The organism is Bifidobacterium scaligerum (assembly GCF_002802865.1).
GTDB classification, from domain to species: Bacteria; Actinomycetota; Actinomycetes; order Actinomycetales; family Bifidobacteriaceae; genus Bifidobacterium; species Bifidobacterium scaligerum.
Genome location: NZ_PGLQ01000006.1, coordinates 1 through 57,671, shown reverse-complemented (window position 1 = coordinate 57,671; position 57,671 = coordinate 1). Strand labels below are relative to the sequence as shown.

The following is a 57,671-nucleotide window of genomic DNA, read 5'->3' as shown; positions in this document are numbered from 1 at the left end:
ACGTTCAACAGGGGCAGACCGTATCGGTTGTGGGAGAGTCCGGCTCGGGCAAATCATCACTGGCGCACGTCATCTTGCGTACACTGCCCGATTCGACCACGGTGACCGGAACCGTGCTGTTCCAAGGGCGCGACGTACTGGACTTCACACCGAAAGAAATCACGGCATATCTTGGCTCGGATGTCGGATATATTCCGCAGGACCCTGCCGTCGCATTGAATCCGGTCCGGAAAATCGGCGCACAGTTGATCGGCGTATTGCGGCTCAGGAATCGCATCACCAAGGTTCAGGCAAAGCAGCAGGCGATACGGCTGCTGACCGACGCCGGACTGCCCCACGCCGAGACTCTGCTGGAGAAATATCCACATCAACTCTCCGGCGGCATGCTGCAGCGAGTGCTGATCGCCATAGTGATGGCATTGCGCCCCAAGCTACTGATCGCGGACGAACCGACCAGCGCGCTCGACGTCACGGTGCAACGACTGGTCCTTGACTGCTTGGATCGATTCATCAGCAAAACCGGCAGCGCAATGCTATTGATCACCCACGATCTGGCTGTGGCCGCCGAGCGATCCAAGCGTATGGTCATCATGCATCACGGGACGATTGTCGAGCAAGGCGAGACCTCCGCACTGCTGGATAATCCCCAGGACGAGTATTCCAAGCGGCTTATTCGCGCCGTTCCCAGCATGGACAGCGAACGCCTGTTGTCGTCCAATCCATATGTCCCGGACGACGAAGCCCTGCTTGAGGTCAAGCATGTCAGGAAGGCGTTCCCGGGGAACCACAGTGCGCCCCATGTCGCGTTGGATGACGTATCGTTCAATATTCCGGACGGACGAGTGCTCGCGTTAGTGGGGGAATCGGGGTCCGGGAAGACCACGACTGCACGAATAGTCGTCGGCACCGAAAAACCCGACAGCGGATATGTGCAGTTCAAGAACACCAAGTACGCCGGGCTTAATACGCGCGACAGCCGACCCATTCGACGCAAGATTCAAATGGTGTACCAGAATCCATACGCTTCGCTCGATCCTCGGTACTCGGTGCAGCGACTGCTTGATGAGGCCCTGACAGCATCCGGCAATAAGGACAGCGCGACGCGACGTGCGCAGATACATGATCTCATCGCCGATGTCTCCCTGCCGAACACCGTGTTCGATCAAAAGCCTGGCGATTTGTCCGGCGGGCAGTGCCAGAGAGTCGCCATCGCCCGGGCTCTGGCCATGAAACCGGACTTGATGGTGCTGGATGAGCCTACGAGCGCACTGGACGTCTCCGTGCAGAACGACATCCTGCATCTGCTGCACAAAGTTCAGGTGGAGCACGACATGGCGTACCTGCTCATCTCGCATAATCTGGCGGTCGTCCGAATGCTCGCGGACGAAGTCATCATCATCCATGATGGCCTCATTGTGGAACAGGGCGAAACGGATCAGGTACTCGCCAATCCGCAGCATCCTTACACCCGACAGTTGGTCTCTTCCATTCCGCGCTGGCATCGCCACGTCAATACGCCTTCGCCATTGGCGTGAGGAGAGCCGATAGCGGCCGACAACAAATACCTACGCAAATACCTACCAATACACAACAGCAATTCATTCCTACGTACAGAAAGCAACACCATGACTTTTCCGACTTCCCTGCTCGCATCCCGAACCAAGCGATTGCTCACCGTCTTAGCCGCCGGCACATTGGCATGTTCACTGGCCGCTTGCGGCAGCGCCACAGCCGCGCAATCCGCCACCGGCCAGACGCTCACCGTCGCATTGGACGGAACCGTAAAGTGCCTTGATCCATGGCAGTTCGATGAACCGGCAGTGCATAATGTGCTGCGGCAGGTTGTGGAAAGCCTCACCGCTTTGGATACGAAAACCGGCAAGCTGCTCCCCGCCTTGGCCGAAAGCTGGGAGTCCAATGCAGACGCGACGGAATTCACGTTCCATCTCAAAAAAGGCGTTCACTTCTCGGACGGCGAGGAGCTTACCGCCGAAGTGGTCAAGCAGAACTTCGACCAAGCCGCAACCTATCCGCAAGGCGTCAGATCCAGCAGCTACTTCGCCAACTACACAAGCACAACCGTGGTTGATCCGCAGACCGTCACCGTGGCCTTCAGCAAGCCGAACGGTTCGTTCCTGAACCACACGGCCAGCGATTTCCTCTCGATTCTCTCCCCGAACACCATAGCCCAGTCCGCCGAAGCGCGATGCGCCGCAGGAGTGGTGGGAACCGGTCCATACACATTAGGCAAATACACGCCGAATCAGGATGTGACCATCAACGCGAGGAAGGATTACGACACCAATCCTTCATATGCAGGGCATACGGGCGAGGCCTATATCAAGACCATCGTGTTCAAGCTGGTGCCCGAATCGAGTTCTCGCCTTGGTCTGCTGACTTCGGGACAGGCGCAGGTCGCGCAAAGCATCGATCCGCAGGATTTCCAGTCCGCCGAAGGCTCAGGGGCAACCATCGTGCCCGTCACCACGCCCGGCGTGCCGCTCCGTCTGCAGGTGAACGTCAAGGAGGCGCCGTTCACGGACCAATCCGTCCGTCAGGCCGTTTCATATTACCTGAACCGCGATGAGATCAACACCGTGGCTTTCGGAGGCAAGTCCGAACCCGCCATCAGCCTGTTGACCAAGAACGTTTCCGGATGGGCCGATCTTTCCGATGAGCTGAAATACGATCCCTCCAAGGCCGACAAGCTCCTCGAAGACGACGGCTGGAGCAAGAACAACGACGGCATTTGGGAAAAGGACGGCAAGCCCTTGTCGTTCCACATCACCAAAGCCAGCCCGTATACGCTTTCCCAGAAGCTGCTGGAGCTCGTGGTGCAGCAGCTCAACCAGAACGGCCTTCAGGTGGACTTCGCGGACTACACCGGTGATTATTCGGAAGTCACCGGCAAGCACAAGTACTCCGTCCTGTTCGCGAACACCACCGATATCGACGCCGACGTGCTCCGCGGCCAAGTGTCTCCCGTAGACGGCGGCAATCGCTCGAACCTGGAGGCCAACGACGATCTGGTCGCTCCGTTGTCCGAACAGAACGCCACCACCGACGACACCGCCAGAAACAAGATTCTGCAAAACGTACAGAAGGAGATCGTGGAACGCGGCCTGCAGATCCCGGTCGCCTATCTCGTGCAGTTCTATGGACTGAGCAAGGGAGTGCAGGGCGTTACCTACGATGCGGAATCCCGCCTGAACCTGTACGACGCGAAACTCGCGTAAGGGGCCTGGAACCTATGAGCACCTCCCATTCGTTCAACCATCTGCCGACAGAGGCGCATAACCAAGCGCATAGCCGCGAGACCGCGACGATCAAACGCGGCAGACCCTTCTACGGGGTTTCCGTAGGCGTCGCCATGCTGGACTCGACCATCCCGCGCCCTCTCGGGGACATCGGTAACGCGGCCACATTCCCTTTCCCGGTGCATTATGCCATCGTGCAAGGCATAGGTCCGTCCGATATGACCGCCCCGAAATCCGAGAAAGTCCGAGAGGGGTTTATCGACGCCGTCAACACGATGGCCGATCAGGGCATTGCAGTGGCTGGCACATCATGCGGACTGATGGCACGATACCAGTCGCAGATCGCCGATCGGACTGCCATTCCGGTAGCTACTTCAAGTCTGCTGCAAGTGGAATTGGCGCTCAGACTGCTCAGATCAGACCAGAAAGTGCTTGTGGTCACCATCGAACAACATGGAATCGATGAGGAACAGTTGCGGGAAAGCGGCGTCGCATCGCGTGATTTCGCGCGAGTGAGGGTCGCCGCTCTGACTGGGGCGACGTATCTGTATGGCGTGATTACGTCAGACACCGACGACTACGACGTCAGACGAGCCAGCGATGAAGTCCTGGCCGGCATCGATCAGGCACTGGCATCGGACGACAGCATCGCCGCCATCGTGCTGGAATGCACCAATCTCGCTCCGTTCTCCGAGGAAATTCGACATCACACCGGACTGCCGGTGTGGGATGCGGACACCTTAATCCAGTGGCTTCATTCCGCAGTCCAATGACGTTTTGATGTTCTGACGCTTTGACGTTCTGCGGCTAACGAACAGTTGCCATGCATACACAACTGCTAGAGAAAGACTTTTGACATGACCAAGCGATATCTCGTTGTAGGCAATGGAATATTGGGCGCGGCCACCGCCGCAAGACTCGCATCACGCGGTCAGCAGGTGACTCTGCTCGACGGCGGCTCTGCGGAAGAGACGGCGTCGGCGAGATCATTGGGGTGGATCAACGATGCTGCCGCCACCTCCCCTGCGTACCACACGTTGCGCACATTGGGACGATTGAGGCTGGCCCACGAACAGCTCCGCTCCTCGGCGTCCTGGTACCACCCTTCTGGACGACTTGATTGGGGCAGCTCGTCGGACCGCCAGTTGCTGCCGACGACAACCGTGTCTGTTTCACGTGAATCAATTGACGATGAAATCGCACGTTTGGCGTCTCAAGGGCAGGATATATATCCGATTTCCGCTCAAGAAGCCCAGTCGGTCGAACCTACGGTGGATTGGTCCCGAGTGCGGGGAACGGTGCTGTACGAGCCGGAAGACGCATGGGTCGATCTCCCATTGCTCATCCACGAACTCAATGGCGTCGTCAAGCAGCATGGCGGACGGATCGTCTCAGGCCTCGTCAATCGACTGCTCACCGATGACAATCATGCGGTATCAGGCGTGCAGACCGTTGACGGCCAGACCATTGACGCAGACAACATCATCGTTGCCGCAGGATCGGCGACCACGAAACTCCTTGCACCAATCGCCGATATCCCCGAGTCATCGAATATCGGCGTCACGATAACCACCGAACCGGTCGACAACCCGCCACGGACACTGTTGCGTATGCCTTTTGCCGGAGTGAGGCCAGACGCATCAGGACGACTGGTTATCGTGGCGAGCAGGTTGGAAGAACTCGTTGACGCACCGGGTCAAAACGTACCGGACGAGGCGGTGCGCGCACTGCTGGATGCGGTAGGCAACGCTCTGGAAGGTAAGCCCGTGCTGCACGCCGAAAGCGTAAAGGTCGGTATCCGCCCTATTCCCGCAGACGGCTATCCCGTAGTCGGCACCATTGCCGGCACGAACGTCTCCGTCGTCTTCACGCACAGCGGCGCCACGGTCGGTTTGCTGCTGGGACAGCTGTTGGGAGACGAGCTGGTGGACGGCAATGAGTTCCACGTGCTGGACGATTTTCGACCGCAGCGGTTTGCGTCGATCTGACACACCAGCTCCCCCTATCTGGCGCCCGAATTGAAGGCACTTTCGATATTCACATCGATATTCACATCGATATTCATAGCAATCATCGGTTCGATGCGTTCCCGCATCGGCCGGCGCAACAGCGAAGGACAAACCAATGACGGATTACGACACCCTCTTCCCCATTACCGCAGCGGATTCCGCCGACCAATACCTTGAGCTTGCGCAGGACGCAGAACGCTCGATATCCCAATATGCCCATGCCCATGCCGACGGCGTGTATTGGACGACGGATCCGCAAGCGCCGTTGGACCTATCCCGATACCATGGTTCCACCGGCATTGTGGAGTTTTACGCCAATCTGTATCAGGCGACAGGAAGCTCCACATACGGCGAGATTTTCGCCAAAGCCGCCCGGTTCGCGGCACTTCACTGGCGGGATATTCTCCTGCCGGACAATATTGCGGCATTGCAGCGGCAGGAATCCCTACCGGAACTCGGCAAAAGCGTCGACTTCGGCGTAGGAGGTGTCGCCGAATCACTCAGACGAGCATGGTATACCGCATCTCAAGATCCCAGCGCAGATCCCAGCGCAGATCCCAGCGCCCAGGACCTGAAGAACACCATCGAAACGGCTCTGGCACAGATCGCGCAATGGTATCTGCTCATTGCGGAATCAGGCGAATATGGAGTGCATTGGGCGAATACCAGCGCCCAACTGTTCGATGGCGGCATCATCGAAATTCTGATTGACATCAACGCCATTCTCCAATCCGATGAGATAACCACAGTGATTGCTGCCGCCGGGCGTGAATTCCTTTCGCACGGAGTGCGCCAGCCGGACGGATCCTTGGATTTTGACGCATTCGCGCAGATCGCCGAACGCAATTACTGGCGCGACAAGTATTACGAATCGTTGACAGGCAATGCCCATACGGGCGGTTTCGTCGAGCCCGCCACCATTGCCAACTACCAGCGGCTCATCGGTTCTCACCGTCCGAATTTTTCGTATGGGCCCGCGGGAGCAGGTTTTACACTGCTGCGTCTGTACCACGAGACCGGCGATCATGCTTATCTGGACGGCGCCAAGCAGGCTTCCTTGTTCCTGACCAATCATGCCGTGCCCCAAACCAAGGGTTTTCTTTCTCCGCACGATCTCAATACAGGTCGCAACCTGTTCTATGCGGGAGAATGCAACGGCATTGCCGGCACTGCAAAGTTGTTCTTGTCGCTCTATGCATTGACTAACGACGAATCGTACCTGGATACGGTCAAGGGATATGTCGAAGGACTCGAATCCATCGGCGTCCCCGAACATCAGTCTCCGGGATTGTGGAATAACGTCTGCCAGTGCTGCGGACATGCAGGACTTGTTCATTTCTTCCTGAGCCTGAACGAAGTTCATCCAGACGAACATTGGCTGGAACTCGCCAATCGCACCGCATCCGTCTTGCTCGGCACCGCAAAGGTGACCCGGTCCGCTTCTGGGGATCAAGCGATATGGCCTATAGCCTGGTCCAGGCTGAACCCCACTCGTATAGGGCATCCAATCGGATTGCGCGATGGTGCCGCAGGCGTGGCTTCCTCACTGCTTGAACTGTATCTTGCAGACAAGGGTGAGCGTCTTCCCCGCGCGTATGACGACATTGGGTTTTGGGAATAAGGTCGTTGACGTCTCATGATGAATACTGAGCCTGCCCGTTACGGTTCCTTGAGCCGATCTCACCGGTAAACGGAAGTCACATGTCGAGCAACACGTCGAACACGGTCAACGACAATGTCGGCTTGTCCAGAAGATTCGACGCCAGAACGGCGTCGTCTGTTCTCGGCACGGCAGCCGGCATAGGATCCTATGTTATTTGGGGCTTCCTGCCGGTTCTTTTCAGCGGCCTGAACGCGGCCGGCTACGAAAAGGTGATCGTCCAAAGAATACTGTGGACAACCGTTCTGTCCATAGTGTTTCTGGTGTGTACGGGCAGGATCCCCAATCTTGTCAGGCTTGTCACCGACAGAACGCAGCTTGCCGCGACCATCGTCTGCGCATTACTGCTTGGGGCGAATTGGCTGACCCACATATATGCAATATTGTCCAATCAGGTCACCGATGCCGGCATCGGCTATCTGGTCAATCCGTTATTGACAGTCGTTTTCGGTGTGGTGGTGCTTAAGGAGTCATTGACCCGAACGCAATGGGTGGGATGCATGGTGGCCTTTGCCTCCGTGTTGCTCTCGGGATACGCCAATGGACACATTCCGATAGCGGCGGCCCTGTTGCCGATCACCTGGTCTCTCTATGGTCTTGTTCATAAGCTGGTTCCCAGCATCGTCGATTCGCTCACATCGTTCTCGGCTGAAATGCTGGTGCTGGGCGTGGCAACATCGGTATATGTGCTTGCCGGCGGGAGAACCATGCCCGTCATCTCGGGAATATCCGCTGGTCAGTGGGCGCTATTCGTGTTATCCGGCCTACTGACTTTCGCGCCCTTGGTACTGTATAACTTCGCTCTTTGCCGCACCATGCTGACCAGTCTTGGCATCACCCAGTATCTTTCCGCAATTATCCAAATATGCTTGGGCGTACTGTATTTCAAGGAACCGCTTTCGACCGGCAGCGCGGCAAATCTCATCCTGTTGGTTTGTGCGCTCGTCATATTCGCATTCGGCGGCGCAAAACGCGAAATCGGCGGCGACGGCAAGCTGTCGCGCCGTGGGACGAAACCGCAAATGCAGTGAAAATACGGTTTCGTCCCACTCCCCCGTCGAGGCCCGCGACACCCAGCAACGCAAAACAGCCAATGTTCGCGGTACCACTCTGTATAAATCCCTGTTTTGCGGTTGTGTCCCACTTCCCCGCGGTACAAAACCGCAAAACAGCCCACATTACAATTCCGTCCCACATCCCGGCACATGAACCGAGCCGACTGACTCACGCAGCCGCAAGGTACGCCCGCAAAGGGGCTGAGCCGTCAAACGGATAGTCCAGCGGACTATCCGTAGGCGAAGTGAGCGGCTCTGCCGCGAAGGTCGCGCGCAGCGCGACACGGTACGTCGACCGAGGGGCAACGCAGAAAACGCGCCGTCAATCAGCGAGCGGAGCGAGCTGGATGATGCGTGTGTCCTCAAGGCGCGCCCGCAAAGGCGTACGAAGGTACGTCGCAGCGGGCAGCAACGACGAGGACACTCCATCATCCAGCGAGCGTGAATTGGGAGTTGTAGAGGTCGGCGTAAAACCCTCCCGCCGCCAGCAGCTCGTCATGGGTGCCGCGCTCAATCACATCGCCGTGGTTCATGACGAGGATCATGTCGGCGTCGCGGATGGTGGAGAGGCGGTGTGCGATCACGAAGGAGGTACGCCCCACGGTCAGTGCGTCCATGGCTTTCTGAATGAGCTCCTCGGTACGGGTATCGACGGAGGAGGTGGCCTCGTCGAGGATCAGAATAGGAGCGTCCTGCACCATCGCGCGGGCGATGGTGAGTAACTGCTTCTGTCCTGCGGACAGTGTGGATTTGTCGTCCAACACGGTGTCATATCCGTCCGGCAACGACTGGATGTAATGGTCGAGCCCCACCGCCCGGCAGGCGGCGACGATTTGTTCGTCGGTCACACCAGGCTTGGCATACGCGATGTTTTCACGCACGGTTCCGCGGAACACCCATGTGTCTTGCAGCACCATCGAGAACTGGTCGTGCACATTCCATCGAGGTACGCTCGCAGTATTCACTCCGTCGATGGAAATCGAACCGCCGGAAATCTCGTAGAACCGCATCAGGAGGTTCACCATCGTGGTTTTGCCGGCACCGGTCGGGCCCACAATGGCCACTTTCTGCCCGGCCGCAACAGAGGCGGAAAAATCGTGGATAATTGGCTTGTCCGGCTCATAACCGAACTGCACATGATTGAATTCCACGTCGCCACGCACGGGCTGCACACGCCCTTGGGCGTCATAACCGAGCAGCTGCGCGCGCCGGGCAACCGGCATCGACGCACCATGACCGCCGCGTCCGTCAACCGCCGGATCGACTCCAAGCTCAGCCTTGGTCGGCTCTTCCGCCATTTCCGGCTCCTCCAGGAAGCCGAACACGCGCTCGGCGGCGGCCGCGCAACGTTGCAGGTTCTGGAAGGCCTGCGCGAACTGGGAAAGCGGCTGAGTGAACAGGCGAATGTACATCATGAACGCCACGATCACGCCGAACTCGATCTGCCCGTCCATGGCGAGCGCCGCGCCCACCACGCATACCACCACGTAGCCGAAGTTGCCGACGAAGTTCATCAGCGGCATCATCAGGCCAGACAGGAACTGCGATTTCCATCCGGACTCATACAGTTCCGCGTTGTACTGCTCAAAGCGACGAATCGATTCGACCTCGCCGTTATACGCCTTCACGATCAAATGCCCGGCGTACATCTCTTCCACGTGACCGTTCACGTCGCCCAAGGCGGCCTGCTGCTGCGCAAAGTACTTCTGCGAGGCCTTCATAATCGCCATCATCAGCACCAAACCGATCAGGCTTGCGCCGATGGCGCACAATGTCATGATCACGTTGTTGTAGAACATCATGACCAGCGCGCCCACGAACAGGGTGACCGAGGTGATCAAAGAGCCTAGGCTTTGCCCCAGCGTTTGGCCGATGGCGTCCACGTCATTGGTGATGCGCGACAGCACGTCGCCGTAGCTGACCTTGTCGAAGTATTTGAGCGGAAGTTTGTTGATTTTGACCGAAATCGATTCGCGCAGCCGTTGGGCCGTACGCTGGGTGACGTTAGCCATCATCCAGCTCTGCACGTAGCTGAGTACCGCGTACCCTACATACAGGGCGACCAGCAGCCAGGCGATGCGGCCGACTGCCGCGAAATCGACCGAGTTCATCACCGGGCGTCCGTTGACGACGGCCGGCAGCCCCTTGACGATTTCGTTGGTCATGTCCTTGAGCTTGTCCGGGCCGATGATCTGGAAGATCGTGCCGGCCGCACCTAAAATCAGCGCGATGATGATGACGGGAATGTAATTGCGGCAGTATTCCATGAGCTTGCCCATGACTTTGCCGAAATCAGCGGGTTTTTCGACCGTGCGTCCTGCGCCCGGCCCGTGCCCCATAGGTCCTCTTGGCATTGGTAAGTCCTTTCGTTGACGCTTGTGGTCCGCTTGTGGTCAGGCCATCAGCTCGGCTTTGCTGAGCTGGGATTCGGCGATCTGCTGGTAGACCTCGCAGGTGTCCAACAGTTCGCGGTGGGTGCCTTGACCTACCACGCGACCGTCGTCGAGCACGATGATGAGGTCGGCGTCCATGATGGTGCCGATGCGTTGGGCCACGATGAGTTTGGTGGAATCCTTGGCCTCGCGAGCGAGCGCCTCGCGCACTTCACGGTCGGTTTTGAAGTCCAAGGCGGAGAACGAATCGTCGAAGATCAGGATTTCGGGATGGCGATAGACGGCGCGGGCGATGGACAGTCGCTGCTTTTGGCCGCCAGACACATTCGAGCCGCCTTGTGCGATCGCCGCGTTGAACCCGCCGTCCATACGGTTCACGAATTCGCTGGCCTGGGCCACATCCGACGCCGTCTTGACGCGATTCATCTGTTCCGCCGGCATCGCGGCGCTCCCTGTGGCCCGGTCTGCGGCGATTAATTCAGCTTCGTGCTTGCGGCCGGCGGCTGTTGAGGTATCGGCGATCTCGACATCGACGGTTTCGCCCGGCTTGTCGCCGTAGCTCACGTTGGATGCGACCGTACCTTTGAACAGCACGGAGGTCTGCGGCACGTAACCGATTTTGTCACGCAGGGTTTTCAGGTTGTAGTCGCGTACGTCCACACCGTCGACCAGCACCTGGCCTTGGGTGGCGTCGTAGAAACGTGGCACGAGATTGATGAGTGATGTTTTGCCGGAGCCGGTCGAGCCGATGAACGCCACCGTCTGCCCTGGCTTGGCGCTGAAGGTGATGCCTTCCAGCATTGCCTCACGGGAATCCGGGTAGGTGAAGCTGACGTTGCGGAATTCGACGGTGCCCCGCTGTCCGGTTTTGGCCACGTCGGCTTCGGTTTTGGAGCCGTTTTCGATGATCGGCTTGGTGTCGAGCACTTCGAGCACGCGTTGCGCGGATACGTCGGCGCGCGGCCAGAGCACGAACACCATGCTCATCAGCAGGAAGCTCATGATGACCTGCACGGAATAGTTGGAGAACACCACCATGTTGGAGAACACAGTGAGCTTGTCCGTAAGCTCGGCCGCGTCGATCAGGTAGGCGCCGATCCAGTAGACGGCGAGCATCAGGCCGTTCATGATGGTGTTCATCAGCGGCATCATGAACGCCATGGTCCGGTTGGTGAACAGCTGGGTTTCAGTGAGCTCTTTGTTGGCCTTGGTGAACTTGGATTCCTGATAATCCTCGGCATTGTAGGCGCGCACGACCTTGAGGCCGGTGAGATTCTCTCGGGCCACGAGGTTGATGTTATCGGTGAGTTGCTGCATGGCTTTGAACTTGGGCATGACCATGGCCATCATCACTGCGATGGCGGCCAGCAGAATCACGACGGCGATGCCGGTGGCCAGCGTCCACTCGAAGCCTTCACCCGCGATTTTCATCACGGCCCAGACGGCCATGATCGGTGATTTGACGATGAGCTGCAGACCGACGGTGATGAACATCTGAATCTGCGTGATGTCGTTGGTGGAGCGGGTGATCAGGCTCGCAGTGGAGAAGCGATTCATTTCGGCCGGGCCGAACGATTCGACCTGACGGAATTCCAGCGAGCGCAGACGTTGGGTGAACGATGAGCCCACGCGCGCGGCAATATAACCGGTGATCACAGCACAGGCTACGGAGCCCAGTGAGATGAGCAGCATTTTGCCGCCGGCGATCCAAATGTCGGCCATTGCGCTGCCCGGCGTCTCGACCAGCGTGGTGATGTCGGACATGTAGTCCGGCAGCTTCAGGTCGAAGTAGACCTGCCCCACGATGGTTACCAGTGCGAGCAGCATCTGGCCTATCTCTGCTTTGGAGAGATATTTCATGATGCGAAGCATTGTTTCCCCTTGTGTTGCTGATGTTGATGCCGATGCTGATGCGGTCGACGTGATTAACGACTGAACCAGGCAACCAACATACTTAAATTATTTCTAGTATTTATTACTTACACTGTAAGATATTATGTGCGACTCAACGACATACGAAAATTCACTATGAGCAGAATCTGGATATGTCGAGCCGACAAACGGCAGTGTGCGCCCGGGGTTTACGTGACGCGTTATTGCGCCATAAATACAAATCCTCAGATTCGTCAGCGCTATCCTTCTCGAACGCCTTACGCACTTCCTCCTGCGTGGGCCGAGGCTCCCCCGGCTTGCACAGCGACATATAGATGGAGAATTCGCGGGCGAGCTCGACAAATTCACGAGTGCGACGCTCCCCCATCTGCGAGAAAATCCAGCAGACGGCATCGCGCATTTCCTGCATATCCTTACGGCCGCGCTCCCGGCCGGCTTCAGTGAGTTCCACACGCACCGCGCGGCGGTCCTCCGGGTCCACAGACCGCACAATCTGGCCCTTTTTCTCCAATGCCGACAGCACAGCAGACACACGCCCCGTGGTGACGCGCATAGCGTCGGCAAGCTGGGATGGCGACATCGTGCCACGGTGCGCCAGTATGCGAATCACAAACGCCTCGCCGGCACCATGATTGAGATCACGCTGCATCTGCGACTTGTGGCACCACACATCGCGCCACAGCTCATTCACCGCTTCTTCCTCATACCCCACGGCGCACCTCCTTTGCCATATATGCCCCCGCCACACAGAAAGCAAACGCAGTCAACTTCGCACAGTGTCCACGACCGACACCGCCCTTACGTCGCATCACCCGTAAACCACAGCTCATAATATCTCACACTATAAACAATTTATCGCCACACATCCCGCAATCAAGCTCGCCCACGAACCGCACAACATCCGGCACCACCCCATCGGCGCCGCACCGAAACCGCGCTATCACGCCATCGCACCAGCGCACCAGCGCACCAGCGCACCACCCCACATCCATGCCGCCTCCATGCGGTATAGTAGGTTCCGTAAGCAACGAGAAGAGGCCTCGCTTGATGAAAGCGAAGCCGGAGTGCATGCGTTACTTACGACTGCACAGCAATGCGACGATGGTAGTTACACCGACGCATGTCGCCGCGGTCCACGTTTCTGGGACGCGAACCGCGAGGATCACCATAATCATCATTATGACAACCCACGTCCAATCGGGTTCGCATGAACCCTGTTTCTTCCGGTTGTTCATTTCTGCCTCCTATTCACGGCAAAACAGAAGGCCGGGCCGAGATTGGCCCGGCCCTTGTCATGCGACGGCAATGCTTTCCGAAACAATAGCCAACTTATGACATCATTAATGCTATCACAGTTTGCGGATTTCCTCAAACAGCTGTACACTGTAACCAGCTGCGGCAATCCTTTTCCGCTGAGAGTACTTTTTCGCCGGCATGTGAAGCTTCTGCTCTCAGGGGATTCCAAGGCTAGGTGTTCATTCACCTTCTAACGGCAAACAGACGGAAAACCGTCGCTCGCAAGAGCGGCGGTTTTTCGTTTCTACAATCAGTAGTATCATTGATATCATGTCGGAAATTGATGAAACCTACGAGCGTGCCCAAGCTACCTCTGACGACGCCACCAACGCCACCAACGCAGCGACCAGCAACGAGCCGGACGCATCAAGCGCGGAAAGCTCACCACACACACCCGTTGATATCAATCATTACGCCTACCGCGTGCGGTGGAACGAAGAAAGCAACACTTTTGTCGCCTCTTGCGCTGAGTTGCCAGAAGTAACGTTCACTTCGGATTCTCAATTGGAAGCATTTGTCGGTATCCGCTTGGCGGTCGCAGAGGAAGCAGAGCGTAGGCAATCCCAATCCGAAGAGGTACCCGAACCGTTGGCCGAACGCCATTATTCCGGTCGCATACTGGTTCGCGTACCACCGGAGCTGCATCGTCGTCTCACCATCGATGCCGCGGAGCAACAGATCAGCCTTAATCGACTGATTTCCAACAGACTAGCCGAACTGTAACCGTACAGCCCCGCGCACATAGCACACGCCCGCAAGAGCATAGAATTATTGCGCATTTCGGCACGAAACGCCGGAAAGTATGTGATGCAAGCCACAGAAATCACTCACTGACTATGCAGCACCATTGATGACAGCTACACTTGTCTACAAGACAGCGGTGATGCTGTCGCCAGACAAGGGGGATGGTCATGAGGGGCATGAGTCTTTGCAGCATTGCAGGCTGCACACATGAGGCAGAAGAAGCAGGTATGTGCAATATGCATTTCACGTCGGCATTGGTGCATGGCGCATTGCACTACACCACTGTCGGCCGGCCGTTGCACAGCTGAATTTCCGACTTTGGAATTGGTCCCCAACGGACCGTTTCGTGTTTGTTCGCGCCTCCTTCGCGAATTTGTACCACTGAGTCCATCTCAGCGGTACAAATTCGCGGGGAGGGACCTACGTTCGAAGAAGCCAAGATTCAATCTTTATGAACCATTGCGAATATGTACCACTGACGTCAACTCAGTGGTACATATTCGCAAAAAGAGAGCGCGAGGAAGAGCGAAACGGTACGGCTCACCGATCAACGGCTCCTAGATCCACCGGAAATCGCGCAACCTCACCGCGAGCCGGTCAATCCCACTGGGCAGCCGCCCAAATCGCCCGGGGATCAACCCTTCTTCAGCGCTACCGGCCCAACGCTTCCTTCAGATCGCGGCTGCGATAGTGCTCGCGCAGCGCGCAGTAGCCGCCGAACACCACCAGCCAAACCAGACCGGCGATGGCCGAGCCGCGCGTATCATCCGCCAAAAACAGCGTGCAGTACACGAATACGAAGAACGCGATGGCGATGGTATTGGTCACGCGCCAGGCCGGCATCACGAATCCGTCGGGAATGAAGTCGGCGGAACGACGGTACTTGCGGTGCGCGATCATCGTCAGCGTGTAGATGAAGATGATCACCGCGGACGACGCGGAGGCGAACAGCACAAACGCGCCGGAAACGCCCGGAATCGCATTGACCACCGGGGAAAGCAGAATCAGCGCCGCGGAGACGAGAATCGCGCGTGCCGGCACCTGACGTTTGGACACCACACCGATCTTCTGGAAGGTAGGCGATTCGGAGTCCGCGGCCAGCTGGTAGAGATGACGGCCGGCCGAGTACAGCAGTGAATTCAGGGCGGAGGACGCGGCGGTGATCACCACGAAGAACACCAGCGCCGCAGCCCAGTTCAGGCCGGCATACTGGAACACCATGATGAACGGGGAGGCAAAGGAGCCGTCCTTGTTCGGCTTGAACGTGGTCCACGGCACGATGGCCATAATGGCCAGCAAAGCGCCCACGTAGAAGATGAGCACGCGCACGATGATCTCGTTCACGGCTTTCGGCAGCACCTTCCTCGGGTTCTGCGTTTCGGAGACGGTGACGCCCACGAACTCGATCATTTCGTAGGCATAGAACACCATCTGGAAGCTCATCAGGAACGCCAGCCACCCGTTCGGCGCGATGGAGAAATTATTGGTGATGTTGTCGAGCCCCGCGTGGCCGGCCGGCGAGACGCCATCCTGACCGGTGATCTGCACGGCGTTGTAATGGTAGCCGATCACCACCATGACCACAGCGGTGGCGATCATCGCGCAGATCAGCGTGATCTTGATCATCGAGAACCAGAATTCCGCCTCGCCGAACGCTTTGACGGCAATCAGGTTAATAGTCACCAACGCGGCTAGGAAACACAGCTCGATCAGCCATTTCCAGTGCGAAAGATCCATGCCAAACGTGTCGAAGAACGTGATGAAATACGTGGACACGGCTGTGATCTCGCTCATGCCGATCAGCACCAGCACGATCCAGTACGACCATCCGGCGAAATGCCCCCACCCGTTGCCCAGATACCGGGTGATGAAGTTGATGAACGTGTGCTGGCTCGGATCGCGGTACATCAGTTCGCCGATCGCGCGCATCAGCAGGAACATGATGATGCCCACCGCGATGTACACGAACACGATGCTCGGACCGGTCAGGGAAATGGACTTGCCGGATCCCAGGAACAGACCGGTGCCGATGGTGCCGCCGATGGCAATGAACTGCACATGACGATTGTTCAGTCCGCGTGCCATTTCGTTGTCTTTGTCGAGATGCTCGACGGATGTCAAGGCGCTGTTCGCCTGACCGCTGTTATGACTCTCGCTCATCAACTCACCTGCTCTTTCCGTAACAGGTTCAAACTGTATCATCGGCACCTACGCTAACGACCGGCCGATTCAGTCATATAATGTGATGATACGGTGATTATTTCGCCAAAAAGTTCAATTTCGACAGAGGTAATTGAACTTTTCGTGGATAATAGTCAGTTTCGATATATGGCAATCGCCACACACCCGTTATTCCACGCTTTTCAGCGACGACACCGGGTCGATTCGATCAAGCACCGGATTGGTAAGCAACTGCACCAACAGCGCGAACGCCAGCGTTACGGCAGCGGCGATCGCATAGCTGTACCACCGCACGGTCACCGCGAAATACAGCCCCGGCATATTCAGCGCAGCCGTCAGCAGTCCGCCAATCCAACGGCCGAGCGGCAGTCCCACGGCGATGCCCATCAACGTCAAGATCAACATCTCGCGGTTCACATACGTATGCACTTCACGATCGAAGAAACCCAACACCTTGAGCGTGGCCATCTCGCGTACACGCTCGGAGACGTTCGTATTGGCGAGCGTGAACAGCACCACCAATGCCAGCGCACCGGCGAGCGCGACGATCAGCGCCACCACCGCACCCATCAGATCGAAGCTGAACCGGCGACGCATATCCGCCGTACTCGTCACGCTCAACACGTCCTGTTCCTCGGCGAGCCGGTCCGCATAGGCGATCTGATCGTCATCCGAGCCGACGAATCGCGCGAATATCGCGTTCATTTCCACGCCATTGACTTCAGTCGCCGTATAGTCACGTGAGTTGGACGCACTGCCAGCACCGCTGCCATCACTATCGGATTCGTCGGTCGAACCGGAACCCTCAGCTCCCCCGCCGAATGCTTCCCGGTAATACTCGGACGTCATATACACATCCGCACCGATTACGGACCGGCTGACGGCGTACACGCGGACCGTTTCGCGCGCAGCGTCGCCGTTCTCCAGCGTCACCGTGTCGCCGGCCTCAATACCCAGCGCATTCGCCGCGCTTTGCGCAACGATGACGCCGGACGACTCCGCATCCGCACGACCCGCACGATCCAGCAGGTCCGTACGAATCGTCGTACCGTCCACCGACGAACGGAAGTCGGCGATGTTCGTCAACTGATCGGCGTACGGCACCGTGATCAGCTGCACGGTTTCGGATTCGCCAGCACCGCCGGAATCGGCAATCGTAGTGATTTCCCCGCTTTCCACGCGCGCAAGCGTCAAGGCACCGGCGGCCGGCGCGGTCGAGTCATTGATTGCGTTGTTCTCCAATAGCCGCGAGCGCACCGGGCTCAAGGCGTCGTGATCGGTCACGACCATCAGGTCGTACCGATACACGTCCTGATATTGCGTCACCGGCAGCGCATCCACCGTATCGTTGATGGCCAGTCCGCACACGATCAGCGCGGTGCAGCCGGCCACGCCACCGACCGTCATGAACAGGCGGCCCTTAAAGCGGAACAGGTTGCGCGCGGTGACCTTGTTGAGGAATTTCATGCGCCGCCACAGCGGCCCGATGCGTTCCAGCAGCACGCGCGAACCGGATTTCGGTGACTTGGGCCGCATCAGTTCGGCCGGCATATGCCGCACCTCGCCGCGGCATGCCACGATGGTCGCCACCGCGACGCCCACCACGAACAGCAGCACGCCGACCGAACCGTACGCCCAGTCGTAGAGCAATGTGACGCCCGGCACCACATACATGCCTTCCAACACGACGAGCAGAAACGCCGGAATGCCCAGGAAGCCGATGAGATCACCCAATCCGCCGCCGATCAGACAGGCGAGCAGCGCGAACAGCACGTATCGCGAGGCGATCAGCGCGTTGCCGTAACCGAGCCCCATGTATGTGCCGATCAGTCCGCGATCCTCTTCGACCATGCGGGTCATCGTGGTCAGGCTCATCAGCACGGCGACCAGCAGGAACACCACGGGAAACGCGCGACCGATCGATTCGATGGAGTTGAGATCGGATTCCAGCGACGAGAACGTGCCGGCCGTGGACCTGGTGTTCACATACCAACGGGCCTGTGGGATGCTGGATTCCACCGAGGCTGCCTGCTTGTCCAGTTCGGCTTGGGCCTCGGCGATCTGCCGGTCGGCTTTGGCGCGGGCGTCCGCGATGCGCTGGTTCGCCTCGTCGATAAGCTGCTGCCGGCGGGCCTGTTGCCGCTTGGCTTGGATTGTGGTTTCGATACGTTCGCGGACCGCGCGGACGACGTCGTCATACCGGTCGGTAAAGGTGTCGAGTGCGGAGGCACCCTCGACTTCCAGCGATATGGCAGTGTAGACGGTGCCGCTTACGCCATCGGACGGCAGGAAGAACGTGTAGTCGGTGGTGGCTGAGCTGCGGAACGCGCCCGCCGAGTATCCTTCCGGATTCTGCAGGTCGAGCGGGTCCAGCACGATGCCGGTGATGGTGAGATCGGTGGGGAAAGTCGGAGTCGAGTCGTCGCCCGACGACTCGTTGCCGGCGTCGCCCGACGCCGTCGCATCATCTGACTTGTCCTTTTCGGACGAAGCGGATGCCGCAACCTTGCCAAGCGCAACGTTCAGCCGATCGCCGATCATAAGTCCGCTGTCCCGCACGAATTTTTTGGTGACGGCCACTTCCCCGGACTTGACCGGCAGTCTGCCTTCCTGCAGATACGGCTGGTTCATGCCGTTCGTACCGATTTCGGTCAACGTCACCGACTCATTGCTGCCGTTCACGATGACGGTCGCGGCGGCGGAGCGTTCCGTTTGCACCCGTTCGACGCCATTGACGGCCTTGAGCGCGGCGACGTCGTCATCGGTGAGGCCAAGCGTGGAGACGATCTGGATGTCGTAAAGCCGTTGGCTGTCGAGAAACCGGTCGGCACCGCGGAACATATCACGGCAGCCGGCATAAATGCCGGTAAGCACCGCCACGCCCAGCATGGTGATGATAGCGATCGAGGCGAATCGCTTCCAGTTGCGCGCCCACATGCGCAACATGTCCTTGGCGAACGCGCCTGACATGCCGAAGCCGTGGCGATGTTTCACGGATTGTTTCACATGGTATTTCACCGTGCGATTTCGTTTCACGGGGTGTTTCACGATGTATTTCACCGCCTCACCACTCGATATCCGCAATCGGTGTGGGCTGAGCGTTGATTTCTTCGCCCACCACCCTGCCGGACCGGAATCGGATCACCTTGTGCGCCATTGGCGCGAGCGCGGAATTGTGCGTGATGATCAGGACGGTCATGCCCTGCGTCTGGCAGATATCCTGCAGCAACTGCAACACTTCCTTGCCGGTCTCGTAGTCGAGCGCGCCAGTCGGCTCATCGCACAGCAGCAGCTTCGGTTTCTTGGCGATGGCGCGGGCGATGGAGACGCGCTGCTGCTCGCCGCCGGAAAGTTGCGCAGGGAAATTATCGAGTCTTTCCCCCAGCCCGACCTTGCGCAACGTCTCAGCCGGATCGAAGTGATCCGGGCAGATCTGGCTGGCCAATTCCACGTTTTCCAGCGCGGTCAGATTCGGCACGAGATTGTAGAACTGGAATACGAAACCGATGTCGGTACGACGGTATGCGATGAGTTCGCGGCGGCTCAGCCCGGTGATATCGCGACCGCCGACCACCACGCGACCGGACGTGGCGGTATCCATGCCGCCCAGAATGTTCAGCGCCGTGGTCTTGCCTGCGCCCGATTGGCCTAGGATCACCGTCAACTCGCCCTGATCGGCGGTGAAGCTCGCCTCATCCAGCGCCCGAATCGCCGCGGAACCGGACGCATACTCCTTGACCACATGATCGAATTCGATATACGCCATCGCACACCCCTTGTACGTTTCGGACGTTTCGGACGTTTCGGACGACGGCGAACGCTTCGGACGACGTCGCGCACCACTTCGCCTCATGTATTCAAGTCTATAGCGTTCGCGAGGAGGAGTTGAGTTGAGTTTTCCCCCAGCGGTCTCCGACGATTTCCCGATGCCCCCCCGACCGCAAATCAGCCAAAAATAGTTGCGCCCCAGAATCGCATGGTCCGAATCGAGGCAACACGCTGCCACATGATGCACAGCAGCATAAAAAATGCGACGGGTCTTGAGAAAAGGGGAAAACAAGACCCGCCGCAAGAATATGAACGGCTAAACCGCCGTTATCGGCTCAGCCGACCGTGAACCATGCCGCGTGGGACGGCGGAACCGATCGTCCATCATTAATATGGGTGCCCATCAGCAGCTCTGCATCAGAGGGCAACTCAACGGGATCAGTACCGAAGTTGACCAGCACATGCAGTCCGGTCGGACGACTGTAATGCAGCACGGCCGGATTGTCATCATGCCAGATCATATCCAAATCGGATTGGCAATACGTCCGGCGCAAGGCGATGGCCTTGCGATACATGGTCAGGAACGAATCAGGCTCATCCGCCTCTGCGTCTGCGGCAAATCTGCCATACCAGTCAGGCTGCGGCAGCCATGAACGACCGGTGTTGTTAAAGCCGAAAGCAACCGATTCCCGCTCCCACGGCAGCGGGATACGGCAACCATCACGACCTCGCATGGTATGACCGCTGCGTTCCCACTGAGGATCCTGCAATTCGTCCTCGGTCAAGTCAAAATCCTCGGGCAAGCCGAGTTCTTCGCCTTGATAGATATATGCGGTGCCGGGAAGGCCGAGCATCATCAAGGTAGCGGAGCGAGCTCGCTCGGAAGCTTCGACAGGGTTGACCTGTGGCATCGTGCCAGCAGATGTAATCCATTCATTCAAATCGACATCCGCAGGCAAACCCAGCCGAGTCGCATGGCGAGGCACATCATGATTCGACAGTGTCCATGTCGGAGCACCATCGACCGCACGGAAGCCCCTATACGTGCGTTCGATAACCTTACGGTACTCGTCACGACCCCAATATGCCTTCAGGAGCGAAAAGTCGAACACGCCGTCAAGTTCGTCCTTGCGCGCGTAATCAAACACGCGCGGAGTGAAAGGACTCCAAGTTTCGCCGATACTGTAGCGTGCAGGAACATACTCGTTCATGACTTGACGCCATTCACGATAGATATCGTGCACCGCGTCTCGATCCCAAAGCGGGTCGCTGCCATCGTCGGCCTGCGGCGAGACCAACGTTGGATCGGGCCTGTCCCGCAATGGTTCCGAAAGATCTTTGGACAGGCCATGCGCCACATCGATACGGAAACCGTCAACGCCCCGGTCCGCCCAGAATCTCAACGTGCGGCGAAAATCCTCATGGACTTGCGGATTTTCCCAGTTGAGATCCGGCTGCTCCTTGTCGAACAGATGCAGGTAATACCATCCGTCACCGCACGGTTCCCAAGCGCTGCCGCCGAAATTGCTCTGCCAGTTGGTCGGAGGCAACTCGTGATGGTCTCCCCGACCCATCCTGAACACATACCGGTCACGGGCCGGCGAGCCCGGTTCCGCAGCGAGCGCTTCAATGAACCACGGATGTTTGGATGACGTATGGTTGGGAACGATATCCACCAGAATACGGATACCGTGTTCGTGCGCCGAAGCAACAACCGCATCGAAGTCCTCCAGCGTTCCCAGACGGGGGTCCACGTTACGGTAGTCGGCCACATCGTATCCTCCATCCACCAATGGCGAAGGATAGAACGGCGAAAACCAGATTGCATCTACGCCAAGCTCCACAAGATGGTCCATACGTCGGAGCACACCGGGAAAATCACCGATGCCATCGCCATCACCATCCATGAACGATCGAGGATAGATTTGGTAGACCAAAGCCGTATCCCAGAAGGATGGGGCTTGGCGAGTTGCAATCGTCATAATCACTGCCTTTCAGAAAGCACGCCGTTACGCCGCGACCATCAGCCCTTGACCGAGCCGGCCAGCATGGCGCGAATGAAGTAACGCTGCAAGACGATGAACAGAATCATCGTCGGTGCCATAATGAGCAGAGCACCTGCATTCAGCAGCACTACATCAGTCTGGTACGTGCCGACGAACGACTGCAAGGCACCTGCCATAGTGCGCTTCAGCGGATCGTTAATCAACACGACCGCCAGCAGGAACTGATTCCACGTGGATAGGAATGTCAGAATCGCTAGCGAAGACAGTGCCGGCAGCGACAGCGGCAATTGAATATGAATGAACGTACGGAAATCGCCGGCACCATCGATGGATGCGGCTTCCATAAGATCACGCGGCATCTGCTCGAAATGGGACCGCATCCATACGATTCCGAAAGACAGGTTCAAGCCGATCAATGGCAGTATTAGCGCCCAACGGGTGTTGAGCAAACCCAGACCATCCATCTCATAATACAGCGGAGTAACCAGAGTCTCGAACGGAATCGTCAGACCGATCAGGAAGATGGCGTAGATAATGCCGCGTCCTGGAATACGCAGCTGTGCAAGGGCATATCCGCCAAGTGCCGAGCAGAACACCACCGTCGGCACAACAACCAGCACAAGAATAGTGCTGGATTTGAGCAACGGCAGAATATTGGCCATGTTCCACGCATCTACAAAGTTCTCCCAATGGGGATGCGCGGTGAACTGGATTCCTTCCGGCATAGAACCCTGCGGCTGGATGGCCGCGGAGAACATGCTGAAGAACGGCAGGATCGAGAACAGAATCATCACGACCAGCACGATGTTGCCGGCCGCACGAACGGAAAGCGGCTTCTTCATGATTAGGCCTCCTTCTTTCCTTCAATAAGACGCTGCAATGGGCCAACAACCAACAGCACCATAACCATCAGCACCACGGCGAGCGCCGAGGCCAGACCCACACGGCTTTGCTGGAAGGCGAGGCGGTAAACCTGTACGCCAGGCACCATGGTTGAGGTTCCCGGACCTCCCTGGGTTGACATGAACACCACATCGAAGCTGGCGAGCGCGGCAACGATGGTCATGGTGAAGCAGACGCTGATCTGGCCACGCAGACCGGGGATGGTGATGGCAAACAACTGACGCCACCAACCTGCACCATCCAAAGAAGCGGCCTCATAGAGAGACTGATCAATCGCGCCGATGCCGGAGAGCAGAAGCACAATGCAGAAACCAAGCTGCAGCCAGCAGCCAATCACACCGACTGCATTCAATGCAGTGCTCTGATCGCCAAGCCAAGTATGTGCGAAACCGCCAAGATGAACCGCTTTAAGCATCTGGTTGACAGTGCCGTTATCCGCAAGCATCCAAGTCCAAGCCACAGCAGCTGCGGCGCCAGGGATAACTCGGGGCAGGAACAGGCAAACTTGGGCGAAACCCTTGCCCATCTGCGACTTCACGTCTTTAATCAGCGCAGCGATAATCAGGCCGAGGCCAACGGGGATGATGGAGAAGAAGATGATCAGATAGAACGCATGGCCGATGCTGCTGAAGAGTTCGGAATCCGTGAACACACGGATATAGTTGCCGAAGCCCACCCAAGTACTCGCATCAATGCCGTTCCAGTTGTAGAACGAGTACCAAACGGTCTGAATGATTGGCCACAGCTCAAACATCACATAGAACAGCAATGCCGGAAGAATGAACAGGTATCCGCGAATGGCCCGCTTGATCTGTTCCTTACGCTTATTGGCGGCAAGCTTCCCGTCGATTGACGACGCTGCCGGTGCGGATTGTTGATGAGCTGACGAGCGCTCCGCCATACGCTCTCCAGCAAGAAGCTCAGAAGACATTGCCGTCTGCTTTCATGTACCGTTTCGTTTCCACTGGGTGTTTTGCATAGAGGGTGGCCAGTCGGCCCTGTCGAGCCAACCGGCCACTTACACCGTGTATGGTCGATGCCTGGCCATACACGGCAGCTAGTCAAGCAATCGATTACTTGCCAAGCTCGTCCGCGTACTTGGCCTGAATCTCAGCACCGAAGTCGGCCGGCTTGAGCGAGCCATCCACGAGCTCCTGAATGGCCGGAATCAGAGCGTTGGCCTGAATGCCAGCCGTCGAGTTGGAGATATGCGTCGCGGTGTTGCCACCCTTGATGAAAGCCGCATAGGTATCCAGCACAGATTGCATAACCGGATCGTCGCTCTTGGCTTCACCTTCGCCCAGCGGAGCATAACCGTTGTCGATGGCGATCTGACGTGCTTCGTCAGTGGTCAGGAAGTTCAGGAATGCAGCCGCAGCGTTCTTGTGCTTGGCATTGGTGGGAATACCGAACGGAGTGGCACCATCCAGTGCGCCGCCGGCACCCTCGCCTTCGGTCTTCGGCGGCACGGCGATGAATCCGGCATCCTCACCAAGTGCTTCGGACACGGACGACGTATACCAGTTGCCAGCGGGGAAGAACAGGCCCTCACCCTTGGTGAAGCGCGCCAGCGCCGTAGAGGAATCAAGTGCGTTCACGCCATCGGGGAAGTATCCCTTGCTGGCCCAGTCGGCAATGTACTGCGCAGCCTTGGCGGTTCCGTCGGTGTCAATAGTTGCGCCGTCACGCTGCTGCGTCCATGCACGCACCGCATCGACGCCATTCTCATTAATGATCAGTCCGTCGATGAGATGGATAATGCCTGCATCCTTGGAGGAAGCCATCATCGGCTGAACACCTGCATCCTTAGCCTTCTGCAGATCCGCTTCGAACTCGGCCACCGTCTTCGGAGCTTCAGTGATGCCCAGTTGCTTCGCGATCTTCTTGTTCCAGAAGATGCCGGTCATCGTGAAGCCATCCGGCACGGCGTAGAGGTCGCCGCTGCCCAGTTCGCCGGAATCCGTGAGACGGTAATTGACGGTCTGGCTGTCAGGGATATTCCAGTCGTATAGCTTGGCATATTCTTCAAGGTCAACGACGTGCTTGCCACGTACGGCCGAACCCATGTCGGTGATGCGCGCCACATCAGGCGTCTCGGATGCAGAGATGACACGCGGACCGTTCTGAGCGCTTACGTTGTCGGGGTCATAAGTGGCCTTGACGGTGATGTTCGGATACTTGGCCTCGAACGCCTTAATCAGGGCATCATCCATAGCCTTAAGACCAGCACCGTCCCAAAGTTTCAGCTCAATCTTCTCATCACCGAGGTCCTTGCTGACCGTTTCAGTGTTTGCATTGGCATTGGAGCTGGAAGCACCCGGGCCGCAGGCGACCAAGGTGGAAGCCATCGCCGTAACGGTGAGCAACGTTGCCACTTTCTTGAGGGAGTTCATTGTTGACCTCTTTTCCTTCAACGCTTATGCGTCGTTGTCTTCCTTGACAAACACCAGCTACTCGTGACCTCCGATTCCCGGAAACCAACTCAGTAGCTAAGCGTTTATACACAAAAAGCATAAAACAACAATGCTATTTCTGTCAAACCCGTTCGAGACACGCTGCTTTTTTACAGTTTTTCACAACAAAAAATGTTGGAATTTCAGCGTTTTTTAATCCGACACGCCATATGGAAATCTCTTCGCGTTTCAATAACCAAAGCGCTTAGCTACAATAAGGGCATTGCGTCATTCCGTACCAGTTTTGCAAAGGAGCATTATTCATGATTCTTAAGCCACAGCAGCAGGTGGAGCGCTGCAAACGAGTAATGAAGGAACGCATCGAACCTCGAATCCACCCGGTACTCAGCCACTGCAACGTGCAGGCGTTCGCCAATCAGGGTGAGCCTGAACCTGCCGACGAGTTCCTCGCCCGGGCAGAACGCGGCGAAGTCCCGTTCGAAAGCGTGCCGTTCGGCGAACCATGGGGTACTTCTTGGGGCACGACATGGTTCAAAGTGCAAGGCCATATTCCCGTCGAGGAGGCTCGCGGACGAGCCATCGAACTCGAAGCTCATCTCGGTTTCCTCGATGGTCCTGTCGGCGGCCAAGTAGAGGGCCTGGTCTACCGTCCAGACGGCACCGTCATCAAAGGCCTTCACCCTCGGAACCATTGGGCTCCTCTCATCTCGGCAGATGGTAAACGCGACGCCGTAATTGACGACAACGGTGATTTCACGTTGTACATCGAAGGTGCCTACAACCCTATGATCCCGGCATTTCCGCAAACCACTTGGGGTGCCGGCCCCACGGGCCGCGCGGACGTACGATACGAATTCCACGGAATCGATGTATGCGCCTACGAGCATGAACTCGCCGAATATTACATGGATCTTGACGCTGTCAGCATGGCCATCGAACAGGTGGATCATGACTCGCCGCGATATTGGAAGCTCGCCAAAGCGCTGCAACGCTCACTGAACCGATTCGATATGCGCGATCTCAGCACGGTCGCTGCCGCACGACAAGCTTTGGATAAGGCGATCCACACTCCGACCGGCGGCTCAGCGCTGCATCTGGCAGCAATCGGACATGCACACATTGACTCAGCATGGCTGTGGCCCACACGTGAGACGAAACGCAAGGTGGCCCGCACCGTCTCCAACGCGCTTTCCTTGATGGACCAGAACCCCGACTACCTGTATGCCATGAGCTCCGCCCAACAATACGCATGGCTTGAAGAAGCCCACCCCGACCTCTTTGCCCGCATGAAACAACGCATCCAAGAGGGACGATTCATCCCCGTGGGCGCCATGTGGGTGGAGTCCGATGGCATGCTGCCCAGCGGCGAATCCCTGATTCGTCAGATTTCATACGGCAAACGGTATTATCGCGAGCATCTGGGATGCGACACCAAGGTGATTTGGCTGCCAGACAGCTTCGGCTATACCGGCTCATTCCCGCAAATCGCGAAAAGAGCCGGCTATGAATACTTCCTGACGCAGAAAATATCTTGGAACGACACCACGCGGTTGCCTCATCACTCGTTCATGTGGGAGGGCATCGATGGCTCTCGCATCTTCACGCACTTCCCTCCCGCAGACACCTATGGGGCCGAAGTGAGCGCCAAGGAACTGACCTATGCAGAGCATAATTACAAGGACAAGGACATCTCCTCGTCCGGAGCACTGCTGTTCGGTTACGGCGACGGCGGCGGCGGAGTAACCCGCGAGATGGCCGGCCGCGTTACCCGATACCGTGATTTCGATGGCATGCCACACACGGAATATCAAGCGCCTGAAGCATTCTTCAGCGAGCTCAAGCAAGAAATCGCGCGGGAGGCCGGCGACGAATTCCCCGTGTGGAAAGGCGAACTGTATCTGGAACTTCATCGTGCCACGCTTACCGCCCAGCAGGAGATGAAACGCGGCTGCCGCCAGACCGAGTCGCTGTTGCGTACCGCCGAATATCTTGGTCTGCTCGCTTCGCTCGTAGACCAAAAGTACGAGTATCCGCGCACGCAGCTTGACGCCATCTGGAAAACGCTCCTGCTCAACCAGTTCCACGACATTCTTCCCGGCTCGGGAATTGCCTGGCTCTACACGCAAGCACGTGCAGAGTACACGCGCGACATGGAGGCACTGCACAACATCATCGACGACGCCAACGCTGTGATTCGACGCGCACTTCCAGATGCTCCGGTCATCGGCTCCGGCAAGATCGTCCCGTTCGCCGCGCCGCTTCCGGCGGCAAACGGCGCTTCGCAATGGGCCACCGTTCCCAATGTCTCCGGCAATGCCGACCCCGTCTCCGTGAGGAACGGTTCAGACGGCTCGATCGTGCTCGACAATGGCCTCATGAGCGCCACGATCGAATCGGATGGCACCATATCGTCGCTATGGGATGCCGTAGCGCAGCGAGAAATCGTACCGTCCGGCACGAGGCTCGGCCGCTACGAGCTGCTGAAGGACGAACCAAGCGTCTTCGACGCATGGGATATCGAGCGTGACGCTTTCCTCACGGCCCATACGCCCACCGGCGGCTATGTTGAATCCGTCGCTACGGAAAAGGACGGCACCGCATCCGTTAACGCTCGTCTCACATTCGGCAGCAGCGCCATCGAAACCACGATCAGCCTACGCCCGGGAATCCGTCAGCTTGATTTCCACGCGCATGTCGCTTGGCACACGCAAGAACAATTCCTCAAAGTTGACATCCCGACAAATATCATCGCAAACCGCGCAACCTATGACTGCCAATACGGCACCATCGAAAGACCCGTGGTCAAAAACACGTTGCGCGACGAAGCGATGTTCGAGAATTGCAGTCATCGATTCATCCATGTATCCGAACCCGGATATGCAGTCGGCGTGGTGAACGGTTCCACTTATGGATCCGACACCGCTCCCCTGCAATCTGACGGACACACATGCGGAACCATGGTTCGCCTGTCACTGCTCAGCGGCCCCTGCGCCCCCGACCCCCAAGCCGACCAAGGCGATCATGATTTCAACTGGTCTGTAGTACCTTCCGACGGCATGCTGCCGGCAACCATCGCCGCGGCATATATGCTGAACGCGCCAGCCATTACCGACCTTGTGGCGACACTTCCGCCGATTGCCCTTGAAATCACCCAAGGCACACCGATTATCGATTGGATGAAGCTGGCGGATGACGGATCCGGCGATCTTATCGTGCGCGTGTACGAAGCTACCGGCGCACCTGCAGCCGCAACGTTGCACGTCAATTCTGATCTACTCGGCCCAGCCACCATCGTTGAGACCAACGAGCTTGAGGAAATCGCACATTACGATGGCGAGCCCGTTGCCCTGGTTACCGACGAGATTCATCCAGACGATGAGCAATACGCCGAAGGCGCGCAATTGGTGTTTGGGCCGTACCAGCTCGCCACGCTCCGGATACATCGTGCTAACTGACAGGTGAAAATAGGAGACGCCTGAACTTATTTTTGTGTGGCGGCCTCAATTGGCCGAGCAACCGAGGCCGCCACACAAATAAGCCAATCGGAATTACAGGAACATATCAATCCGGTTCGAAGCATAATATTCTAGTACTGGATTTGCCGCCGACGGCAGATCCCTTCTACACCACTACCGATCGCACAGCGACGTTGAAAGGACCACGATGAAACGCGCAACCATCGCCGATGTGGCAAAACTCGCGGGAGTTTCAACGTTCACCGTATCTCGCGCGTTGCATGGCAGAGAACGCGTTGCTGAATCCACTCGTCAACGTGTCGTCGAAGCCGCCAAAGCGCTGAACTACACCACTTCCAAGTCGGCTGCGGCTCTGGCCAACGGCCGCACACAACGTATAGCACTTCTTATCAGCGAGTCACTCAGCTCATCGTTTAACGGACATATTCAAGATGGTCTCTACGATGTTCTGCGCCCCGCCAATTATGACCTTCTGGTGTACCGTGCCGGAGGCGACACCGAACGCGCTGATTTCTTCCAGCATCTACCGGCAGACCGTAACGCCGACGCGCTTATCGTATCGTTTTCCGTAACCGACGAAGAACAGCGAACGGTGACATCCATGGGCATGCCAATCGTCACCGTGAACGCATTGAATAATAAATTCACACAAGGCTCGGTCAGCATTGACGATATCAAGGCCGAAGGCGAAGCCGTACGCTATCTTCACGCTCTCGGCCATAAACGTTTTTGCTTCGTCGACAAGCAGGAACATCTATGGGGCGTGGATCACCGCATTCTCGGATACCGGCAAGCCATCGACGAACTCGGCCTTGAGGACTGCGGCACCCTCACCATCGACAACAATCCATATCGGCCGGCACGCAGAGCCGTCGCACAACTGCTGGCCATGCCGCAGCGTCCGACAGCCATTTGCGGCTGGTCAGATCAATATGCAGAAGCGATGCTGGTCGAGCTGTTCCGATGCGGAATCCGCGTGCCGGATGAAATCTCGGTAATCGGCTTCGATGCATTCGAACCGTACCGGATGCTCGGGCTCTCTTCTGTGGAACAACCCGCGCGCAGAATTGGTCAAATCGCCGCGGAAAAAGCGTTGGCTCTCATCAACGAAGAAAAGCTCGACGAACCACACACCGTGGTACCTACAACCATCCTTCCCGGCGAAACCACCGGACCGTGCCCGGAAGATTCCGACGCCTGAAGTTATGCGTCCTTGATGAACGCCCAATAAATAACGACAGGAACACCCCACACCCGACACAGGAGTCGTCATGTTTGCATCATTGACCCATACCCAGCCGTTTGTTTCGCGCGCGATCAACGCCGAGAATCCGAACGGCGAGCCCGGCAAAGCCGCCATGGCGGCAAGCGCGCTCGGCCCGTCGCGCAAAGGGTCGCCGTGTCTGCGCAACATCGCGCCCGGCGCAACGGTGACTCTCGCCGATATCGACGGACCGGGCCAGATCACCCATATCTGGTTCACCGTGGATGAGAAAACCACGGACGCCGACTGCTATGTGCTGCGCGATCTGGTGCTGCGCATGTACTGGGATGGAGAGACCGAGCCGAGTGTGGAATGTCCACTGGGTGATTTCTTCTGTTGCGGATTCGGTCGTGCGGCAGTCGTCACGTCTGGTCCGGTGGTGGCGTTGCCGTCACGCGGCATGAACTGCTATTGGCCGATGCCGTTCCGCCGTCACGCCCGCATCACGGTGGAAAACCAGCACGCCAATCCCATCAAGGACCTGTTCTATCAGATCGATTACCGTCTGTATGACGACGTCGCTTCACTGACCGGCGCGGCCGACGACCTGCTCACCTTCCACGCACAGTGGCGACGTCAACCCATCACCCAGCCTGCGCAGGACTATGTCGTGCTCGACGGCGTGCGCGGCTCCGGTCATTACGTCGGCACTTACCTGGCGCTGACCACACTCGAACGATACTGGTGGGGCGAAGGCGAGTTCAAGTTCTACATCGATTCGGACACCGACTACCCCACCATCTGCAGCACCGGCACCGAGGATTATTTCGGCGGTGCATGGAGTTTCGCCCGGCAGGAGCATGGCCGCACTGTCGAACAGTGCTACAGCACGGAGTTTCTGGGGTACCCGTATTACTCGCAGCACGATCCGCTGATCCACAGCGATTACCATGACGACGTCACTCCGCCGCAGCGTGGCCTCTACCGTTGGCACATCCCCGATCCGATCGTGTTCCGCGAGCGGCTCACCGTCACTGTGCAGCAGATCGGCTCGGCGGCGTGCGGCGCTTTCGAACGTCAGGACGACGTCGCTTCGGTTGCGTATTGGTACCAGAACGAGCCGCACGGCAGCTTCCCGGCGCTGCCCGACGCCCGCGCACGCCGGCCGCGCTGAACGCGGAACGTACAACAATCATCCTCATGCCATCTCAACAGGCGATGCATACCGAGCGAAAACGCGATGTCTGACATCATCAGGGCATACAATGGCGGACATTGCGCGCGGCCGACGAACGGAAGGCCGTGCGGCAAGTCCCGCGTTTGATCGGCTCACGATCGAGCGCACGCGAGAATCGAGAGAGAAGTCATGAGCAAGACTGACGCGTCCAAGAAGCCGCGCGAAACCGACGACGTGCCGGTGCCGGCAACGCTGCGCAAATCCCTGAAAAATCGTCATATCCAGCTGATCGCCCTCGGCGGCGCCATCGGCACGGGTCTGTTCTACGGCTCCAGCGAATCCATCGCGCTGGCCGGTCCGTCCATTCTGCTGGCCTACCTGATCGGCGGCCTTGCGATCTTCATGATCGTGCGTGCATTGTCCGAAATGTCCGTGGAGGATCCGAAAGCCGGCGCATTCAGCTACTACGCCACCCGGTACTGGTCCAAGCGCGCCGGTTTCATCTCCGGCTGGAACTATTGGTTCAACTACATTCTGGTTTCCATGGTGGAGCTCGCCGTGGTGGGCAGCTTCGTGAACTACTGGTTCCCGGCCATCCCCACTTGGGTTTCGGCGGCTGTGTTCCTGGTTTTGATTACCGCCGCGAACCTGCTCGGCGTCTCCAAGTTCGGTGAATTCGAATTCTGGTTCGCGATCATCAAGATCGTGGCCGTGATCGCCATGATCTTGGGCGGTCTTGCGGTGATCATCTTCGCCCTGCCTACCGCTTCCGGTATCAAGGCAAGCTTCGCCAACTGGTTCACTGTAGGCGACGGCTTCTTCCCGAACGGTCTGATGGGTCAGGCTTCCGACGGCTCCTGGACCGGCCTCTTGATGGCTCTGGTCGTGGTGATGTTCAGCTTCGGCGGCACCGAGCTCATCGGCATCACCGCCGGTGAGACCGAAGACCCGCGCACCACGATTCCGCGCGCCACCAACGACATCATCTGGCGAATCCTCGTCTTCTACATCGGCGCTCTGGGCGTGATCATGGCCGTGGTGCCGTGGAACACCATCGATGGCCAGTCGAGCCCGTTCGTGCAGATCTTCGATTCCGTGGGCATTCACGCAGCCGCCGGCATTCTGAACTTCGTGTGCCTGACCGCCGTGATGAGCGTCTACAACTCCGGCCTGTACGCCAACTCCCGCATGCTGTACTCGCTGGCCAAGCAGGGCAACGCGCCCGCATACTTGGGTCGCCTGAACTCGAAGGGTGTGCCGGTCGCCGGCGTATTGACTTCCGCTGTGATTACGGCGATTGCCGTGGTCGTGGTGTTCGTGTGGCCGCAGTTCGCGTTCAACTATCTGATGTCGATCGCCACGATCGCCGGCATCATCAACTGGACGATGATTATGTTCACCGAGATGAAGTTCCGCAAGGTGGTTGCCGCGGGCGGCGCTCCGGAAGATACCGAGCTGTCCGGTAAGTCCGGTCAGGCGGCGCTGGATGCGATTCACTTCAAGCTGCCGTTCGCCAAGGTGACCCCGTGGGTGGTGCTCGCGTTCTTGGCTTTGGTCGTTGTGCTGATGTGCTTCTCCGCCAGCTACCGTATCGCTGTGATCGCCGGCGTGATCTGGCTCGCCATCCTCTTCGTGGCCTACCAGCTCACCCAAGCCAAGAAGTGATCACCGTTTAGCTACTGGCAACCGACCCGTCCGGAACAATTGATTGGGCATATGAATCACCGTGATTCATATGCCCAATCTCATATTCGAGATTTCCGGTCGTTCGGTGTTCGGACGATCCGCGTTGTCCCGCATAGCGGGTTCTTATCATCGGTAACCGTTAATTGACCATGTTGGGCGACTGCTTGTGTGGGGAATGTTCATCTTGTTGTTCGCCTGTGACGGGATGTCGTAGCCTGTTGCGTCACCGGTGGTTTGCGGCAATACCGCATCCCGTGTGGAAAGGAGTTCGGATGATCGAATTGAGTGATGAGAAAGTGCTGTTCGCCTTCTCCAAGGATGCGGAACCCGTATTGACCGTGGATTCCGGCGAGACTGTGCGCATTCATGCGCAGGACTGCTTCTCGAACCAGATTCAGTCCTACGAGGACACCATTGACGGACTGGACTGGGATCGTGTGAACCCGGCAACCGGCCCGATCTACGTCAAGGGCACCAAGAAGGGCGGCATGCTCAAGGTTCACATCGATGCCATGGAAGTCGGCAAGCAGGGCATCTGCTGCACCGGCAAGGAGGAAGGCGTCTACGGAGACAAGCTTGACGATTGGGCCATGCACATCGTGCCTATCGACCATGAGACGAACGAGGTCGTGTGGGACGATAAGCTGCGTCTGCCGGTCAAGCCGATGATTGGCGTGATCGGTGTGGCGCCTGCCGGCGACCCCGTCAGCTGCGGAACCCCGGACGTTCACGGCGGCAACATGGACAACAACCAGATCACCACCGGCGCGACCATCTGGTTCCCGGTCAACGTGGACGGCGCTCTGTTCGGATTGGGTGATATGCACGCGGCCATGGGCGACGGCGAGGTCGGCGTATCCGGAGCCGAGATCGACGGCTACGCCACGGTGACCCTGACCGCAGAACCGGACCTGAAGTTCGATACGCCGTTGTTCGAGGACGCGGACAACTTCGGTGTCATCTATTCGGCACCGACGTTGGATGAGGCCGCCGATGGTGCCGTGCACCGCCTGGTGGATCTGGTGGCCGATCGCACGGGTCGTGAGCCGGCCGAACTGGTGCAGCTGTTCAGCATCGCGGCCAACGTGGGCGTGTGCCAGATGGTCGACCCGCTGCGCACCGTGCGCTTCACCGTGCCCAAGCACGTGCTCGATGCGCTCGGCTTCGCACTGTGAGCCGATTGTTCTGACGCAGGAAAAATAAAGAGGAGAAAATGGCTGAAAAGCAAAACAGCAAGGAGCGCGCCGAGGTCGCGGCCAGCGACGAGGCACTCGAATCCATGGGATATAAGCAGGAGCTCAAACGAGCCCTGAGTGTGAAGGACATGATCGTCTACGGACTGATCTTCATGGTCCCCATCGCCCCGTTCGGCATCTATGGCGGTGTGTTCGATGGTTCCGGTGGCATGCCGGCACTCGTCTACCTCATCGGCATGGTCGCCATGATCTTCACCGCGCTCACCTACGGTGTGTTGTCCCGCGAGTTCCCGATGGCGGGCTCCGTCTACGGCTACGTGACGCATGGCGTGGCCAAGGGGGCCGGCTTCATGGCTGGTTGGGCGATTCTTATGGACTACCTGCTCATTCCGACCATGCTGTATGTGGTCGCCGCAGGTGCCATGAACGGCATGGTGCCGGGCATCCCGGTGTGGGCGTGGTCGGTCATCTTCATCGTGATCAACACGTTCGTGAACTTCCTGGGCATCGAGGCCACCAAGATCGTCAACATCGTGGCGCTCGTGCTTGAGCTCATCGTGCTCGCGATCTTCGTCGTGGTCGGCGTGTGGTGGGTGGCCTCCAGCCCCGACTCGCATGGCTTCACCCTCCAGCCGTTCTACAACCCGTCCACGTTCAACATCAGCCTGGTCATGGGTGCCGTCTCCCTGGGCGTGCTCTCCTTCCTGGGCTTCGACGGCATCTCGACGCTGTCCGAAGAGGCTGAGGACGCACAGAAGGGACCGAGCCGCGCCATGGTCGTCTCCCTGCTCGTGGTCGGCGTGCTGTTCATGCTCCAGACCTACGTTGCCGGTCTGATCAGCCCAGACGGCAAGGTGTTCGCTAACGATCCCGACAACGCCTTCTACCTGGTGTCCCAGGTTGCCGGCGGCAAGGGACTGTACGTCATGTCCGCGCTGGCGACCGCAATCTCCTGGGGCTTCTTCAACGCTCTGGTTGCCCAGACCGCTCTGACCCGCATCCTGTTCGCCATGGGCCGTGACCGCATGCTGCCCAAGGCCCTGTGCGCCGTCCATCCGAAGACCAAGACCCCGTATATCGCGGTCCTGTTCGTCGGCGTGGTCTCTCTGGTTCTGGTGCTTATCTTCGATCAGCTCGGCACCGAGGCCATCGGCAAGCTCGTCAACTTCGGCGCTTTGACCTCGTTCGCAGTGCTCCACCTGACCGTGATCTGGCACTTCTACATCAAGAAGAAGACCGGAGACTGGCTCAACCACCTCGTCCTGCCGATCATCGGCTTCGTGATCATCGCCTACGTGTGGATCTCCCTCGACCCGGCATCCAAGACCTTGGGCCTGAGCTGGCTGGCCGTAGGCCTGGTCTACTACCTCATCCTGCACTTCGCGCTCAAGAGGGACACGCAGCTGAACGTGTGACGAAAACCCACGAGATGACCATTATCCACCATGGAAGCATGGTCAAACGAATCATCTCCCTGAAGGGGCGGGCTGCAACATCTGATGATGCGCAGCCCGCCCCTTCGTTTGTTTGAAGCTTAAGCTTATTCGAGGAGCGATTTCACAAGCGCCTGATGCCGGAATCAGAATTCGGCATACGCAAAGACATGAACGACTATCAGACAGCGAATCTCATAACTCATAAAACATCCAACGAGAACGCTGTGTCCCATAAACGGCCGTTTACAGAACTGGATAAGTGCAAAATATCGCCATATCCATAATCAGACGAGTGTAGAATAATACACTATATAGATTGCAACGAATGCAAATAGAGGAGGTGGAAACCATTGAAACGCAAGGCTTACTACCGCATCAAATTCTGGAAGGATCACAAAACCAAGCAGGCATTACTCGTGACCGGCGCGCGCCAAGTGGGCAAGACCTTCATCATCGAGGAGTTCGGCCGCAACGAGTACGAGCATATAGTCGAATTCAACCTGGTGCTCGACGACAACGCACGCCGCTCGTTCTCCCAAGCAACCAGCCCCGACGATCTCCTGTTCCGCATCTCCGTCGCGTCGAGCGTGCCGCTGGTTCCAGGCCACACACTGGTGTTTCTCGACGAGATCCAACAATGTCCGCAGATCGTAACCTTCATCAAGGGGCTGGCAGACAAGGGCGACTACGACTACATCCTGTCCGGCTCGCTGCTTGGCGTGGAACTGGAGGACGTGCGTTCACTGCCGGTCGGTTATCTAGACGAGTTCGCCATGTATCCGCTCGACTTTGAGGAATTCTGCTGGGCGAACGGGTTGGTCGAATCGGCGTTCGATATTGTCCGCGACAGTTTCGCCAACCTAAACGCCACCCCCGATTTCATCCACGATAGGCTCACCGAACTGTTCCACCGGTATTTGCTAGTCGGCGGCATGCCGGCGGCGGTCGCCGCGTTCACCGCGAACGGCGTCATTGATCCCGTGCGTGCGGTCCAGTCGAATATTCGCGCCTACTACGAGCATGACATCAAGCAGTACGCCCCCAAGGCAGACCGTCTGACGATTCAGGAAATCTACCGGCTCATTCCCGGCGAACTGCAAAGTCAGAACCGCCGATTCCAAGTCAGTTCCATCACCGATATCAAGCGGTTCTCCCAGATCGAAAACGAGTTCCTATGGCTGACGAACGCTAACGTTGCGCTTCCGGCATTCAACGTCGCCGCCCCAGTCGCCCCGCTGCGCATCAACAGCGAACGACGGGTCATGAAGCTGTTCTACTCGGACGTGGGTCTGCTGGTCAGCGCCTACGGCAAGAAATCGGTGCTGGGCATCCTCGCAGGCAACGCAGCGATGAACATGGGCGGAGTGTACGAGAACGTCGCCGCGCAGGAATTTGTGGCGCACGGGTTCACGCACCTGTACTACCTCACCAAGAAAGGCATCGGTGAGCTGGATTTTCTCATCGAAACGAACGATGGCGACGTACTGGCTCTGGAGATCAAGTCGGGCGCGTATTTCCGCTCCCACGCCGCGCTCGACAGGGCGATGACGACCCCCGGCTACGGCATCGACAAGGCGTACGTTTTCGCTGAAACCAACGTATTTACCGAGGGAAACGTCACCTACCTACCCATGTACATGCTGTCGATGCTGGCCAACGATTAGGCCGGAAGCCAGCCGGTCAACGGTACGAGTCACGTACTCACGGGCCGCGACAACATCGGCGGCGAGATCGTTTAGCGCTTGAGATCGTTGGCGCAGCGCAGCACGTTCGGTGCCACGAAGTCCGCCGGATCGAGGCCGTCGGCCGCCGTGATATGCCATGTCACCGATTCGTCGGGCAGCAATGTGACCATGCCGCCATCGATCGTCGCATCTTCATCGACCTTGTCAACCATGCAGAACACGTCGCGAACGTACGCGCGCGCGGTGACGGTCAGGTCGTAACCACCGTTCGCATTGACGACAACACTTGCATCGATCGGCATGCAGTCGAGCTGCTGGTCGATCACGTCGGCCGGGTTGTAGATCACGCGCGCGAATCCGTCAGCGCCGCCAGCCGCAACCGCACCAGCCGCCCCGGAACCATCATCAGCCGCGCTGCCAGCCGCAACCGGTGTCACGACGAGCACCTCGCGCGACACATCGCCGAACGCCGCAACCGCTTCATCAAGCGCCAGCGTCACATGCTCCGGCTTGCCGGCCGCGAACGTCACATCGAACGACTGCGACGCAAGCACCGCACCGTCGAAATCACGACGTTCCACAGTCCACGTACCGGACCACGCCGCCAGCGTATCGTTCGCGATCACCAGCGCAAGGTGATCGGCCGCAACCGACACGCCCTCCCAGCTGTGGTCCTTACGGTACTGCTCGCTCACCCGCGGCTGAATCGTCGCGAATCGCGGCGCGAAGAAGTCGTGCGACGCGTACCACAGTGGCTTGCGATGGCCGTAATAGTCAACGGCCGCCCACGAAACGACCGGCCAGTCGTCATTGAGCTGCCAGATCAGCGTACCGGCGTTCACCGGCTCCAACGAGCGCATATGTTCGACGCCGAAACGGATCGCCTGCGCCTGCTGCAGCTGGCACGCCCAATGCCAGTCCTCGATCGACGCCCATTCGTCGGTCGGAATAAGCCAGCTGTGCGCGCCATCGGACGGCTTGCCGTTCACCACGCCGCCATAGCTCACATCGTCGATATTGCCCGGGGTCAGGTGGCCGCGCATACCGCGGGCGAGCTTGATGTTGCCACCCGCGGCTTTCTGGTGCACGAGCATCTGCTTGCCGAACGGCTCCAGTGGCTCATCGTGCACCACACGCGTCAGCGTGCTGAACGCCGGCGGTGCCTGATAGCCGAATTCGTCCGCGAAGCGCGGGGTGTAGTCGGCGTACTTGCGGTAGTCCACGCGGTTCCACACATCCCAGATATGCATGGTGCCGTCAATGTCCTTGTTCGCATCGACGAACTTGGTGAAGCTCATCGGCGAGCTCGGCAAATAGACGTGAGTCGGGTCGAGTTCGGCGAGCAGCTTCGGGAACAGGTCGGCGTAATAGTAGTTGCCCCAACCCTTTTCGCCGTAGCCGTATTCGTTTGCGGGGCGATCGTCGTCGCGCAGCGCCTGCTTGAAGCCTCCCCACTCGGAGTAGGCGACATAGTTCTCGTTCGAGCCGTTCCACACCGTCAGGCTCGGGTGCGAGGCAAGACGGTTGATGTGTTCGCGCGCCTCGGCCTCGATCTCAGCACGGGTGTCGGCGTCCTCCGGGTAGGCGGCGCAGGCGAGCGCGAAATCCTGCCATACCATTACGCCAAGTTCGTCGGCAAGGTCGTAGAAGTCGTCGGATTCGTAGATGCTGCCGCCCCAGGCGCGCACCATATTCGAATTCGATTCGATGAGATCGGCGAACCGCGCCGCATAGAACGCGCGGTCGCCGCGACTCAGGAACGCGTCGATCGGCACCCAGTTGTAGCCGCGCGCATGCACCGGCACGTCGTTGACATAGATCTGGAACGGACGGCCGATCTCGTCGGCGCGCGTATCGACATGAACGGTACGGAAGCCGACGCGACCGGTCCACGTCGCGTCCGCAACGTCACTGTCCGTAACGCCACCGCCCGCAACACCAACCTCTGCCCCAGCAATCACCGTCACGTCGTACAACGGCTGCTCACCATAGCCGGCCGGCCACCAGCGCCGCACGTCCGGCACGACGGCAGTCAGCGTCGCACTGTCGCGACCGTACTCGACCTCACCCGAAACAGTGACGTTCGCACCGAACCCGACCACGGTTACGCTGACCGGCACCGGCTTCTGCTGCGTGTGCGCGTCGGCCGAGGTCATCACACGGCCCTCGCCCTCTCGTTCGATCTCAACGGTGGTCGTCAGCACACCGGCACCATCGGGACGCACGTCCACCAGCGGACGCACGGCGGCGAAACGTACGCCGGACCATGAATCGATGCCGATCTCATGCCACATGCCCGCGTTCGCAACGTCAATGCCCCAGTCCCAGCCGAACTGGTAGCTCGGCTTGCGCAACTGGTTGAACGCGTGATGTTCAGTGTGCGGATAGTAGCCGACCTGCTGTTCGCGGCGATCGGATTCGCGCACGGACGATGCGAACGTGACGGCCAACGTGTTCTCACCCTCGCGCAGCTGACCTCGCGCATCCCATCGGTAGGAGCGGTGATAGTTCTGCGCGAAGCCGACGAACTGACCGTTCAACGTTACGGTAGCGACGGTGTCGAGACCGTACGCGACCAGATCGTGACGGGTCTTGCCGTCCGCATGCCAGTCGAACGTGGTCTCGAACTGCCAATCGATGTCGCCGATCCACTGCTGATGGTTTTCGTTGTCGCCGTCGAACGGCTCGTCGATAAGACCGGCGTTGAGCAGGTCCAGCGTAACCTCGCCGGGGACTGTGGCCGGAATGCCGGTGGCGATGGCGTCGCGGACTTCAGCCGGAGCAACTTGCGGGTTCAGTGCGCGAACCGTCCAACCTGCGGTAAGCGGGGTGAACGTGGGTGGAGTATGGGTCATGGTGACTTCCTTATCGCATGTTCCATAGGGGTGGGCCGAAAACCTGCACCGCCAATATCTTAAGCGCTTAAGTTCCGTCCATGCAGCGCACCGGCAAGATATGTGCGCTACTAAATCGGTTTATCGATCGCCATCACTACTCTGGATATCGTCATCATGCAGTGACGCAACTTCCGTGAGGAGAGTCGATGTCAAAACCGACCATCAAGCACACCATCAACGACGATATGTCCAACACCGCCTCATCCACAGCCGACGATCGTAAGCCGCACGTCAGCGACGACCAGAATTGGACCGATTCTGTACCGCCGGACACCCCATGGTCGTTCACCGAATACATCAATACCTATCGCAAGAACGCCGGGCATCCCGTCCACATCCTGCTGAGCTTTTTCCGCGGCTCCGGCAAACAGCTCACCATCTCCACCCTTGCGCTGATCGCCAAGCAGTCACCGTGCTGGGTGCTGCCGATCGCCACCAGCAACATCATCAACATCATCACGTACCGCGACCAGCACAACTTGAGTGAGCTGTGGATCAACCTCGCCGTCGCGCTCATATTCATCCTGCAAAACGTGTTAAGCACGTGGACCGTAGCGCTGCAGTTCGGCCGCATCAACCGCAATATCGAGCGCAAGCTGCGTGGCAGCCTTATCGTCAAACTGCAGCAGTTGTCGATTCGTTTCCATAACGAGACGCAATCCGGACGACTGTTGTCCAAGGTGATGCGCGACGTCGAAAACGTCGAGGTACTGATCGACCAGACCTATCGCAGTTTCCCGATTATCGCGCTGGACATCACCATCGCGGTTGTCGTCACCGCGCTGCACAGTCCGACCGTGCTGCTGTTCTTCGTGCTCACCGTACCGACGACGGTGATCGCGATCTACTGCTTCCGCAGACCGATTCGCGAGTCGAACCATGATTTCCGCTCGCAGATGGAACAGACGCAGGCGGCCGTCGCCGAGATGATTGAAATGATCCCGGTCACCCGCGCACATGGACTGCAGCACGTCGAGATCGACCATATGAGCAAACGGCTCAACTATATTCACGACACCGGTCTCCGCCTTGACGTCGTCAATGCGTTGTTCGGCTCGACGGGCTGGGTGATCTTCCAGGTGTTTCAGCTCGGCTGCCTTGCATTCACGTCATATCTCGCGCTGAACGGACATATCCAGATCGGCGATGTGGTGCTGTTCCAAACGTATTTCGCGCAGATCGTCAACTCCATTTCGTCGCTGATCAACCTGTACCCGGTGCTCACCAAAGGCATGGAATCGGTGTCGTCGATCGGCGAGATTCTGCAGGCCGATGATGTGGAGCGCAACACGCGTGACGTGGAGCCGGAGCGACTGCGCGGCGACGTGGAGTTCCGCCACGTGGACTTTCGGTACAGTCCGGAATATCCGAGAGTGCTGCACGACTTTTCGCTGCACGTGCCGGCCGGCCAGTCGCTTGCGTTCGTGGGTGATTCCGGATCCGGCAAGTCAACACTGCTCAAGCTGCTGATCGGATTCGGTGTACCTGAGGCCGGGTCGGTGCTGGTGGACGGCATCGATTTGAAGGAGATGGATCTCGACGCCTATCGTCGGCAGATCGCGGTGGTGCCGCAGAATACGATTCTGTTCTCGGGCACGTTGCGCGACAATATCATCTACGGACTCGGCGATGTGGATGACTCCGAGGTCGAACGGGTCGTGCGCGAGGTGGGGCTTGACGATGTGGTCGCCGAGCTGCCGAACGGCTTGGATACCCAGCTTGGCGAGCATGGCGGCACGCTTTCGGGCGGCCAGCGGCAACGAATCGCGATTGCGCGAGCGCTGATTCGTCACCCGCGCATCATCATCTTCGATGAGGCGACGAGCGCGCTTGATTCGGCGTCCGAGCGCAAGGTGCAGGACGCCATCGATCACATGATGGGCCAGTGCACGACGTTCATGGTGGCGCACCGCCTATCTACGATCCGCAACGCGGACCGCATTGTGGTGATGGAACACGGCCAAGCCGTCGAAGAAGGCACGTACGACGAGCTTATGGCCGCGCGCGGCAAGTTCTACCAGCTCAAGACCATGCAGTCATGAGCGGCGAGCGGCAAGCGCACCCTTGCAACACTGATTTCCCCCTTTTCCCGAATATGTACCACTGACGCCGGCTCAGCGGCACATATTCGGGAGGGAAGATCTCCCTTCCTGGAAGTTCGTCCTTAGAAGGTCGGAGCTCTCTCTTTCCCGAATATGTACCACTGACGTCGACTCAGTGGTACATATTCGGGAACCGGGGGATTCGGGAACCGGGGAACTTGGGGTCACAACGATGAGGGAACAGCGAGATAAGGCCGGAACACACGCTCGGTGACGGGGATGTGGAGCATCAACATGGTGCCGTAGCCGAGGACCACCAGGAAGAACAGTCCCGACGGCATATAGAACCAGCAGCCGATCACCAGTGCCACGAACACGGCATCCACCGCCACTAACGCGATCGTTGCAACAATATGGGAGATACCGAAGATAAAGGCGTTCTTCAGCGTGCCGACCACTGTGTTCTCAAAGCGCGCCTGAAGCGCGAACACCCATTCAAAGCCGATAATCCAGAGTATGCTCAACGCGAATTTCGGAATGAGCAACGGCGTGATCTGCAAGACGACCCACGCGTAGACCAGCCCGATGAGCGCTGCAAGAAACGGCAGCCACAGCATCGTGGACTGAACGAAATTGACCTTGAACGCCTTGCAATAGTTGGCGACGACGCCACGGCCCTCACCCTCTTCGGACCGACGGCAGGCATCGTGACCGGCCGTGATCGCCGCGCCGATAGTGATGATCGGCAGCGATGTGACCAGCATCAGGAGATTGATCAGCACGCCGTCCACCAGATTGCCCCACGCACGCATGAATTTGGAGTCAGGTGCCAGCCAGTTCACGGAAATCACGCTCCTCTCCCTTACTTTCCGCTCCTGTTATCTGCTGTTATCTGGGAAAACGTACGCTGACGGCCACTCAGCGTACGTTTTCCCGGAACAGGGGTGATTTGCTCTGGAAAAACGTACGCTGAGTTGTGGTCAACGTACGTTTGTCTAGACGATGACTGCTACAGCTCAGCCGCTAACCCTTTACAGCTCCGCCTCCGGCCCTGCAATTACGGACCGGCTCTACGAGCCAGACCCAGACATCAGCCTCGACGCTGCCGCGTCTCAGCCTGAAACCTGCTGGAAGCCCACCGGGCTTCCAGCCAAGGGTTAACGGCGCTGGCCGTTAACCCTTAACGGCCCCAGCCCTGCAATTACGGACCGGCTCTACGAGCCAGACCCAGACATACCTTCGCTCGGCTATCACCTCGCTCAGGCTGGAGCCTGGGGAAAGTCCACTGGACTTTCCCCTAAGGGATGATGACACCAGTCATCATCCCTTAACGGCTCCAGCCATAACACCGCTCACGATGTACTTTTGGCATACGAGGTAGAAGACGATGATGGGGATGATCGCCAGAACTAGGCAGGCCATCATGGCACCCATATCCACTGAGCCGTAGCCGCCTTTCAGGTACTGCACGGCGACCGAGATGGTCTTGTATTTGCCGAGGTCGAGAGTCAGATACGGCAGCAGGTAGTCGTTCCAGATCCACATGGCTTCGAGAATGGCCACCGACACAATCGACGGCTTCATAATCGGCACTACGATCTGGAAGAAGATGCGAGGCACGGACGCGCCATCGATCATGGCCGCTTCCTCCAGTTCGGCGGGGATGCCTTTGATCACGCCAGTGAAGATGAACACGGCCAAACCGGCACCGAAGCCGAGGTACACGATGCACAGGCCCCACGGGGTGTTGAGCTTCAGCATATCGGCGATCTTGGAAAGCGTGAACATCACCATCTGGAACGGCACAATCATGTTGAACAGGAACAACGTGTAGAGCAGCTTGGCCGCCCAGTTGTTCACGCGCACGATCCACCATGCGCACATCGAGGTGCACACCAGAATCAGCGCCACCGAGCCTACGGTGATCAGCAACGTCCAACCGAAGGACGCGAAGAACTGCGTGGTCTCAACACCTCGCGTGTAGTTCTCCAATCCCACGAACGCCTTGCCGGCGGGCAGGGAGAACGCGTTCTTGGAGATATACGCCTTCTGCTTGAAGGAGTTGATTACCACCAAAACAATCGGGAAAATCCAGAAGAGAGAAACGACGGTAAACAGCGCGGTCCACACCGGACCATGCTTGACGGGCTTGTTCTCGTTCATCAGGCTGCCACCTCCTTGCTTGTCGTGAGCTTGTTCTGAATCAGCGCGATCACCGCCACCAGAATGAAGAACAGCACGGCCTTCGCCTGGCCAACGCCTTCCCATCCCATACGCCCGTAGAAGGTGCGGGTGATGTTCAACGCCAGGCCTTCGGACATGTTGCTCGGGGCGCCGTTGGTCAATGCGAGGTTCTGGTCGTACAGCTTGAAACCGTTGGTCACCGTCAGGAAGGAGCACACGGTGATGGACGGCATCATCAGCGGGATGATGATGCGGAACATGGTCTGACGCCCGTTGGCGCCATCCACGGCGGCGGCTTCCAGCACGTCGGTGGGCAACGCCTGCAGGCCGGCGATGTAGATGATCATCATGTAGCCGATCTGCTGCCAGCACACCAGAATGACCAAGCCCCAGAAGCCGTAGGAGGCCTTATAGGTCAGGGCGCGGCCCCAATGGGCGAGCACGCCGTTCAACAGCAACAGCCAGATGTAGCCCAGAATGATGCCGCCGATCAGATTCGGCATGAAGAACACCGAGCGGAACAGCGTGGAGCCTTTGATGGCCTTGGTCAGCATGTAGGCGATGGCGAACGCCACCACGTTGATCACGATGGTGGTCACGATGGTGAAGGCCGTGGAGAAGCCGAGCGCATGCAGGAATTCCTTGTCCTTCAACGCTTTGCTGTAATTCTTGAGCCCCACCCATTCGCCGTCGGTAACCGTGGTGAACTCGCAGAAGCTCAGGTACACGCCCATGATGAACGGCACCAGAAAACCTATGATGAACGCGGCGAACGTCGGCAGCGCGAACAGCGCCCACCATCTACGTATCGCCTTACCAGCCATGTTGATCATGACTCTTTCCTCCTCCTTGAGTCCGCAGCACTACGTCGTGCGCCGTAACGGACATCGGCTATGCCAACCACCCATGCGAGCCGGATACACAAGCTCGTTTTCGTTCGGCCTACGCTCATGGTAAACGCCGGCAACAGGAATGTCAAACGTTGTCATTTATCGTGTTTCACGCAGCGCAAAGCATCAATTGCAGTCAGCGTTTTCTGCCAATAAATCGGCTCTATTTCAGTAATTTATCGCCGCCAAATCCCTTTCTGCAAACGTTTGTAATACAATCGTTGTCATCATCACAGTCTCATAGCAGCACCTGTATACTGAACCACAGGTTTTCTTGTTGTCGTCCGCGGTATACAAAAGGATCAGCATGTCTACGAGCATCCAAGACGTCGCCGAGAAGGCAGGCGTCTCCATCTCCACCGTCTCCCGCTCCTTCACCCGACCGGATTTGGTCTCGGCCAAAACTCGCGAACGGGTGCTCGCCATTGCCGACGAACTTAACTTCTCGCTCTCCCGTTCGGCCGCAGCCCTGAAATCGGGCCGTTCGCTGCGCGTCGCCGTGCTGATGAGCGGCCATATCCGACTGTGGTTCACCGCCTCGGTGATCGAAGGCTTGAACGAAGTGCTGCACGCCGAAGGGTACGATATTTCGATTTTCCAGATTTCCAGCATCGAGGATCGACGCAACTTCTTTGAGATGCTGCCCGTACGCCGTAACGCCGACGCCGTCATCGTCGTGTCTTTCGACATCGACAGCAAGGAGATCGCCCAGCTGTCGTCGGTGGGCGTGCCAATCATCGGCATCAACACGGCCGAATCCGAACAGCACGGATTCGCGGCGGCCGTCAACATCGACGACCATCAGGGCTCCACGCTGGCCGCACGTCACCTGATGAACCTTGGCCATCGCAACATCGCCTACATCCGAACCGACCGCGAGGTCTCGCTGAGCTTCTCGGTGGGAGGGCGATTCGATATGTTCATGGACACCTGCCGCAAGGAAGGCGTCGAACCACAGGTCATCGTCTGCAAGGTCGATTCGGATGGCCGCTATCAGATCAGCGATGTGGTCACCCAGCTGATGAGTTTGGAAACCATGCCCACCGCCATCGCCTGCCAGGAGGATGGCATCGCGTTGCCGCTGCTATTCCAGCTCGAACGCAACGGATTCTCAGTGCCCGAAGACATTTCGGTGATCGGCTACGACGACAGTTTCTACACCGACGACATCGGATTGACCACCATCCGTCAGAATCCGGTGGACATGGCCCGTATCGCCGCGCACATGACGCTTGATCTCATCGAGGGGAAACCGGTTCACGAACCGTTCCGCACCCTTCCGGCGCAGTTGACGGTCCGCGCCTCCACATCGCGCATCCGCTGACCGAGCCGCAATGAACCGGTCGCCCGGGGCCGATTCCAATCAACCCAAAACCGCCTAGAACACCCAACCCGAAACCGAAACAACCTAAATCGTCCCTTTCCCAACCCAAAACCAATTCCAATCAACCCAAAACCGATTCCAATCAACCCAATACAACTCGGATCACCCCAATCCGATTCCAATCAACCCGAAACCACCTCGAACACCCAACCCAAAACCGAAACAACCTAAATCGTCCCTTCCCCAACCCAAAACCAATTCCAATCAACCCAATACAACTCGGATCACCCCAATCCGATTCCAATCAACCCAAAACCACTTGGATCACCCCAACCCAAACCCGAAACAACCTAAATCATCCCTTTCCCAACCCAATCCAGCCCAAAGCCCCTCGCCATAGCACCTCAGCGCGGTTTTTCTCGAAGAAAATGGCTTGCCCGAGATTTTCCCGCACTGAGGATGCGTCAGTGCGGTAAATTCTCGAAATATCCTCTAATCCCGAGAATTTACCGCGGTGGCCACCTCTCAGCGCGGCAAAATCTCAACGTCTCCCCTCCACCCCGCGAATATGTTGCGCTGAGCGACGGTCAGAGCAACATATTCGCGAAACACGCATGTTCCAGGAAAAACGCGCGTTCACGGGAAAGCTCATTTCACGGGAAAACACACTTCACGAACAAACTCATTACACGAACAAACACACTTCACGAACAAACTCATTCCGCGAAAAACACATTCCGCGAAAAACGCGTGTGGGCCCGCCGGAGACGAGCCGGCGAGCCCACACGTGAAGGAGGATAAGGAAAACACAGTAAGAGGATCAAGAGGAAGAAGGTGTGGTGCGGCACCCCCAAAGGGAGAGGAAGGCGGTGCCGCACCAATTAGTTGTTGGAATTATTCAGTGATTACCGAACTTGACACCTCCGATCAGTGAGACGCTGCGTACTCGGAAGCCCAACCGTCCACGAAGGCGGTCTTGACGGCATCCCAGTTACCGGTGCCCTGTGCGTACTCCAGCAGGGCCTGGCCGAGCTGGTTCTTCCACTCTTCGGACGGCATCATCATGAAGTTCCAGGAAACGGCGGTCTTGCCGGACTTCTGGTCCTCGACGGCGGCCTGAGTCAACGGGTTGTCGGAGGTGACGTCATCAAAGGTCTTGAACGGGGTGGTGAAGCCCATGTCCTGAGAAAGGGCCTTCTTGCCGGTGTCGGAGGTGATGACCCACTTGAGGAAGTCCTCGGTGGCCTTCTTGTCGGCGTCGGAAGCCTTGTCGTTGATGCACCAGTAGTTCTCGGAACCGGTGGCCAGACCCTGCTTCTCCTCGCCCTTGGCACCGATGTAGATCGGCATCATGCCCACGGAATCGGCGGACATGCCAGCCTTCTGCAGATCGGTCCAAGCCCAGGTGCCGTTCTGGTAGAAGGCGGCCTCGCCGAGCGCGAACTCGGAGTTGGCATCGTCACCGGTCTTGGCGCTCAGCTGCGTGGGTTCGGTGGTGGAGTCGGTGATGTACAGGTCGAAGATCTTCTTGTAGTTCGGCAGGTAGGTGCCCTTGATGGTGGCCGGCTGCTCGGTGACATTGTCGGCCTTGAACTCGTAGTACAGCGGCAGGTTGGCGAGGTGGGTCTTGAAACGCCAGTCGGAGCTGGAGTCGAAGCCGGCGGAGGTGAACGCGCCCTTGATGCCGAGCTCGTCCTTACGCGACTGCATGTCGTCGGCCACGGCCTTCAGGGTGTCGAAGTTGTCGATTTCGTCGATGGACGTGGCCTTGGCACCGTCCAGACCGAAGTACTTGTTGAGGATGTCCTTGTTGTAGATGATGCCGTAGGTTTCCATCACGTACGGCACGCCGACGACCTTGTCGCCGTCCTTCAGGGCCACGTCCTGATTGTTGAGCTCCTTGTACACGTCCGTGTTGGACATGTCGGCCGTGTACTTCTTCCAGTTCTGGTAACCGACCGGGCCGTTGACCTGGAACAGGGTCGGCGCCTCGGTTTTGGCGATTTCAGACTTCAAAGTCTGCTCGTAGGTGCCGGAAGCGGCGGTCTGGATCTTGACGTCGACGCCGGTCTCCTTGGTGTAGGCCTTGCCGAGAGCCACCCACTGATCGGCGGCTTCCGGCTTGAAGTTCAGGTAGTAGACCTTGCCTTTTGCGTCGTCGCCGGAAGTGCTGGAGCCGCAGGCAGCCAGCGTTCCCAAAGACATTGCGGCAATGGCAGCCATCGCAACCGCGGATTTGACTGTACGATTCATCTTCGAACCTTTCTCTTTCATCGTCGATTCCGGCTATTCCTTCCGGATCAGGTGCCGCCAGCGGCACCCTTACGACTATCGACAGTGCTCATTATGCAATGGTTTGCTTTCTTTTGCAAACGATGGCATTTATCGGCGCGCCTTGGTGATATAGACAGATGTTGCCAAATAGTCAAAACAAGATAAAACTAGGAAATTAAGGCAACTAAATGAACTACCCACAATGCAAGCGTTAGCAAATACTCGGCGATAGTAGCACGTCAGAAATGGTGCAACAACGCCCTTTTATCCCCCTTACCAACACAATAACGCTATCGTTTGCATAACCAATGAACCAGCGAACCAATGAACCAGCGAACCAATGAACCAGCGAACCAATGAACCAATAAACCAATGAACCATTTCCGCGCCGGCCAGCAACAGCAAACCAGCAACAGCAAACCACAGCCAACAAAAAGCCTGTCCGCACACTCGCGGACAGGCTTATACCTCTTTCATTCCCAGCACCCACCGGCAACCCAGCAGACCGGGAACAATTCCCACATAACGCCGCAGCGTCACATGATCAGGCGTTCCATCGTTCGATGACGTTGTCGCCCTTATACACGCTCAACACCGAATAGTGCGCGGTATCAAGCCGCAGCATCCGAGCGAAGTGCGGATCCACATCCAGCCACTGCGAAGTGAGGATGCGCAGAATATGCGCGTGGGCCACCAATAGCACGTTATGGCCGTCGTGCAGCAATGGCATTACCCGATCAATCGCCCCGCGCGCGCGAGCGGCCGCCTCTTCCAGTGTCTCCCCCGGCCCGGCGTGCACCGGCACCTGCTCGCCGCCCGGCAATGTCTCCACCCAGTCGCCTTCCAGCGCGGGCGTCAGCGAGCGCGGCCCATCCCGCCACACATCCCAGTCGAAACCGCTGGCCTCACTCACCTGCTTACGCGTGCGGCCCTCGGCGCGGCCGTAATCCCATTCGGCGATGCCGTCGAGTGTCTGCGGCTCGGCGAAGCCGGCCAGACGCGCGGTCTGTTGTGCACGGCGAAGCGGACTGGCAAACACACAGCCTTCCTCGAACCCACCGGGGAATGCTTCACGCAGACGAACCCCGGCATCACGTGCCTGCTGCTCGCCTACTGCGGTCAGGGGAATGTTCGTGCGACCGGTATGCTGCCCGGATTCGCTCCATACGGTCTGTCCATGACGCAGCAACACCAGAAATCCTGTGCCGCCACGGGAAAGATCGACGGCCACGGTGCCGTCTGCATGCTGTTCGTTCATGCCTCCACTTTAGTCCCGTTCGGGCGTATTCGCCGCATGCCTCGCCAGATAGCGCCAGATAGCGCCAGATAGCGCAATATGGCGCAATATGGCGCAATATGGCACCATATACGCCGCCTCTGCTCCACACCGGAGAGCCATAGACCGGAGAACCATTAGACTGGGAAGCCATGAGCAGCGCAAAGCACACCGCACGTCACCACGTCCTCACCAATGAGGGCGAGACTTCACCGTCGACGAACCAAACGCCGGACGCAACATCAGTCAAAGCACCTGTCGAGACACCTGTCGAAACACCGGCCGCGGCCTCCTCATCCGGCGCCACCGCAGCCATCGAAAGCCTGCACCGCATCGACGAGAAGGTCAACGCCCTGCGCGCGGCCCGCGAAGCAGACCCGGATTCCCTGCTGGACAAGGCGTTCAAGGCGGCGGCACCCGCATTCATCGGCATGGTGGCCGGCAAGGCGTTCCAAATGGTTTGGGACAAGGGCATGGGCCGGCGCAACCTGCGCAAGGGTCTTGCCGCAGACGCGCCGCAGGGCTTGGCGATGAGCCTGCTGTTCGCCGCCGCATCGGCCGCCTTCGGCGCGGTGGTCTCTCAGCTTTCGGACCGCGGATCGCAAGCGCTGGTGGACCGGAAACACCGCAAGACCCGCTGAGCGCGGCAGACGCCGAACGATTTCACTATCAGAAGAGATTCCCGGCTGAAACACACGGCCCGTGGGACAATGTCGGTATGGTTACCAATGCAACAATCGAGACTCTGCTGAACCGTCGCTCCATCCGCAAATTCAAGGACGAGGCCATCGACGCCGACACCGTCGCCACGCTGGAAACCGTGGCCCAGCGCGCCGCATCCAGCCAGTTCCTCAACGACTGGTCCGCCATCCGCGTCTCCGACCCGGCTGTCAAGGCCAAGCTCGCCGAGTTCGGCCACCAGCCGTATATCGCCACCGCACCACTGCTGTACGTGTTCGTGATCGACGAACACCGCAACGCCCGCATCGCCGAATCCAAAGGCATCGACCCGGCCGGCGACGACTTCAAACTCAAGACCAGCTACCGCTTCACCCAAGCGCAGAACGACGCCGTTCTGGCCCTGCACGCCATGGAGACCGCCGCCTATTCCCTCGGCCTCGGTTGCGTGATCCTCGGTTCGATTCTGAACGACATCAACGGTCTGATCGACCTGCTGAACCTGCCCGAGTACACCTACCCGGTGCTGGGTCTGGCCATCGGCAAGCCCGATCAGGAGCCGACGCTCAAACCGCGCATGCCGCGCACCATGCAGTTCTTCGAGAACACGTACCCGGCCGACAGCGAGAACGACCTGAGCGAAGCCCTGCCCGCCTTCGACGCCGAAGTCCATCAGTATTACGATCTGCGCCAAGCCGACCGCCCGGTGGATGCCTTCAGCGATCAGATCGCCACGGTCTCGGGTCAGGATGTGTCCGGCAAGACGCTGCTGGACAAGGCCGCCGCCCAAGGATTCACCTTGGATAAGTAGTCCGGCCGATCACTGCCGGACCCCGGCCCACCCCGACGACGGACCGGGATAGACTACCTGTGGCAAACGGGGAGCAATCCGCGCATGCATCAGTCCGCGATCGCGCAATCACCCGGAAAGCCCACTATCAATCACACGGCAAGAGGCGGCTATCAACATGCACACTATCTGGCATATTTTCCGGCGTGATGTCTTGCGTATCCTGCGCAATCCGGTAGCCGTCGTCGTCACGCTGGGTGTTGCCATCATCCCCTCGCTCTACGCCTGGTTCAACATTCTGGCCAACTGGGACCCGTATTCGGCAACCGGCAACCTGCATATCGCCGTAGCCAATCTGGACCAAGGCACCCGCAACGATATGGTCGGCACGTTGAACGCCGGCAAGCAGGTGGTCAAGGAGCTTAAACACAACCATCAACTCGGATGGCAGTTCGTCAGCAGCGAGGAACAGGCGGTTCGCGGCGTCAAAACCGGCGACTACTACGCAGCCATCGTATTGCCGAAAGACTTCAGCGCCAGCTTGGCCGACACCGTGACCGGCTCCGGCAAACAGCCGAGCATCAAGTACTACGTCAACGAAAAGAAGAACGCCATCGCCCCGAAAATCACGGACACCGGCGCCAATACCATCGACGAACAGATCAACTCCACATTCGTCTCCACCGTAGGTACGACCGTGGCGGAAGCCGTCGCCAAAGCCGGCGGCGATCTCACCAAAGCCACCAACGACACCCAGCAAGACACCATCGGCGACCTCGATACCGTACTGAGCACCATCGAACACACACAAACCGCACTCACCGATCTGAACACCACCCTTGATCAGGCGAGCGGCACCATCACCGATGCCAAAACCACCACGGCCTCGCTCAAGCAGACCATCGCCAGCGCGAAAACAGCCTCCGCACAATCCGGCACACTGCTCTCCGAAGCGCAAAGCGGCACCCAAGCCTTCTCCTCCACATTGCTTGGCGCGCTGGATGACAGTTCGGCCACGCTCTCCGGGCTTGCGGTAGATACGAACACCGCAGCGGGAACGATTATCGGCTCGTTCAACAAGGCCCAGAACGCCGTCGACTCCGCAGCCAACGCGCTCAACAAACCGCTGGACCAGACGCAGACCGCCATCGACAACGTCAAGCAAGCCCTGAAAGACGCCGGCATCGACGAAAACACCACCGATCCGGTCGGCCAACGCATCTGGAGCCAGCTTGATACGCTGTCCAGCACCATCACCGACCAGCAGACGCAGATCAGCACGTTCCAGAAGAACACGTCCCAGTTCATCAGTTCCGGCAAAGACGCCACCGGGCAACTGTCCGGCGCGATCGGCACCGCGTCCAGCGGCGGACTTGCGTCGCTCAGTCAAGCCCGGCAGTCGCTTTCCGGTACGATCATGCCGAATCTGAACGCATCACTCACCAGTTTCGTGGCGTTGAACGGCACTTTGGAGGGCACCCTCACCTCACTGGACGGGACTTTGACGCAAGCCGACGGCCTGTTCGACCAGCTGTCCAGCACCATCGATCAGACCCGCTCCACTATCGCCAGCACGCAGCAATCCATGCGTCAGCTTGCGGACGAAGTAGGTACCGTACGTACCGACATCGCCACGCTCGACAGTTCCGCCGCCTACCAGAAAGTGGCCGACGCACTCAATCTGAACAGCAAAGACTTCGGTGATTTCCTCGGTACGCCAGTCAATCTGGAAACCAAAGTCGTCTATCCGACCGACAACTACGGTTCAGCCGTCACCCCCTTCTACACCAACCTCGCGTTGTGGGTGGGCGGTTTCGTACTGATCGCCATCTACAAACTGGAGGTGGACCGCGAGCAGCTCAGGCGCGTGACCGTCACACAGGCGTATCTCGGCCGCTGGCTGCTGCTGGTGACGATCGGCTTCCTGCAGGCGGTGATCGCATGCGTGGGCAATCTGGTGCTCGGCATCCAGTGCGAACATCCGCTGCTGTTCCTTTTGGCCGGCATCTTCTGTTCGTTCGTCTATATCAATATCATTTACGCTTTGGCCGTCGCGTTCCGGCATATCGGCAAGGCGGTGGCCGTGATTCTGGTCATCGTCCAGATTCCGGGTGCCTCGGGATTGTATCCGATTGAAATGATGCCGGACTTCTTCCGGGAGCTTCACCCTTGGCTGCCGTTCACCTACGGCATCAATGCCATGCGCGGGCCGATCGCCGGTACGTACGCCAATCATTACTGGCTCGATATGATGCACCTCGCCTACTATCTGCCGGTAGCTCTGTTCGTGGGGCTTGCGGTACGCCGGTACGCCACGAACCTCAACGCCTTGTTCGATCGTCGTCTGTCCGACACCGATCTGATGATCACCGAGCACAACAGCATGGTCAACAACCAGCTCAGCCTTACGGCAGTGTTCCGCACGGCTTCGGACAGCAAGGAACTGCGCGAGCTGATTACACGCCGCGCGCACCGGTTCTTCGCACGGTATCCGCTGATGATCGTCTCCGGTCTGGCGCTGCTGACGATCCTGCCGTTCGTGTTCCTGATCCTGCTGTTCGTCACGCAGGAGAAAATCGCGATGCTTACCGCGTGGATTCTCTCGATTATCGTTATCGACGCCTATCTCATCGTGGTCGAGTACATGCGCGAAAGCTTCGCTACGCAGATGGGCACCGGCGCCATGAACGACGACGAATTCCGCGACCTGATGTCCAACGGGTATATGTGGCGCAGGTTCCGTGGCGAACCGGGCAAACATGCGGCGAGCGCGGTCGCCGAGGCGGCGGTTGCTAAGACAGCGGTTGCCGAAACATCGGTTGCCGAAACATCGGTTGCCGAAACGGCATCAGCGGCGCCGAGGGCATCGGATGAGCCTGATGCGCCGGATGGCACGGATGACGTGTCGACGGAGGTGTTGGCGGATTCCCCGGCTCAGGATTCTTCAGACAAGGCGGACGCACGATGAAACTCATTTGGCATATCTTCACCCGCGACGTGCGTCAGGCCACGCGCAACGTGATCGCCGTCGTCGTGGCCGTGGGACTGGTCATTGTGCCGGCTCTGTACGCTTGGTACAACATTGCCGCCAGCTGGGATCCGTACGGCAACACCAAGGCTCTCAAGGTCGCGGTAGCCAATATGGATAAGGGATATAAGTCCGATCTCATTCCCGTGCCGATTAACGTGGGTGAGACGGTCACCAACGCACTGCGGGCCAATCATGACCTCGACTGGCAGTTCGTGGATCGAGACAAAGCCGTTGACGGCGTATATTCCGGCACATACTATGCGGCGCTGGTAATCCCGAAAACGTTCAGCTCGGATATGATGACGCTGTTCTCCCCCAAGATCAAGCACGCCAAGCTCGAATACTATCTCAACGAGAAAATCAATCCGATCGCCCCGCATATTACCGATGCCGGTGCGGATACCGTGGCCACCACCATTGATCAGATGTTCGTCAAAACACTGGCCAGTGTGGCGCTCGATATGGCCTCCAACGTGGCTGAATACGCGAAAAGCCCACAGATGGCCCAGTACGTCAGCAACGCCACCGGGCATATCACCGCCATGGCCACGCAACTGAGCAGCGCGGCCACACAAGTCGACTCGTATTCGGGACTGTTGGGAGCGGCGAACGGCATCATCACCTCGACCAATGCCCTGCTCGGCTCCACCGGTTCTGCTGCGGCCGACGCCAAAAAAGCCATCGGTCAGGCCAAATCCGGTACCACCAGCCTGAGCACGGCACTGTCTGGCGCGGCCGACAGCATAGGCACCGCACTGACGCAAGCTGACAATGCGTACGTCAGCATCGATAAACAGCTTGATTCGGCGTTCACCGACATCAACTCGCAGTCCACGCAGGTTTCCGGCGCACTGACCGACATGCAGACCAAAGTGCAGCAGCAGGCCAGCTCATTCGGCGATTACGCCGCCGCCCTGCAGTCGTTGGCTGACTCCAGCAGCAATCAAACCGTGAAGGACGCCCTGACCAAAGCCTCGGCTCAAGCCGCGGACGCTCAGACACAGCTGCAATCAGCCGCCGACGCATTGGGCGATGCCGCACAGCAGGTCACAACCGGTACTGCGGACGCTGCAACCGCACGGCAACAGCTCAAAAATTCCGTTGCCTCGGCCCGTGCATCGGTCAGCAAGGCGGCCAACACCTATCAGCAGACGCTTAAGCCGCAGCTCGCCACGCTCGCCTCCTCGATGGACAGCGTGACCGATCAGGCAGGCAATGTGATTGATGGACTGGCCGGTACAGTAAGCAGCGTTTCCGGGCTTAGCGGCAGCGTGGCCAGCAATATCAGCGACATTCAGTCCACGATGGGCACCATGTCCAAAGCACTGAACAAATCATCAAAGAAACTCAACGATCTGGCCATGAAGTTCTCCGGGCTGACCAGCGGCGCCAGTACGGATCTTTCGTCCATCACGTCCGCCGACTCCTCCACGCTCGCCTCGATGCTGTCCGCACCGGTGGCGGTCGATCGCATCCCTCTCTACCCAGTAGCCAATTACGGTTCCGCCATGGCACCGTTCTATACGATTCTGTCGATCTGGGTGGGCGCGATCATTCTGGTGGCCATGCTCAAAGTATCCATCTCCGACCATGAGAAGGCTCGCATCTTAGGTCTTGGCAACAAGCTGCCGTTAGGCAGCGAAATGGGCCTGCGTGAGGCCATGATCGCCGGACGCGCCGCCGGCCCTGCCGCTGCGTTGGACGTGTTGAAGAAGCCTCGTGCCGAGTCCCCGGGCAACGCGCGACAGTTCGGTTTGCATCTGCATCACGAGTATTTCGGACGATACATGATTTTCGGATTTCTGGCGTTGCTGCAGGGCACACTGGTGTGCTTGGGCGATATGTTCTACCTCGGCGTGCAATGCGAGCATCCATTCCAGTTCATACTGGTCGGATGGCTGGCCGCCTTGGTGTTCTCGAATCTGGTATATACGCTCACCGTCTCGTTCGGTGATATCGGCAAGGCCATCGCCGTGGTGCTGCTGGTGATGCAGGTGGCTGGCTCCGGCGGTACGTTCCCCATTGAGACGCTGCCGCCGTTCTTCCAGATCGTAGCCCGCTGGCTGCTGTTCCCCTATGCCGTGGACGCGATGCATTCGGCCATGGCGGGCTCGTACGGCATGGAATATTGGGTGGCGATGGGCAAACTGGCGCTGTTCCTCATTCCCTCGCTCCTGCTCGGCCTGATGCTGCGCAAACCGGTGATTCGACTGAATGATTGGATTATTCGCAACCTGGAAAGCACCAAGGTGATGTAGGGGCGTTATCGACGACGCGGCTTGTACCCTTTTTTGCGGCTATGCGGCTTCAGTTCCTGATTGAACGGCACACGCCGGTAGCTCATATCCGGATCACGATGAGTGAGGTGCCACTGGCCGCAGTATTCACAGCGATACACCCATAGCTCGGCCCCGCGCTCGATCAGGCTCTGATCGGCAGCACGTTGGGCCTGTGCCTTGTCGTGATACATGATTTTGTTCGACGTAGTGCATCGTTTTGGGGTGAAGTAGTGCATAGCAGTGCCCAGTGTACTGACTGCCGTTCACATTGTCGGACGTTGTCGGACGCAAGTCGGCTGCGGGCTACAGATGCAACCGGCGACAGGCTTAGCGCCTAACGACGCACCCAACGGCAACAGATAGCGGCATCGATTGTGCTGGGTTGTATGGTTGCGTAAGTCCAGTCCCCGTAGCCCCGGATACGAGAGGAAAACTCCTGTCGGGCTTCGTCGTCCTGTCGGCCTGCCGGGAAGGAGCGTGCGGAATATGAGAAAAGAGGGGGAGCCTGTACAGGCTCCCCCTCACAAGAATAATGCGGCGGCGTGCTACTCTCCCACACCCTATCGA

37 protein-coding genes (1 of these 37 running past the window's edge) are annotated in these 57,671 nt (G+C 58.3%); 20 read left to right on the top strand and 17 right to left on the bottom strand.

What is annotated here, in order from left to right; translation table 11 throughout:
* From CUU80_RS08440 to CUU80_RS08415, 6 genes are all read left to right on the top strand, one after another.
* On the top strand, nt 1-1,535 hold the 3' portion of the coding sequence (locus tag CUU80_RS08440) for a dipeptide ABC transporter ATP-binding protein (RefSeq protein ID WP_100496877.1). 88 nt of this gene lie to the left of the window's left edge; 1,535 of the gene's 1,623 nt are visible here — the last part of the coding sequence; its start codon lies beyond the left edge, outside the window; its stop codon occupies nt 1,533-1,535.
* Nucleotides 1,536-1,625: 90 nt separating this feature from the next.
* Nucleotides 1,626-3,236 carry an ABC transporter substrate-binding protein gene (locus tag CUU80_RS08435; RefSeq protein WP_100496876.1) on the top strand — a complete coding sequence of 537 codons (1,611 nt, stop codon included), beginning with the start codon at nt 1,626-1,628 and terminating at the stop codon, nt 3,234-3,236.
* Between the two features lie 14 nt (nt 3,237-3,250).
* Nucleotides 3,251-4,030 carry an aspartate/glutamate racemase family protein gene (locus CUU80_RS08430; protein ID WP_100496875.1) on the top strand — a complete coding sequence of 260 codons (780 nt, stop codon included), beginning with the start codon at nt 3,251-3,253 and terminating at the stop codon, nt 4,028-4,030.
* 84 nt (nt 4,031-4,114) lie between these two features.
* Nucleotides 4,115-5,245 (top strand): NAD(P)/FAD-dependent oxidoreductase, encoded by a 1,131-nt coding sequence (locus tag CUU80_RS08425; protein WP_100496874.1) that lies wholly within the window; start codon nt 4,115-4,117, stop codon nt 5,243-5,245.
* 136 nt (nt 5,246-5,381) lie between these two features.
* Nucleotides 5,382-6,887, top strand: a complete 1,506-nt coding sequence (locus CUU80_RS08420; protein WP_100496873.1) for a lanthionine synthetase LanC family protein — start codon at nt 5,382-5,384, stop codon at nt 6,885-6,887.
* 80 nt (nt 6,888-6,967) lie between these two features.
* Entirely contained in the window at nt 6,968-7,957 is a 990-nt protein-coding gene (locus CUU80_RS08415) for an EamA family transporter (RefSeq protein ID WP_100496872.1), read from the top strand.
* Between the two features lie 452 nt (nt 7,958-8,409).
* Here the strand turns inward: CUU80_RS08415 and CUU80_RS08410 are convergent, their stop codons facing one another.
* The 3 genes from CUU80_RS08410 to CUU80_RS08400 form a co-directional block, all read right to left on the bottom strand.
* Nucleotides 8,410-10,335, bottom strand: a complete 1,926-nt coding sequence (locus CUU80_RS08410; RefSeq protein ID WP_100496871.1) for an ABC transporter ATP-binding protein — start codon at nt 10,333-10,335, stop codon at nt 8,410-8,412.
* A gap of 39 nt (nt 10,336-10,374) precedes the next feature.
* Nucleotides 10,375-12,246: an ABC transporter ATP-binding protein gene (locus tag CUU80_RS08405; RefSeq protein WP_100496870.1), complete on the bottom strand. Its 1,872-nt coding sequence runs from the start codon at nt 12,244-12,246 to the stop codon at nt 10,375-10,377.
* Between the two features lie 154 nt (nt 12,247-12,400).
* Nucleotides 12,401-12,979, bottom strand: a complete 579-nt coding sequence (locus CUU80_RS08400; protein ID WP_100496869.1) for a MarR family winged helix-turn-helix transcriptional regulator — start codon at nt 12,977-12,979, stop codon at nt 12,401-12,403.
* 854 nt (nt 12,980-13,833) lie between these two features.
* Here CUU80_RS08400 and CUU80_RS08395 point away from each other — a divergent pair.
* Nucleotides 13,834-14,286, top strand: coding sequence for a type II toxin-antitoxin system HicB family antitoxin (locus CUU80_RS08395; protein ID WP_100496868.1), 453 nt, complete (start codon nt 13,834-13,836; stop codon nt 14,284-14,286).
* A 672-nt stretch (nt 14,287-14,958) separates the two neighbouring features.
* Here the strand turns inward: CUU80_RS08395 and CUU80_RS08390 are convergent.
* From CUU80_RS08390 to CUU80_RS08360, 7 genes are all read right to left on the bottom strand, one after another.
* On the bottom strand, nt 14,959-16,467 hold the full coding sequence (locus CUU80_RS08390) for an amino acid permease (RefSeq protein WP_100496867.1): 1,509 nt from the start codon (nt 16,465-16,467) through the stop codon (nt 14,959-14,961).
* Nucleotides 16,468-16,656: 189 nt separating this feature from the next.
* Nucleotides 16,657-19,458: an FtsX-like permease family protein gene (locus CUU80_RS08385; protein WP_100496906.1), complete on the bottom strand. Its 2,802-nt coding sequence runs from the start codon at nt 19,456-19,458 to the stop codon at nt 16,657-16,659.
* Between the two features lie 94 nt (nt 19,459-19,552).
* Nucleotides 19,553-20,254 (bottom strand): ABC transporter ATP-binding protein, encoded by a 702-nt coding sequence (locus CUU80_RS08380; protein WP_100496866.1) that lies wholly within the window; start codon nt 20,252-20,254, stop codon nt 19,553-19,555.
* 337 nt (nt 20,255-20,591) lie between these two features.
* Complete coding sequence (locus CUU80_RS08375) at nt 20,592-22,238, bottom strand: glycoside hydrolase family 13 protein (RefSeq protein WP_100496865.1); 1,647 nt, start codon at nt 22,236-22,238, stop codon at nt 20,592-20,594.
* A 41-nt stretch (nt 22,239-22,279) separates the two neighbouring features.
* Nucleotides 22,280-23,104 (bottom strand): carbohydrate ABC transporter permease, encoded by an 825-nt coding sequence (locus tag CUU80_RS08370; protein ID WP_100496864.1) that lies wholly within the window; start codon nt 23,102-23,104, stop codon nt 22,280-22,282.
* A gap of 2 nt (nt 23,105-23,106) precedes the next feature.
* On the bottom strand, nt 23,107-23,919 hold the full coding sequence (locus tag CUU80_RS08365; protein WP_240951050.1) for a carbohydrate ABC transporter permease: 813 nt from the start codon (nt 23,917-23,919) through the stop codon (nt 23,107-23,109).
* Nucleotides 23,920-24,238: 319 nt separating this feature from the next.
* The gene (locus CUU80_RS08360; RefSeq protein ID WP_100496862.1) at nt 24,239-25,558 is read right to left on the bottom strand and encodes an ABC transporter substrate-binding protein; all 1,320 of its coding nucleotides are present in this window, start codon (nt 25,556-25,558) and stop codon (nt 24,239-24,241) included.
* Nucleotides 25,559-25,881: 323 nt separating this feature from the next.
* Between CUU80_RS08360 and CUU80_RS08355 the strand changes: the two genes are divergently transcribed.
* The 7 genes from CUU80_RS08355 to CUU80_RS08325 all read left to right on the top strand — a co-directional run bounded on the left by CUU80_RS08355 (nt 25,882) and on the right by CUU80_RS08325 (nt 37,418).
* Complete coding sequence (locus CUU80_RS08355; protein ID WP_100496861.1) at nt 25,882-29,034, top strand: alpha-mannosidase; 3,153 nt, start codon at nt 25,882-25,884, stop codon at nt 29,032-29,034.
* A 208-nt stretch (nt 29,035-29,242) separates the two neighbouring features.
* Nucleotides 29,243-30,256 (top strand): LacI family DNA-binding transcriptional regulator, encoded by a 1,014-nt coding sequence (locus CUU80_RS08350; RefSeq protein ID WP_100496860.1) that lies wholly within the window; start codon nt 29,243-29,245, stop codon nt 30,254-30,256.
* Between the two features lie 70 nt (nt 30,257-30,326).
* On the top strand, nt 30,327-31,433 hold the full coding sequence (locus CUU80_RS08345) for a glycoside hydrolase family 172 protein (RefSeq protein ID WP_100496859.1): 1,107 nt from the start codon (nt 30,327-30,329) through the stop codon (nt 31,431-31,433).
* Between the two features lie 192 nt (nt 31,434-31,625).
* Nucleotides 31,626-33,101 (top strand): amino acid permease, encoded by a 1,476-nt coding sequence (locus CUU80_RS08340; RefSeq protein WP_100496858.1) that lies wholly within the window; start codon nt 31,626-31,628, stop codon nt 33,099-33,101.
* A gap of 293 nt (nt 33,102-33,394) precedes the next feature.
* Nucleotides 33,395-34,297: an acetamidase/formamidase family protein gene (locus CUU80_RS08335; protein WP_100496857.1), complete on the top strand. Its 903-nt coding sequence runs from the start codon at nt 33,395-33,397 to the stop codon at nt 34,295-34,297.
* Nucleotides 34,298-34,335: 38 nt separating this feature from the next.
* Nucleotides 34,336-35,733, top strand: coding sequence for an APC family permease (locus tag CUU80_RS08330; protein WP_100496856.1), 1,398 nt, complete (start codon nt 34,336-34,338; stop codon nt 35,731-35,733).
* Between the two features lie 371 nt (nt 35,734-36,104).
* Nucleotides 36,105-37,418 carry an ATP-binding protein gene (locus tag CUU80_RS08325; RefSeq protein WP_100496855.1) on the top strand — a complete coding sequence of 438 codons (1,314 nt, stop codon included), beginning with the start codon at nt 36,105-36,107 and terminating at the stop codon, nt 37,416-37,418.
* A gap of 71 nt (nt 37,419-37,489) precedes the next feature.
* Here the strand turns inward: CUU80_RS08325 and CUU80_RS08320 are convergent, their stop codons facing one another.
* The gene (locus CUU80_RS08320; protein WP_100496854.1) at nt 37,490-40,294 is read right to left on the bottom strand and encodes a glycoside hydrolase family 2 protein; all 2,805 of its coding nucleotides are present in this window, start codon (nt 40,292-40,294) and stop codon (nt 37,490-37,492) included.
* Nucleotides 40,295-40,482: 188 nt separating this feature from the next.
* Here CUU80_RS08320 and CUU80_RS08315 point away from each other — a divergent pair, with 188 nt between their 5' ends.
* On the top strand, nt 40,483-42,378 hold the full coding sequence (locus CUU80_RS08315) for an ABC transporter ATP-binding protein (RefSeq protein WP_207760108.1): 1,896 nt from the start codon (nt 40,483-40,485) through the stop codon (nt 42,376-42,378).
* Nucleotides 42,379-42,602: 224 nt separating this feature from the next.
* Here CUU80_RS08315 and CUU80_RS08310 read toward each other — a convergent pair whose 3' ends face one another.
* From CUU80_RS08310 to CUU80_RS08300, 3 genes are all read right to left on the bottom strand, one after another.
* Entirely contained in the window at nt 42,603-43,220 is a 618-nt protein-coding gene (locus CUU80_RS08310; RefSeq protein ID WP_100496904.1) for a DUF624 domain-containing protein, read from the bottom strand.
* 478 nt (nt 43,221-43,698) lie between these two features.
* Nucleotides 43,699-44,541 carry a carbohydrate ABC transporter permease gene (locus CUU80_RS08305; protein WP_100496853.1) on the bottom strand — a complete coding sequence of 281 codons (843 nt, stop codon included), beginning with the start codon at nt 44,539-44,541 and terminating at the stop codon, nt 43,699-43,701.
* A complete protein-coding gene (locus CUU80_RS08300; protein WP_100496852.1) occupies nt 44,541-45,395 on the bottom strand; it encodes a carbohydrate ABC transporter permease in 855 nt (284 codons plus the stop codon). The genes CUU80_RS08305 and CUU80_RS08300 overlap by 1 nt, the downstream gene beginning before the upstream one ends.
* Before the next feature lie 364 nt (nt 45,396-45,759).
* Between CUU80_RS08300 and CUU80_RS08295 the strand changes: the two genes are divergently transcribed.
* Nucleotides 45,760-46,776, top strand: coding sequence for a LacI family DNA-binding transcriptional regulator (locus CUU80_RS08295; RefSeq protein WP_100496851.1), 1,017 nt, complete (start codon nt 45,760-45,762; stop codon nt 46,774-46,776).
* Between the two features lie 927 nt (nt 46,777-47,703).
* Here CUU80_RS08295 and CUU80_RS08290 read toward each other — a convergent pair.
* Both CUU80_RS08290 and CUU80_RS08285 read right to left on the bottom strand, forming a co-directional pair.
* Entirely contained in the window at nt 47,704-49,050 is a 1,347-nt protein-coding gene (locus tag CUU80_RS08290) for an ABC transporter substrate-binding protein (protein WP_100496850.1), read from the bottom strand.
* A gap of 544 nt (nt 49,051-49,594) precedes the next feature.
* The gene (locus CUU80_RS08285; protein ID WP_165775901.1) at nt 49,595-50,308 is read right to left on the bottom strand and encodes a histidine phosphatase family protein; all 714 of its coding nucleotides are present in this window, start codon (nt 50,306-50,308) and stop codon (nt 49,595-49,597) included.
* A gap of 332 nt (nt 50,309-50,640) precedes the next feature.
* Here CUU80_RS08285 and CUU80_RS08280 point away from each other — a divergent pair, with 332 nt between their 5' ends.
* The 4 genes from CUU80_RS08280 (at nt 50,641) to CUU80_RS08265 (ending at nt 57,083) form a co-directional block, all read left to right on the top strand.
* The gene (locus CUU80_RS08280) at nt 50,641-50,967 is read left to right on the top strand and encodes a DUF4235 domain-containing protein (RefSeq protein ID WP_243388703.1); all 327 of its coding nucleotides are present in this window, start codon (nt 50,641-50,643) and stop codon (nt 50,965-50,967) included.
* 77 nt (nt 50,968-51,044) lie between these two features.
* A complete protein-coding gene (locus tag CUU80_RS08275) occupies nt 51,045-51,815 on the top strand; it encodes a nitroreductase family protein (RefSeq protein ID WP_100496848.1) in 771 nt (256 codons plus the stop codon).
* Between the two features lie 157 nt (nt 51,816-51,972).
* Entirely contained in the window at nt 51,973-54,762 is a 2,790-nt protein-coding gene (locus CUU80_RS08270; RefSeq protein ID WP_100496847.1) for a YhgE/Pip domain-containing protein, read from the top strand.
* Nucleotides 54,759-57,083 carry a YhgE/Pip domain-containing protein gene (locus tag CUU80_RS08265; RefSeq protein WP_100496846.1) on the top strand — a complete coding sequence of 775 codons (2,325 nt, stop codon included), beginning with the start codon at nt 54,759-54,761 and terminating at the stop codon, nt 57,081-57,083. Before CUU80_RS08270 ends, CUU80_RS08265 begins: the two co-directional genes overlap by 4 nt.
* Nucleotides 57,084-57,088: 5 nt before the next feature.
* Here CUU80_RS08265 and CUU80_RS08260 read toward each other — a convergent pair whose 3' ends face one another.
* Nucleotides 57,089-57,340, bottom strand: a complete 252-nt coding sequence (locus tag CUU80_RS08260) for a hypothetical protein (protein ID WP_100496845.1) — start codon at nt 57,338-57,340, stop codon at nt 57,089-57,091.
* Nucleotides 57,341-57,671: the final 331 nt, after the last annotated feature.

Bases quoted from the DNA above. Each gene is read 5' to 3' on its own strand.
- CUU80_RS08360 (WP_100496862.1), bottom strand. From the start codon at position 25,558: ATGAACTCCCTCAAGAAAGTGGCAACGTTGCTCACCGTTACGGCGATG.
- CUU80_RS08270 (WP_100496847.1), top strand. From the start codon at position 51,973: ATGCACACTATCTGGCATATTTTCCGGCGTGATGTCTTGCGTATCCTG.
- CUU80_RS08390 (WP_100496867.1), bottom strand. From the start codon at position 16,467: ATGAGCGAGAGTCATAACAGCGGTCAGGCGAACAGCGCCTTGACATCC.
- CUU80_RS08410 (WP_100496871.1), bottom strand. From the start codon at position 10,335: ATGCCAAGAGGACCTATGGGGCACGGGCCGGGCGCAGGACGCACGGTC.
- CUU80_RS08355 (WP_100496861.1), top strand. From the start codon at position 25,882: ATGATTCTTAAGCCACAGCAGCAGGTGGAGCGCTGCAAACGAGTAATG.
- CUU80_RS08290 (WP_100496850.1), bottom strand. From the start codon at position 49,050: ATGAAAGAGAAAGGTTCGAAGATGAATCGTACAGTCAAATCCGCGGTT.
- CUU80_RS08275 (WP_100496848.1), top strand. From the start codon at position 51,045: ATGGTTACCAATGCAACAATCGAGACTCTGCTGAACCGTCGCTCCATC.
- CUU80_RS08365 (WP_240951050.1), bottom strand. From the start codon at position 23,919: ATGTTTGAGCTGTGGCCAATCATTCAGACCGTTTGGTACTCGTTCTAC.
- CUU80_RS08300 (WP_100496852.1), bottom strand. From the start codon at position 45,395: ATGATCAACATGGCTGGTAAGGCGATACGTAGATGGTGGGCGCTGTTC.
- CUU80_RS08420 (WP_100496873.1), top strand. From the start codon at position 5,382: ATGACGGATTACGACACCCTCTTCCCCATTACCGCAGCGGATTCCGCC.
- CUU80_RS08370 (WP_100496864.1), bottom strand. From the start codon at position 23,104: ATGAAGAAGCCGCTTTCCGTTCGTGCGGCCGGCAACATCGTGCTGGTC.
- CUU80_RS08285 (WP_165775901.1), bottom strand. From the start codon at position 50,308: ATGAACGAACAGCATGCAGACGGCACCGTGGCCGTCGATCTTTCCCGT.
- CUU80_RS08395 (WP_100496868.1), top strand. From the start codon at position 13,834: ATGTCGGAAATTGATGAAACCTACGAGCGTGCCCAAGCTACCTCTGAC.
- CUU80_RS08430 (WP_100496875.1), top strand. From the start codon at position 3,251: ATGAGCACCTCCCATTCGTTCAACCATCTGCCGACAGAGGCGCATAAC.
- CUU80_RS08375 (WP_100496865.1), bottom strand. From the start codon at position 22,238: ATGACGATTGCAACTCGCCAAGCCCCATCCTTCTGGGATACGGCTTTG.
- CUU80_RS08415 (WP_100496872.1), top strand. From the start codon at position 6,968: ATGTCGAGCAACACGTCGAACACGGTCAACGACAATGTCGGCTTGTCC.
- CUU80_RS08350 (WP_100496860.1), top strand. From the start codon at position 29,243: ATGAAACGCGCAACCATCGCCGATGTGGCAAAACTCGCGGGAGTTTCA.
- CUU80_RS08265 (WP_100496846.1), top strand. From the start codon at position 54,759: ATGAAACTCATTTGGCATATCTTCACCCGCGACGTGCGTCAGGCCACG.
- CUU80_RS08345 (WP_100496859.1), top strand. From the start codon at position 30,327: ATGTTTGCATCATTGACCCATACCCAGCCGTTTGTTTCGCGCGCGATC.
- CUU80_RS08315 (WP_207760108.1), top strand. From the start codon at position 40,483: ATGTCAAAACCGACCATCAAGCACACCATCAACGACGATATGTCCAAC.
- CUU80_RS08405 (WP_100496870.1), bottom strand. From the start codon at position 12,246: ATGCTTCGCATCATGAAATATCTCTCCAAAGCAGAGATAGGCCAGATG.
- CUU80_RS08295 (WP_100496851.1), top strand. From the start codon at position 45,760: ATGTCTACGAGCATCCAAGACGTCGCCGAGAAGGCAGGCGTCTCCATC.
- CUU80_RS08435 (WP_100496876.1), top strand. From the start codon at position 1,626: ATGACTTTTCCGACTTCCCTGCTCGCATCCCGAACCAAGCGATTGCTC.
- CUU80_RS08340 (WP_100496858.1), top strand. From the start codon at position 31,626: ATGAGCAAGACTGACGCGTCCAAGAAGCCGCGCGAAACCGACGACGTG.
- CUU80_RS08260 (WP_100496845.1), bottom strand. From the start codon at position 57,340: ATGCACTACTTCACCCCAAAACGATGCACTACGTCGAACAAAATCATG.
- CUU80_RS08380 (WP_100496866.1), bottom strand. From the start codon at position 20,254: ATGGCGTATATCGAATTCGATCATGTGGTCAAGGAGTATGCGTCCGGT.
- CUU80_RS08425 (WP_100496874.1), top strand. From the start codon at position 4,115: ATGACCAAGCGATATCTCGTTGTAGGCAATGGAATATTGGGCGCGGCC.
- CUU80_RS08305 (WP_100496853.1), bottom strand. From the start codon at position 44,541: ATGAACGAGAACAAGCCCGTCAAGCATGGTCCGGTGTGGACCGCGCTG.
- CUU80_RS08335 (WP_100496857.1), top strand. From the start codon at position 33,395: ATGATCGAATTGAGTGATGAGAAAGTGCTGTTCGCCTTCTCCAAGGAT.
- CUU80_RS08330 (WP_100496856.1), top strand. From the start codon at position 34,336: ATGGCTGAAAAGCAAAACAGCAAGGAGCGCGCCGAGGTCGCGGCCAGC.
- CUU80_RS08320 (WP_100496854.1), bottom strand. From the start codon at position 40,294: ATGACCCATACTCCACCCACGTTCACCCCGCTTACCGCAGGTTGGACG.
- CUU80_RS08385 (WP_100496906.1), bottom strand. From the start codon at position 19,458: ATGTCAGGCGCGTTCGCCAAGGACATGTTGCGCATGTGGGCGCGCAAC.